The 57671-nt window shown below is 72.4% G+C and carries 55 protein-coding genes (1 of these 55 running past the window's edge); 8 read left to right on the top strand and 47 right to left on the bottom strand.

Features of this window, described 5'->3' with window-relative positions; all coding sequences use genetic code 11:
• From cmk to VMS22_24375, 8 genes are all read right to left on the bottom strand, one after another.
• Positions 1–391, bottom strand: a 391-nt coding sequence (gene cmk, locus VMS22_24340) for a (d)CMP kinase (protein ID HXJ37170.1), incomplete at its 3' end; no start/stop codon positions are given.
• Positions 388–1683 carry a 3-phosphoshikimate 1-carboxyvinyltransferase gene (gene aroA / locus VMS22_24345; GenBank protein ID HXJ37171.1) on the bottom strand — a complete coding sequence of 432 codons (1296 nt, stop codon included), beginning with the start codon at positions 1681–1683 and terminating at the stop codon, positions 388–390. The genes cmk and aroA, both read right to left, overlap by 4 nt.
• A complete protein-coding gene (locus VMS22_24350) occupies positions 1680–2549 on the bottom strand; it encodes a prephenate dehydrogenase (GenBank protein ID HXJ37172.1) in 870 nt (289 codons plus the stop codon). Before VMS22_24350 ends, aroA begins: the two co-directional genes overlap by 4 nt.
• A complete protein-coding gene (hisC, locus tag VMS22_24355; GenBank protein ID HXJ37173.1) occupies positions 2546–3655 on the bottom strand; it encodes a histidinol-phosphate transaminase in 1110 nt (369 codons plus the stop codon). Before hisC ends, VMS22_24350 begins: the two co-directional genes overlap by 4 nt.
• 6 nt (positions 3656–3661) lie before the next feature.
• Positions 3662–4756 carry a prephenate dehydratase gene (gene pheA, locus VMS22_24360; GenBank protein ID HXJ37174.1) on the bottom strand — a complete coding sequence of 365 codons (1095 nt, stop codon included), beginning with the start codon at positions 4754–4756 and terminating at the stop codon, positions 3662–3664.
• Positions 4757–4775: 19 nt separating this feature from the next.
• A complete protein-coding gene (miaA, locus tag VMS22_24365; protein ID HXJ37175.1) occupies positions 4776–5729 on the bottom strand; it encodes a tRNA (adenosine(37)-N6)-dimethylallyltransferase MiaA in 954 nt (317 codons plus the stop codon).
• 7 nt (positions 5730–5736) lie between these two features.
• Positions 5737–7479 carry a DNA mismatch repair endonuclease MutL gene (mutL, locus tag VMS22_24370; protein ID HXJ37176.1) on the bottom strand — a complete coding sequence of 581 codons (1743 nt, stop codon included), beginning with the start codon at positions 7477–7479 and terminating at the stop codon, positions 5737–5739.
• 8 nt (positions 7480–7487) lie between these two features.
• On the bottom strand, positions 7488–8897 hold the full coding sequence (locus VMS22_24375) for a glucose-6-phosphate isomerase (protein HXJ37177.1): 1410 nt from the start codon (positions 8895–8897) through the stop codon (positions 7488–7490).
• Positions 8898–8985: 88 nt separating this feature from the next.
• On the opposite strand from VMS22_24375, the gene rfaE2 reads away from it, so the two are divergent.
• Both rfaE2 and rpmB read left to right on the top strand, forming a co-directional pair.
• Positions 8986–9465, top strand: coding sequence for a D-glycero-beta-D-manno-heptose 1-phosphate adenylyltransferase (gene rfaE2 / locus VMS22_24380; protein HXJ37178.1), 480 nt, complete (start codon positions 8986–8988; stop codon positions 9463–9465).
• Between the two features lie 35 nt (positions 9466–9500).
• Entirely contained in the window at positions 9501–9719 is a 219-nt protein-coding gene (gene rpmB / locus VMS22_24385) for a 50S ribosomal protein L28 (protein HXJ37179.1), read from the top strand.
• Between the two features lie 137 nt (positions 9720–9856).
• Here the strand turns inward: rpmB and VMS22_24390 are convergent, their stop codons facing one another.
• The 36 genes from VMS22_24390 to VMS22_24565 all read right to left on the bottom strand — a co-directional run bounded on the left by VMS22_24390 (position 9857) and on the right by VMS22_24565 (position 51564).
• Positions 9857–10240, bottom strand: a complete 384-nt coding sequence (locus VMS22_24390) for a Rid family detoxifying hydrolase (GenBank protein HXJ37180.1) — start codon at positions 10238–10240, stop codon at positions 9857–9859.
• Positions 10237–12387 carry a bifunctional (p)ppGpp synthetase/guanosine-3',5'-bis(diphosphate) 3'-pyrophosphohydrolase gene (locus VMS22_24395; GenBank protein HXJ37181.1) on the bottom strand — a complete coding sequence of 717 codons (2151 nt, stop codon included), beginning with the start codon at positions 12385–12387 and terminating at the stop codon, positions 10237–10239. Before VMS22_24395 ends, VMS22_24390 begins: the two co-directional genes overlap by 4 nt.
• Entirely contained in the window at positions 12384–12920 is a 537-nt protein-coding gene (locus VMS22_24400) for a cytidylate kinase family protein (protein HXJ37182.1), read from the bottom strand. The genes VMS22_24395 and VMS22_24400 overlap by 4 nt, the downstream gene beginning before the upstream one ends.
• 1 nt (position 12921) lies before the next feature.
• The gene (locus VMS22_24405; protein ID HXJ37183.1) at positions 12922–13800 is read right to left on the bottom strand and encodes a YicC/YloC family endoribonuclease; all 879 of its coding nucleotides are present in this window, start codon (positions 13798–13800) and stop codon (positions 12922–12924) included.
• A 7-nt stretch (positions 13801–13807) separates the two neighbouring features.
• Positions 13808–14797 carry a D-glycero-beta-D-manno-heptose-7-phosphate kinase gene (rfaE1, locus tag VMS22_24410; protein ID HXJ37184.1) on the bottom strand — a complete coding sequence of 330 codons (990 nt, stop codon included), beginning with the start codon at positions 14795–14797 and terminating at the stop codon, positions 13808–13810.
• Positions 14794–15861, bottom strand: coding sequence for a glycosyltransferase family 4 protein (locus VMS22_24415; GenBank protein ID HXJ37185.1), 1068 nt, complete (start codon positions 15859–15861; stop codon positions 14794–14796). Before VMS22_24415 ends, rfaE1 begins: the two co-directional genes overlap by 4 nt.
• 1 nt (position 15862) lies before the next feature.
• Positions 15863–17035 (bottom strand): O-antigen ligase family protein, encoded by a 1173-nt coding sequence (locus VMS22_24420; protein HXJ37186.1) that lies wholly within the window; start codon positions 17033–17035, stop codon positions 15863–15865.
• Between the two features lie 20 nt (positions 17036–17055).
• On the bottom strand, positions 17056–18417 hold the full coding sequence (locus VMS22_24425; GenBank protein ID HXJ37187.1) for a sugar transferase: 1362 nt from the start codon (positions 18415–18417) through the stop codon (positions 17056–17058).
• Between the two features lie 96 nt (positions 18418–18513).
• Complete coding sequence (locus tag VMS22_24430; protein ID HXJ37188.1) at positions 18514–19701, bottom strand: glycosyltransferase; 1188 nt, start codon at positions 19699–19701, stop codon at positions 18514–18516.
• The gene (locus VMS22_24435; protein ID HXJ37189.1) at positions 19689–20627 is read right to left on the bottom strand and encodes a hypothetical protein; all 939 of its coding nucleotides are present in this window, start codon (positions 20625–20627) and stop codon (positions 19689–19691) included. The genes VMS22_24430 and VMS22_24435 overlap by 13 nt, the downstream gene beginning before the upstream one ends.
• The gene (locus tag VMS22_24440) at positions 20624–21508 is read right to left on the bottom strand and encodes a glycosyltransferase family 2 protein (GenBank protein ID HXJ37190.1); all 885 of its coding nucleotides are present in this window, start codon (positions 21506–21508) and stop codon (positions 20624–20626) included. The genes VMS22_24435 and VMS22_24440 overlap by 4 nt, the downstream gene beginning before the upstream one ends.
• 9 nt (positions 21509–21517) lie before the next feature.
• On the bottom strand, positions 21518–23101 hold the full coding sequence (locus tag VMS22_24445; protein ID HXJ37191.1) for a glycosyltransferase: 1584 nt from the start codon (positions 23099–23101) through the stop codon (positions 21518–21520).
• Entirely contained in the window at positions 23091–24197 is a 1107-nt protein-coding gene (locus VMS22_24450; protein ID HXJ37192.1) for a glycosyltransferase family 4 protein, read from the bottom strand. The genes VMS22_24445 and VMS22_24450 overlap by 11 nt, the downstream gene beginning before the upstream one ends.
• Positions 24198–24205: 8 nt before the next feature.
• Positions 24206–25120, bottom strand: a complete 915-nt coding sequence (locus tag VMS22_24455; GenBank protein ID HXJ37193.1) for a glycosyltransferase — start codon at positions 25118–25120, stop codon at positions 24206–24208.
• Positions 25117–26244 (bottom strand): glycosyltransferase family 4 protein, encoded by a 1128-nt coding sequence (locus VMS22_24460; GenBank protein ID HXJ37194.1) that lies wholly within the window; start codon positions 26242–26244, stop codon positions 25117–25119. Before VMS22_24460 ends, VMS22_24455 begins: the two co-directional genes overlap by 4 nt.
• Entirely contained in the window at positions 26241–27044 is an 804-nt protein-coding gene (locus VMS22_24465; protein ID HXJ37195.1) for a lipopolysaccharide kinase InaA family protein, read from the bottom strand. Before VMS22_24465 ends, VMS22_24460 begins: the two co-directional genes overlap by 4 nt.
• Entirely contained in the window at positions 27041–28039 is a 999-nt protein-coding gene (locus tag VMS22_24470; protein ID HXJ37196.1) for a glycosyltransferase family 9 protein, read from the bottom strand. The genes VMS22_24465 and VMS22_24470 overlap by 4 nt, the downstream gene beginning before the upstream one ends.
• On the bottom strand, positions 28027–28767 hold the full coding sequence (locus VMS22_24475; protein ID HXJ37197.1) for a lipopolysaccharide kinase InaA family protein: 741 nt from the start codon (positions 28765–28767) through the stop codon (positions 28027–28029). The genes VMS22_24470 and VMS22_24475 overlap by 13 nt, the downstream gene beginning before the upstream one ends.
• Positions 28764–29495, bottom strand: coding sequence for a hypothetical protein (locus tag VMS22_24480; GenBank protein ID HXJ37198.1), 732 nt, complete (start codon positions 29493–29495; stop codon positions 28764–28766). Before VMS22_24480 ends, VMS22_24475 begins: the two co-directional genes overlap by 4 nt.
• Positions 29492–30544 (bottom strand): lipopolysaccharide heptosyltransferase II, encoded by a 1053-nt coding sequence (gene waaF / locus VMS22_24485; GenBank protein HXJ37199.1) that lies wholly within the window; start codon positions 30542–30544, stop codon positions 29492–29494. The genes VMS22_24480 and waaF overlap by 4 nt, the downstream gene beginning before the upstream one ends.
• Positions 30522–30692, bottom strand: coding sequence for a Trm112 family protein (locus VMS22_24490; protein HXJ37200.1), 171 nt, complete (start codon positions 30690–30692; stop codon positions 30522–30524). Before VMS22_24490 ends, waaF begins: the two co-directional genes overlap by 23 nt.
• Positions 30693–30727: 35 nt before the next feature.
• The gene (gene lpxK, locus VMS22_24495; protein HXJ37201.1) at positions 30728–31825 is read right to left on the bottom strand and encodes a tetraacyldisaccharide 4'-kinase; all 1098 of its coding nucleotides are present in this window, start codon (positions 31823–31825) and stop codon (positions 30728–30730) included.
• Positions 31822–33180 (bottom strand): glycosyltransferase N-terminal domain-containing protein, encoded by a 1359-nt coding sequence (locus tag VMS22_24500; GenBank protein ID HXJ37202.1) that lies wholly within the window; start codon positions 33178–33180, stop codon positions 31822–31824. The genes lpxK and VMS22_24500 overlap by 4 nt, the downstream gene beginning before the upstream one ends.
• 11 nt (positions 33181–33191) lie before the next feature.
• Complete coding sequence (locus VMS22_24505) at positions 33192–34955, bottom strand: ABC transporter ATP-binding protein (protein ID HXJ37203.1); 1764 nt, start codon at positions 34953–34955, stop codon at positions 33192–33194.
• On the bottom strand, positions 34952–36106 hold the full coding sequence (gene lpxB / locus VMS22_24510; GenBank protein HXJ37204.1) for a lipid-A-disaccharide synthase: 1155 nt from the start codon (positions 36104–36106) through the stop codon (positions 34952–34954). The genes VMS22_24505 and lpxB overlap by 4 nt, the downstream gene beginning before the upstream one ends.
• Before the next feature lie 26 nt (positions 36107–36132).
• Positions 36133–37095 (bottom strand): Gfo/Idh/MocA family oxidoreductase, encoded by a 963-nt coding sequence (locus VMS22_24515; protein HXJ37205.1) that lies wholly within the window; start codon positions 37093–37095, stop codon positions 36133–36135.
• Complete coding sequence (gene lpxI, locus VMS22_24520) at positions 37092–37925, bottom strand: UDP-2,3-diacylglucosamine diphosphatase LpxI (protein ID HXJ37206.1); 834 nt, start codon at positions 37923–37925, stop codon at positions 37092–37094. Before lpxI ends, VMS22_24515 begins: the two co-directional genes overlap by 4 nt.
• Positions 37922–39094 (bottom strand): acyl-ACP--UDP-N-acetylglucosamine O-acyltransferase, encoded by a 1173-nt coding sequence (gene lpxA, locus VMS22_24525; protein ID HXJ37207.1) that lies wholly within the window; start codon positions 39092–39094, stop codon positions 37922–37924. Before lpxA ends, lpxI begins: the two co-directional genes overlap by 4 nt.
• Before the next feature lie 14 nt (positions 39095–39108).
• Positions 39109–39702 (bottom strand): OmpH family outer membrane protein, encoded by a 594-nt coding sequence (locus tag VMS22_24530; GenBank protein HXJ37208.1) that lies wholly within the window; start codon positions 39700–39702, stop codon positions 39109–39111.
• A gap of 17 nt (positions 39703–39719) precedes the next feature.
• Entirely contained in the window at positions 39720–42074 is a 2355-nt protein-coding gene (gene bamA / locus VMS22_24535) for an outer membrane protein assembly factor BamA (protein HXJ37209.1), read from the bottom strand.
• Positions 42071–42805 (bottom strand): ABC transporter ATP-binding protein, encoded by a 735-nt coding sequence (locus VMS22_24540; GenBank protein ID HXJ37210.1) that lies wholly within the window; start codon positions 42803–42805, stop codon positions 42071–42073. The genes bamA and VMS22_24540 overlap by 4 nt, the downstream gene beginning before the upstream one ends.
• A 6-nt stretch (positions 42806–42811) precedes the next feature.
• Positions 42812–44077 (bottom strand): lipoprotein-releasing ABC transporter permease subunit, encoded by a 1266-nt coding sequence (locus VMS22_24545; GenBank protein HXJ37211.1) that lies wholly within the window; start codon positions 44075–44077, stop codon positions 42812–42814.
• Complete coding sequence (gene lysS / locus VMS22_24550; protein ID HXJ37212.1) at positions 44074–45558, bottom strand: lysine--tRNA ligase; 1485 nt, start codon at positions 45556–45558, stop codon at positions 44074–44076. The genes VMS22_24545 and lysS overlap by 4 nt, the downstream gene beginning before the upstream one ends.
• 51 nt (positions 45559–45609) lie before the next feature.
• Positions 45610–47940: a hypothetical protein gene (locus tag VMS22_24555; protein ID HXJ37213.1), complete on the bottom strand. Its 2331-nt coding sequence runs from the start codon at positions 47938–47940 to the stop codon at positions 45610–45612.
• A gap of 4 nt (positions 47941–47944) precedes the next feature.
• Complete coding sequence (locus VMS22_24560; GenBank protein ID HXJ37214.1) at positions 47945–50530, bottom strand: 1-acyl-sn-glycerol-3-phosphate acyltransferase; 2586 nt, start codon at positions 50528–50530, stop codon at positions 47945–47947.
• On the bottom strand, positions 50530–51564 hold the full coding sequence (locus tag VMS22_24565; protein ID HXJ37215.1) for a sugar phosphate nucleotidyltransferase: 1035 nt from the start codon (positions 51562–51564) through the stop codon (positions 50530–50532). The genes VMS22_24560 and VMS22_24565 overlap by 1 nt, the downstream gene beginning before the upstream one ends.
• Before the next feature lie 139 nt (positions 51565–51703).
• Here VMS22_24565 and VMS22_24570 point away from each other — a divergent pair, with 139 nt between their 5' ends.
• The gene (locus VMS22_24570; protein ID HXJ37216.1) at positions 51704–52504 is read left to right on the top strand and encodes a hypothetical protein; all 801 of its coding nucleotides are present in this window, start codon (positions 51704–51706) and stop codon (positions 52502–52504) included.
• A complete protein-coding gene (locus VMS22_24575) occupies positions 52501–53388 on the top strand; it encodes an RluA family pseudouridine synthase (protein ID HXJ37217.1) in 888 nt (295 codons plus the stop codon). The genes VMS22_24570 and VMS22_24575 overlap by 4 nt, the downstream gene beginning before the upstream one ends.
• Before the next feature lies 1 nt (position 53389).
• Here the strand turns inward: VMS22_24575 and VMS22_24580 are convergent, their stop codons facing one another.
• Both VMS22_24580 and VMS22_24585 read right to left on the bottom strand, forming a co-directional pair.
• Complete coding sequence (locus VMS22_24580; protein ID HXJ37218.1) at positions 53390–53767, bottom strand: hypothetical protein; 378 nt, start codon at positions 53765–53767, stop codon at positions 53390–53392.
• A gap of 30 nt (positions 53768–53797) precedes the next feature.
• On the bottom strand, positions 53798–53971 hold the full coding sequence (locus VMS22_24585; protein ID HXJ37219.1) for a hypothetical protein: 174 nt from the start codon (positions 53969–53971) through the stop codon (positions 53798–53800).
• Between the two features lie 129 nt (positions 53972–54100).
• On the opposite strand from VMS22_24585, the gene VMS22_24590 reads away from it, so the two are divergent.
• Genes VMS22_24590 through VMS22_24605 form a run of 4 tightly spaced genes read left to right on the top strand, consistent with a single transcriptional unit; the run spans position 54101 to position 56847 of the window.
• The gene (locus VMS22_24590; protein HXJ37220.1) at positions 54101–54301 is read left to right on the top strand and encodes a thiamine biosynthesis protein ThiS; all 201 of its coding nucleotides are present in this window, start codon (positions 54101–54103) and stop codon (positions 54299–54301) included.
• Complete coding sequence (locus tag VMS22_24595) at positions 54298–55242, top strand: TIGR00269 family protein (protein ID HXJ37221.1); 945 nt, start codon at positions 54298–54300, stop codon at positions 55240–55242. The genes VMS22_24590 and VMS22_24595 overlap by 4 nt, the downstream gene beginning before the upstream one ends.
• Positions 55243–55247: 5 nt before the next feature.
• The gene (locus VMS22_24600) at positions 55248–56153 is read left to right on the top strand and encodes a tRNA (adenine-N1)-methyltransferase (GenBank protein ID HXJ37222.1); all 906 of its coding nucleotides are present in this window, start codon (positions 55248–55250) and stop codon (positions 56151–56153) included.
• A complete protein-coding gene (locus tag VMS22_24605) occupies positions 56110–56847 on the top strand; it encodes a 5-formyltetrahydrofolate cyclo-ligase (GenBank protein ID HXJ37223.1) in 738 nt (245 codons plus the stop codon). Before VMS22_24600 ends, VMS22_24605 begins: the two co-directional genes overlap by 44 nt.
• Before the next feature lie 129 nt (positions 56848–56976).
• Here the strand turns inward: VMS22_24605 and VMS22_24610 are convergent, their stop codons facing one another.
• A protein-coding gene (locus tag VMS22_24610) for an HAD family hydrolase (GenBank protein ID HXJ37224.1) crosses the window boundary here: on the bottom strand, positions 56977–57671 show its 3' portion. It continues 55 nt past the right edge of the window; the window shows 695 of its 750 coding nt (coding positions 56–750); its start codon lies beyond the right edge, outside the window; the stop codon is at positions 56977–56979.

Raw genomic sequence — 57671 nt, forward strand, 5'->3', positions numbered from 1 at the left:
GCACGACGATCGTGCCGATGTCGCGGCCCTCGATCACGATGTTCCCGTGCGCGGCGAGCGAGCGCTGCCGCTCGCGCATCACCTCGCGCACCGCGGTGTGGCGAGCGACGACCGACACCATCCGGTCGATACGCGACTGCCGGATGCCGGAGGTGACGTCGACGCCGGCGATGAACACCCGCCCCTCGTCGTCGAACGTGACGGGGTTCCGCCGCGCGAGCTCGCCCACCGGCTCGGCGTCGCCGAGCGGCAGGCCCTCGCGCAGCGCGAGCCACGTGAGCGCGCGGTACATCGCCCCCGTGTCGAGGTAGCCGAAGCCGAGCCGCTCCGAGAGCTGCTTGGCGACGGTGCTCTTGCCCGCACCCGCGGGCCCGTCGATGGCCACGATCATCGCTGCACGAGTTGGTCGACTAGCTCGAAGAAACCGGGGAAGCTTATAGCCACGCAGTCGGGGTCAACGAGGTCGACGCCCTCCCGCGAGACGAGGCCCGTGATCGCCCCGAGCATCGCGACCCGGTGGTCGCCGCGGGCGTCGATCTTGCCGCCGCGGGGCCGCGCCGGCGTGCCGCGCACCTCGAAGCCGTCCGGCCGGGGCTCGATGCGAACGCCGGCCGCCCGGAGACCCTCGGTCACCGTCTCGATGCGGTCGCTCTCCTTCGCGCGCAGCTCCTCGGCGCCGCGCACGACCGTGCTTCCGTGCGCGAACGCGCCGAGCAGGGCGACCAGCGGCAGCTCGTCGACCAGCCGCGGCACCTCCTCCGCCTCGACCGCGGTCGCGACGAGCGGCGTCGAGCGCACCTCGAGGTCGGCCACCGGCTCGCCGGCCACGGTGCGCCGGTTGAAGACGGCGATCCGCGCACCCATGCGGTCGAGCACGTCGAGCAGCCCGGTGCGCAGCGGGTTGACGTTGACGCCGCGCAGGATCAGCTCCGAACCGTTCAGCAGCACGGCAGCGGTGATCAGCGGCGCCGCCGAGGAGAGCTCACCGGAGATCTCGACGTCGAGCGGCGGCAGCCGGTCGACGGGCCACACCGATACCGACTTCGCGGTGCGGCGGACGCGCACGCCGAGCTCGGCGAACATGCGCTCCGTGTGGTCGCGCGTCGGATGTGGCTCGATCACCGTCGTCGGTCCCGCGCTCGCGTAGAGCGCGGCGATCAGGATCGCCGACTTCACCTGCGCGCTCGCGACCGGGAGAGTCCAGGTGATGCCCTGCAGGTCGCCGCCCTCGATCTCGAGCGGGGCATGGCCCTCGGTGCTGCGGATCGTGGCGCCCATCCGCCGCAGCGGCTCCGCCACGCGCTCCATGGGACGGCGCCGCAGCGACGCGTCACCGTCGAGCGTGCGGCGCCCCCGCCGGCCCGCCACGAGGCCGGCGCCGAGCCGCATGGTCGTACCGGAGTTGGCGCAGTCGATGGCGACGTCGACACCCTCGCCGAGCGCGAGACCCCGGCCGTCGATCTCCGCCGTGTCGCCGTCCCGTCGCGTGGCCGCACCGAGCGTCCGCACGGCCGCGAGCGTCGCCGCGACGTCGGCGCCGCCCGGGATGCCGCGCACGACCGACGTCCCCTCGGCGAGCGCCGCCAGCAGGAGCGCGCGGTGTGCGATCGATTTGTCGCCCGGGACGACGACGTCCCCCGCGAGCGGGCCGCGGCGCCCGCGCACGCGCAGCGGCCGGGTCACGGCTTCGCTCCGAGACGCTGCCGGACCTGGGCGGCGGCGGCGAGCATTCGTTCGAGCGCGGTCGCGTCGCCGCTCTTCATGGCGTGCTCGATCGCGTCGAGCGCGGCGCGAAACTCCGACAGCGCCGCCGCGAGCGCGGGACGATTGCCCAGCGCGATGTCGCGCCAGACTTCGGCCGGGCTGGCGGCGATGCGCGTCGTGTCGACGAACCCGCTGCCGGCGTAGTCGAGCAGCGTGCGACCGTCCTCGGTGCGCCCAGCCACGGCGGCGACCAGCGCGTAGGCGACGAGGTGCGGGAGATGCGAGACCCGCGCGAGGATCGCATCGTGGGTCTCGGGCGTCATCGTCTCGACACGCGCGCCGACACCCTCCCAGAGGGCGCGTACGAGGGCGGCCGCCCCGGGGTCGGTGCGCGGTGTCGGCGTCACGATGCAGAGGCGGCCGCGGAAGAGATCGGCCTCGGCCGCAGCGGCTCCCGCACGCTCGTTGCCGGCGATCGGATGCGCGCCCACGACGCGTCGCGGATCGGGCCAGGCCGCCTCCAGCTCCGCGACCAGCGATCCCTTCACGCTCCCGACGTCCGTCAGCACGGTCGTGGGTCGGGCGTGGGCCCGGAATCGCTCCGCCAAGCGGGCGCAGGTCGCAACCGGCGTCGCCAGGACGATGAGGTCGGCATCCGCGGCCGCGGCCTCGTCCGTGGCGACGCGATCGATGAGCCCGCGCTGGAGCGCGACGTCCAGGTTCGCGCGCGTCCGCCCGAACCCCACCACCTCCCGCACGAGCCCCGCCTTGCGCGCCGCCAGCCCGAGCGAGCCGCCGATCAAGCCGACGCCCGCGAGCGTCATGCGCCCGACGAGCACGCTCATGCACGGCGCTCGGCGAGCACGGCCTCGAGCGCCTGGATGCAGCGCGCGTTCTCCTCCGGCAGGCCGATGCTGACACGCAGGTGCTCGGGAAAGCCGTAGCCGTCCATCGGCCGGACGATCACGCCGCGGGCGAGGAGGGCCTCGTAGATCGGGACGCCGCTGCCGACGCGCACGAGAATGAAGTTCGCCGAGCTCGGAACCCAGGCGAGCCCCAGCCGGTCGAACTCGCGCGTGAGGTAGGCCATGCCCTCGCGGTTGACGGCGAGCGTGCGGCGCACGTGCTCGTGGTCCTCGAGGGCCGCGAGCGCCCCGACCTGCGCCAGCACGTTCACGTTGAACGGCTGCCGCACACGCTCGAGCGCCTCGATGATCGGCGCCGGCGCCACCGCGTACCCGACGCGGAGACCCGCGAGGCCGTAGAGCTTCGAGAACGTCCGCAAGGTCACGACCGGAACCGCCCCATCACCGCGGCACACGACCGTGTCCGGGTACTCGGGATCGGTCACGAACTCGGCGTAGGCGTCGTCGGCGACCACCAGGAGCTGCCGGCCCGCGAGCGCCCGCAGGAACCCCTCCCACGCCGGTCGGCGCACGATCGTTCCCGTGGGGTTGTTCGGGTTCGCGACGAAGACGACGCGCGTGCGCGAGGTCACGGCGTCGGCCATCGCTTCGAGGTCGTGCGTGAAGTTGCGCAGCGGGACGATGCGCGGCGTCGCCGCCACCGCCTGCGTCACCATGCGGTAGATCACGAACGCCTGGTCGGCCATCACGGCCTCGTCGCGCGGGCGCAGGAAGGTCCGGGCCACGAGCTCGATCAGCTCGTTCGAGCCATTGCCGACCATGATCTCGTCGGGCGACACGCCGTGCCGCTCCGCCAGCCGCCGCGTGAGGTAGAACGCCGAGCCATCCGGATAGCGGTGCAGGTTCGGCAGGGCGCGCGCGATGGCCTCGGTCGCCTTCGCGGACGGCCCGAGCGGATTCTCGTTCGAGGCGAGCTTGATCGAGTCGTGGATCCCGAGCTCGCGCTCGAGCTCCTCGATGGGCATGCCCGGCGGATACGGGGCCAGGGTCCGGATCCACTCGGGGACGAGCAAGCGAATGTCCATGCTGCCTCAGCCGGTCCCGCCGGGCGCGGCGGGGTACGACCCGAGCACTTTGGCACGCAGCGCGCGGCGCGCAACCGCCGCCAGCGCCCGCTCGACGCGCCGCTCGCGGCGGTGGCCGCGCAGATCGAGGAAGAAGTAGTACTCCCACGGCCGCTCGCGCAGGGGACGCGACTCGATCTTGATCAGGTCGATGCCGTGCGCCGCGAACGGGCGCAGCAGCTTCGCCAGCACGCCCACCTCGTCGCGCACGCTGACGACGATGGACGTCTTGTCGTCGCCCGACGGCTCGGCGGCATCGTGCCGCCCGAGCACGAGGAAGCGCGTCGTGTTCCCGGCGTCGTCCTGGATGTCGCGCTTCACGACCGCGACGCCGTACGCGTCGGCGGCCGCCTCGGCGGCGACCGCCGCGGAGCCACGCTCCCGCGCCGCACGCTCGGCGGCCGCGGCGTTACTCGGCGCTTCGAGCTGGGGCACGCCCGGCAGGTGCGTCGCGAGCCACTGCCGGCACTGCGCCAGCGCCTGCGGGTGCGCGATCACGCGGCGCACGGCGCCGATCGCGGTCCCGCGCCGGGCGAGCAGGCAGTGCCGGATCGGCAACGAGATCTCGGCGCATATGCTGAGCGGCGAATCGACGAGGAGGTCGAGCGTGTTCGCGACCATGCCCTCGGTCGAATTCTCGACCGGGACGACGCCGAGATCGGCCCGTCCGTTCTCCACGTCCCGGAAGACCTCGGCGACCGTCGGCGCCGGACGGTAGGCAGCCGCGCTGCCGAACTGCTCGAGCGCGGCCAGGTGCGTGTAGGTCGCCTGCGGCCCGAAGTACGCGACGGTGAGGCGCTCTTCGAGGCTCCGCGAGGCGGAGATGATCTCGCGGAAGATCGCGCGCACGTGGGCCGCGGTGAGCGGCCCCGGGTTCGCGCGAACCAGTCGCGCCAGCACGCCCTTCTCGCGCCCCGGCGCGTAGATGGTGCTGTTGCGCCGCGCCTTGTGCGAACCGATCCCGATCACGAGCCGCGCGCGACGCGTGAGGAGTCGGAGCAGCTGGTCGTCGATCCGATCGATCTGCCGCCGAAGCGCTGCGATCGCGGGCGGGCGAGCCATACGGGGTTGCGGTGGGCGTCTACTCTGGGCCCTGCGCTTTTGCAATGCGCGCGCCGCCGAGGAACGCCGCGACGTCGTCCGCGATGCGGGCCGTGTCGCGGTCCGGATCGCGCCAGACGACGTGCGGCTCGTGTCGAAACCACGTGCGCTGGCGTTTCGCGTAGCGCCGCGTCGCGAGCGCCGTCGCCTGCGCGGCCTCGGCGAGCTCCGCGCGCCCCTCGACCACACGCCGCATCTCCGCGTAGCCGAGCGTGCGCCACACCGGCGCCTCGTCCCCGTAGCCGCGTGACGCGAGACGGCGGACCTCGTCGAGCCATCCGGCGGCGAGCATCGCGTCGATGCGTCGCGCGATGCGGGCGTCGAGCGTCGGGGTGGGAACCGCGAGCCCGATGACGAGGGCCTCGAACGACGCGTCGGCGAACGCATGGGTCGCCTGCCATTCCGACAGCCGCCGGCCGCTCGCCATCGACACCTCGAGCGCGCGCACGATGCGCACGGTGTCGTGCGGGTGGATGCGCGCGGCGGCCGCGGGATCGACGTGCACGAGCCCGCGATGGAGGGCCGCGGTGCCCATGCGCTCGGCCATCGCCACGAGCGTCGCGCGCAGGGCGGGGTCGCGCGGCGGCGCCGGACACAGGCCGTAGAGCAACGCCCGTACGTAGAGCCCGGTGCCACCGACCACCAGCGCGTGACGACCCCGGTGGCGGATGTCCGCCACCGCCGCCAGCGCGTGCGCGCGAAAGCGCGCGACGTCGTACGTCTCGTCGGGCGGGACGAGGTCGAGGCCGTGGTGCGCGACGATCTGCCGTTCCTCCGGCGTCGGCTTGGCGGTGCCGATGTCGAGCTCGCGATGCACCTGCCGTGAATCCGCCGAGACGATCTCCGCGCCCACGCGCTGCGCCAGCTCGAGGCCGAGGCGCGTCTTTCCGCTCGCCGTCGGCCCGACGAGACACACCAGGCGCGGGCGCTCCACGCTCACCTCAGCGCTGGAAGAGCGCCTCGACCGCGCTCCGCCGCAGGAGCGCGGCCACCGGCCGTCCGTGTGGGCAGTGGGCGTTCACCGGTACGTCGTCCATCGACGCGAGCAGCGCGTCCACCTGACCGCGCTCGAGGCGCTGGCCGACACGCACCGCGCTGTGGCAGGCGATCGTCGCCAGCACCGCATCGACCGCGCGGGCGACGGCCTCCGATGCTCCCGTGGTCGCGAGCTCGGCCGCGAGCGCCCGCACGAGAGCGCCCGCATCCCGGTCCCGCAGCAGGCGAGGCATCGTGCGCAGGAGATACGTCCCTTCGCCGAACGCTTCGCCCTCGAGCCCGGCGGCGGCGAGCGCCGACGCGTGCTCGGCGAGCGCGCCGCACTCGGTCCGCGACAGGGTGACCGTCTCGGGCACGAGCAGCGCGTCGCGCTCGACACCGCGGGCGGCGTGCTCCGCCTGGAGGCCCTCGAAGAGGACGCGCTCGTGGGCCGCATGCTGGTCGATGAGGAGCGCCTGGCCGTCGCGCTCGCACAAGAGGTAGCCGTCGAAGAGCTGCCCGACGAAGCGGAGCGCGCGGAAGCCGCGGGTCGCGGGCTGCCAGAGGCTTCCCTGGTCGCTCGCCGCCTCCGAGCGGACGACCGGTGGCGACGATCCATAGGGCGACGGCGGCTCGGCCACGCGCTCGGCAGCTCCCGAGGGAGGGATCGGCGCGCTCGCCGGCGCCGGGGGCGCCAGCGCCTGACGAAGCTGCGCGCGGACGGCGCTCGCGACCAGCCGATGGACGCTCGAGCTACGATGGAAGCGCACCTCGAGCTTGGCGGGATGGACGTTCACGTCCATCGTGCCGGGCGACACGCGGATGAACAGCACGACCGCCGGGTAGCGTCCCTTCACGACGAACGACTCGAACCCGTCCAGCACGGCGTGCGTGAGGACGCGATCGCGCACCCAGCGGACCCCCGATCGGCCGCCGCCCGAGAAGCCGACGTACGTCCACAGGAGCCGCGCACTCGACAAGCTCTCGCGTGGCGGGCCGAGCACGCCCGAGATCTCGGCGCCCGGCCCGTCGGCCTCGATCGCGACGAAGCTCGCGGCGCGCTCCGCGCCCAGCACCTGCGCCAGGCGCTGCCGGACGTCCCGCACCGCCGGATAGTGGAAGAGCTCGCGCCCGTCTGCGACCAGACGAACGCCGGTCGTGGGGCTGGCGACCGCGAGCCGGGTGAGCGCGTCGGCGACGTGCCCGACCTCGGTCGCGGGCGTGCGCAGGAACTTCCGGCGCGCCGGCATCGCCTCGAAGAGCCCCGCCACCTCGACCGTCGTGCCCGGCGCCGCGCCGGCCGGTCCTGCGGCGCGCGCGCCGTTCGCATCGGCCTCGACGACGGCGCCCACCTCTGCGTCGGCACGCCGGGTCGTGAGCCGCACGCGCCCGGCAGCCGCGATGCTGGGGAGCGCCTCGCCGCGGAACCCGAGCGTGCCGACGCGGACGAGGTCGGCGATGCCCGTGAGCTTGCTCGTCGCGTGGCGCGCAAATGCGAGCACCGCGTCGTCCGGCGTCATGCCCTCCCCGTCGTCGACGACCGTGATGCCGTCGACCCCGCCTGCGACCAGGCGCACGTCGATCTGCCGCGCACCCGCGTCGAGCGCGTTCTCTGCCAGCTCCTTCACGACCGACGCCGGGCGCTCGATCACTTCGCCGGCGGCGATCTGTCCCTGGACGTCCGGCGGGAGGATCGCGATCTTCGCCACGCGCGCTCCTACAGGACGAACCGCGGGTCCTTGCGCGCGACCCAGGCCTTGATCTCGTCGCGCTGCGCGTCGAGGTCGGGCCGGCCGAGGAGCGCGTACGTGAGCGTCTTGCCCGCCTCGACGGCGGGCTGTCCGAACGGGTCGATGTCGGCGAGATAGCCAGCCGCGACCGTCGCCTGCTCGAACAGGTAGACGAGCTGCCCGACGGTGAACGGCGTCAGTGCGGGCAGGCTCACGGTCACGCTCGGGCGCCCCTGGCGCGCGAGCGCAAATTCGGTCGCGGTCTGCTCGGCGTTCAGCACTCCGCCCAGCGAGTGGCCGCCGAGGCAGGCGACGTCTTCGAGGTCCTGATAGGCGGCGGGAATGGTCAGCGTGTCGCCGTGGTCCTCGACGCGCAGGAACAGCACGAGCTTGTCGTGCGGTCCTTCCAGGTAGAGCTGGAGGTGCGAGTGCTGGTCGGCGCTCCCACGCGCACGGATCGCCGTCTGACCCCACTCGACGCGCCGGCCCGTGCGGTCGACGGCCTTGGCGAGGCTCCCCACCCAGAGCTGCGTGAACCACTCGGCGAGCGCGGCCAGCCGCTCGCTGTAGCTCATGAGGACGACGATGCGGGCGCCCCGGTGTGCCGCCAGGTGCCAGAGGATCCCGGCCAGGGCGAGCGGCGGATCGGCGAAGGCGTGGTCGGCTCGCCGGCTGCGCTCGTCGAGCGCCTTGGCCCCGGCGATGAGGTCGTCGATGTCGACGCCCGCGACCGCCGCCGGAAAGAGCCCCATCGCCGTGAGGGCGCCGAAGCGGCCGTCGACGTCCGGCGGCACGGCCAGCGACGGGAAGCCCTCGTCGTTCACGATCTGTCGCAGCGAGCCGCGCTGCGCCTCGGTGGTGACCAGCAGGTGCCGCTTGTAGTCGACGGCTCCGAGCTCGCGCATGAGCCGGTCGCGCACGATGAGAAAGCGCGCCATCGTCTCGGCCGTGTCGCCCGATTTGCTGACCACGTTGAAGAGGGTGCGGCGCAGATCGACGGAGGCGAGCAGCGCCTGGATCGCCGCCGGATCGATCGAGTCCGCCACCACCACCTGTGCCCCGCTCGCCTGAGGGTCGGCGAGGGCGGTCGTCAGCGCTTCGGCGCCGAGCGCCGAGCCCCCGATGCCGAGCACGACGACGGTGTCGAAGTCGCCCCGTACCTCGTCGGCCGCCCGCCGGATCGCCTCGGTCGGTTGATACGGCAGCTCCGCGAACGGGAGGGCGCCTTCGCCGCGCCGCTGGGCGACCAGGGAGCGCACGCGCTCCAGCTCGGGCCGGAGTCCTTCGAGCGCCGCCGCGTCGATCCCGTCCGCGCCGACTGACGCGGCGAGCGCGCCGTTCACGTCCAGACGGACCGTCTGGGCATCCTGCCCTCGACGGCGCCGGGGTCTCGCCATGGTGGGCGGCATGTATCCACCCGCCGACCCGAGGGTCAAGCTGCCACCCGCGTGCGAGGCGCGACGACGCGCGATATGCTGCGCGCGCGTGGAGATCCCGAAGCTCGCTCCGAGCGTCGCCTCACTGAAGGAACGGCTCGCCCCGCTGCGCGCGCGCGGCGGGCGCGTCGTGTTCACGAACGGCTGCTTCGATCTGCTGCACCCGGGCCACGTGCGCTACCTCGCCGCCGCGCGCGCGCTCGGCGATGCCCTCATCGTGGGCCTCAACGACGACGCGTCGGTGCGACGGCTGAAGGGGACCGGGCGACCGATCCTCGGCGCGGCCGAGCGCGCGGAGGTGCTGGCGGCGCTCGCCGCCGTCGATCACGTGGTGCTGTTCGCCGACGACACGCCCAGGGCGCTCATCGCCGCCCTTCTCCCGGACGTGCTCGTCAAAGGGGCCGACTGGGCCACGGCGGACATCGTCGGGCGCCAGGAGGTCGAGGCCGCGGGTGGCCGCGTCGAACGGATCGAGGTCGTGCCTGGCGTGTCGACGAGCGAGCTCGTGCGGCGCATCCGCGGGGCTTGAGCGATCGCGCCCGGCAGGGTAAGAGTCCGCCCCTCATGGCACGCGTCTGCGAAGTGTGTGGCAAGCATCGTTCGAGCGGCAACAACGTCAGCCACGCGAACAACAAGACCCGGCGGGTGTGGCGCCCGAACCTCCAGCGCGTGCACGCCCGCGTCGGCGCCAGCAACACCCACCTGCTCGTCTGCACCCGCTGCATCCGCAGCGGCAAGATCCTGAAGGCCCGCCCCGCCGCTTCGGCTCGCGTCGGCGCCTAGGAGGCCGGGCCAAGACGTAGTCTTGGCCCGGGGTAGGACGCGAGTGTGTCGCGTCCAGGGCACGCGCGACCGGCATGCCGCGGCCAGCGAAGCTGGCGCGGCTTGCGGCCTGACGACGGCCGACGTTCGGCGCAAGACTAGGACCGCCGAACCGCGACGGCCTCGAGTTCCACGCGGGCGCCGGCCGGCAGCGCCGCGACCTGCACCGTCGAGCGTGCCGGGTACGGCTCCGGAAACAGGCGGGCGTAGACCTCGCCCACCTTCGGTCCGTCGCCGAGGTCGGCCAGGAAGAGCGTCGTCTTCACGACGTCGGCCAGGCCGAGGCCGGCGGTCGCCAGCACGGCCGAGAGGTTCCTGATCGCCTGCTCCGCTTCGGCGACCGCGCCGCCCTGGACGAGGCGGCCGCTCGCGGGGTCGAGACCGACCTGCCCCGCGCAGAACACCAGCGTACCGGTGTCGATCGCCTGGCTGTAGGGACCGATCGGGCGCGGAGCCTCGGGGCTGGTGATGGCGCGTCTCACGTCCGCACGCGCGTGACGCGCATGACGCCGCGCACGCGTCCCAGGTTCTTCATGACGGTGTTCAGCTCCTCGAGGCTGCCGACCATGAGCTCGAAGGTGTTCTGCGACTTGTGGTCGCCGGCGGGGTGGACCTGTGCGCGCGCGATGTTGACGCCGGTCGAGCTGATGGCCTTCGACATCGCCGCCAGCAGGCCTGGTTGATCGATGCAGGTGACCTCGATCTGCACCGCTCGCGGGACGCCCTTCGTGTTCTCCCACGCGACGTCGACGCGGCGCTGCGGATCGGTCTCGAGCACCTTCGGACAATCGTCCGCGTGGATCGTGACGCCCCGACCGCGCGTGATGAAGCCGGCGATGCGCTCGCCGGGGAGCGGCTGGCAACACTTCGCGAAGCGCACGAGCACCTCGCCGTCGAGCCCCGAGACGCGCACGGCGCCCTTGGGCGGCCGCGAGACGAGGCGCATCAGGCGGGCCAGCGCGCCCTCCTTCTGCTCGCGGCGCCGCTCGAGCTCGAGCTCGGGGACGATCTTCACCAGCACCTGCTGGCTCGTGATCTTGCCGTAGCCCACGTCGGCGAGCAGCGCCTCCTCGCCGTTGACGCCCAGCTCGCGCAGGACGCGATCGAGCGTGCCGTCCTTGCGCAGCGTGTTGAGGTCGAAGCCGTGACGGCCCAGATCGCGCTCCAGGATCTCGCGGCCGACGGCGATCGAGCGCTGGCTCTGCTGCGCTTTCACGTAGCCACGGATGCGCGCCCGGGCGCGCGACGTCATGGCGATCTTCAGCCAGTCCTTCGACGGCTGCTGCGTCGAGGTGGTGATGATCTCGACCGTATCGCCGCTCTGGAGCTGATAGCGCAGCGGCACGATGCGGCCGTTCACGCGCGCCCCCGTGCAGTGGCGTCCCACCTCGGAGTGGATGCGGTAGGCGAAGTCGATGATCGTCGAGCCGAGGGGGAAGTTGAGCAGATCGCCTTTCGGAGTGAAGACGAAGACCTCCTCGCTGAAGAGGTCCTCCTTCACGGTGCGCAGGAACTCCTGCGGGTCCTGCAGCTGCTGCTGCCACTCGAGGAGCTGCCGCAGCCACGCGAAGCGCTGGTCGTCGTCCGCGCCGGCGTCGGCGCCGTGCTTGTAGCGCCAGTGGGCCGCGATCCCGTACTCCGCTATGCGGTGCATCTCGCGCGTGCGGATCTGGATCTCGATCCGCTCGCCGTACGGACCGATCACGGTCGTGTGCAGCGACTGGTAGCCGTTCGGCTTCGGGATCGCGATGTAGTCCTTGAAGCGGTTCGGCACGGGCTTCCAGGCCGCGTGCACGACGCCCAGCGCCTCGTAGCACTCGCCGAGCGAGTCGACGAGGATGCGGAACGCGATCAGGTCGTAGATCTGGTCGTAGTGCAGGTTCTGGGCCTGCATCTTCTGGTAGATCGAGAAGAAGTGCTTCGGACGTCCGCTGACCTCGGCCTCGAGGCCGGCTTCGCCGAGGCGCTTGGAGAGGTTCGCGATCACTTCCTTCGTGTACTTCTCGCGCTCGGCCTTCTTCTTCGCGACCGAGCGCTTCAGCTGGTAGTACACCTCGGGGTGCAGGTAGCGCAGCGAGCTGTCCTCGAGCTCGCTCTTGAGCCAGTAGACCCCGAGCCGGTGCGCGAGCGGTGCGTAGATCTCGAGCGTCTCCTGCGCGATGTCGGCCTGGCGCTGCGCATCGAGGTGCCCGAGGGTGCGCATGTTGTGGGTGCGGTCGGCGAGCTTCACGAGGATGACGCGGATGTCGCGAGCCATCGCGAGCAGCATCTTGCGGAAGTTCTCGGCCTGCTTCTCCTCGCGCGAGGTGAAGCTGATCTGGCCGATCTTGGTGACGCCGTCGACGAGGGCTGCGATCTCGGGACCGAAGAGCTGCTCGATCTGGTCGAGCGTCGCGAGCGTGTCCTCGACCGTGTCGTGCAGGAGTCCGGTCGCGATGCTGGGGACGTCGAGGCGGAGCTCGGCGATGATGCCGGCCACGTTGAGGGGATGCGTGAGATACGGCTCGCCCGACTTCCGCCGCTGTCCCTTGTGCACCTCGGCCGAGAACTCGTAGGCGCGCTCGATCACGTCGGTCGGCGCCGACGGGTTGTACTGGCGGACGCGCTCGACGAGGTCGGTGATCGTCATCTGGTGAATGCGACACGGGCGCGCGTCACGATGTCTCCGGCGAGATCCTCCGGCGTGCGCAGAGCCGTGTCCATGACCAGATCGTAGCGACTGTGATCGTGGTAATCGACCCCATAGATGTCGCGATAGCGCCGGCGATCGGACGTCTCGCGAGCCTGGATCTCGGCGAGCCGCGCCGCCGTCGCCCCGCCCTCGCGCGCCGCGATGCGGGCCGCGCGGACCGACTCCGGGCAGTCGAGGAACACTTTCAGCGCCGGGACGCCGGCCTCCTCGGCCATGAACGCCGCGAGGCGGCCTTCCAGCACCGCGTTCCCCACGCGCGCCCGGGCCCGCATGCGATCGTCGAGCTGGCGGTCGATCGTCGGGTCGGTCTCGGCTCGCCGGAGATACTCCTGGAGCGTCAGCCCCGCCTCCTCGGCCTGCCGGCGGAAGATGTTCCCCGCGTAGACGTGCTCGAGCCCGAGCTCGCCGGCCACGAGACGCGCCACGGTCGTCTTTCCGCTCCCCGGCAGGCCCGAGATCGTGATCAGCATCTCACTCGATATTCTGCACTTGCTCGCGCAGCTTCTCCACCTCGCCCTTGCCGTCGACGACGAGGTGATTGATCGCGAGGTCCGACGCCTTCGATCCGGTCGTGTTCAGCTCGCGCTGGATCTCCTGCAGCAGGAACTCGACGCGCTTGCCGATGCTGCCCGCACCGCGCAGCGTCTGGCCGAGCGAGACGAGGTGGCTCTCGAGCCGCACCAGCTCCTCGGTGATGTCGCCGCGCTCGGCCAGCGTGACGATCTCCTGCGCGATGCGCTGGGGTTCGACGTCCGCGGTCTGCCGCAGGCGCTCCACGCGCTCGGCGATGCGCACGTCGAGAGCGGCCAGCACTTCGGGCCGCCGCGCCCGGATCGCGTGGGTGATCTTGCGCAGCGCCGCCGTGCGGCCCAGGAGCTCCCGCTGCAGATGGGCTCCCTCCCGCCGCCGCTCGCGGTCGAAGGCGCGCAGCGCGCCGTCGAGGGCCCGCCGCAGCGCCTTGCGCTCCGGCTCGAGCGCCGGCACCTGCTCGCCCACCTCGAAGAGGTCGGGGAGACGCAGGACGTCGGCGATCGTCACGGTGTCGGCGACCGCGAGCCGGCGCGCGAGCTGGCGTGCGGCGGCCACGTACGACTTCGCCAGCTCGTCACGGACGCTCACGCGGTAGCGCCGTCTCGCGGCGACCGGCGTGCGCGCGATGCCGACGTCCACCCGTCCGCGCTCGACCGCCGCCCGCACGCGATCGCGCACCTCGCCCTCCCACGCCGCGTACTCGCGGGGCAGCGCCACCTTGACGTCGAGGAAGCGTTGGTTGACGCCGCGGATCTCGACCGCGAGGTGCGCCGTCGCCGCGTCGGCAGTCGCCGCGCCGTATCCCGTCATGCTGCGCATGCCGTCCCTACGCGCCTCGCAGCGCCCGCCGGAGCTCGTCGGCGCTGACGGTCGCGGTGCCGATCTTGCCCACGGCGACCCCCGCGGCGTGGTTCGCGAGCAGCGTGGCCTCCTCGAGCGAGCCGCCGGCCCCGAGCGCGAGCGCGCAGGTCGCGATGACGGTGTCGCCCGCGCCCGTCACGTCGAACACCTCGCGCGCGGCAGTCGGGAACTCCTCGACGATGCCGCCCGGCTTGAAGAGCGCCATCCCCTGCTCGCCGCGCGAGATGAGGACCGCCTCGGCCTGCCAGCGGGACAGCAGGCGCTCGCCCGCCTTGCGCAACGAGGCCGCGTCGCGGATCTCGATGCCCGAGGCGGCAGCGGCCTCCTCCCGATTCGGCTTCACCAGCGAGACCCGCCGGTAGCGGTCGAAGTTCGCGCGCTTCGGGTCGACCACCCAGGTGAACGGCCGCTGCCGGTGCGCCTCGGCGAGGGCGTCGAGGAGGGCGCCGTCGATGACGCCCTTGTTGTAGTCGGAGAGCACGAGCACGTCGTGCCGGCGCCAGCGCGCGAGCACGTGCTCGCGCACCCGACGGGTCGCCGCACCACGCCCGCCGGCTGCCTCCTCGCGATCGAGCCGCACCACCTGCTGGTGGTGGGCGATGATGCGCGTCTTCTCGATCGTCGGCCGGCTGCCGTCGACGATCACCCCGTCGGTCGCCGCGCCGAGCGCGCGCAGCATCGCGACCAGCTTCGTTCCGGCGGCGTCGCGGCCGACGATCCCCGAGATGGCGACGCGGCCGCCCAGCGCCCGCACGTTGCTGACGACGTTGCCCGCGCCTCCGGGGCGCGCGTCCTCACGCGTCACGTGGACGACCGGGACCGGCGCCTCGGGCGAGATGCGATCGACCCGACCCCACACGAAGCGATCGATCATGAGATCGCCGACCACCAGCACCCGCACGCGGCGGAAGCGCCCGACGAGACGGGCGAGACGATCGCGGGAGATCCGGGTCATGGGCGCTCCACGTAGCAGGCGAGCGTCCCCTCTGCCATCGCCGCACTCGAAAAACGCGCGCGCACCCGCCGTAGCGCGTGCGCCCCCATCGCCCCGCGCCGGTCCGGATCTGCCGCGAGCGCACCCAGCGCCGCCGCGAGCGCCGCCGGATCCCGCGGCGGCACGAGAAGTCCCGTGACGCCGTCGTCGATCACCTCGGCGAGACCGCCGACGCGGCTCGCGACCACCGGCCGGCCCGCCGCCATGGCTTCGAGCGCCGCGACCCCGAGCCCCTCGTGCAGCGAGGGCAGGACGACCACGTCGGCCGCGGCGAGGCACGCGGCGACGTCGCGCCGGAACCCGGCGAAGCGGACGGCCAGGCCGCTGCGCGCCGCCGCATCGCGGAGCCGAGATTCGAGGGAGCCTGCACCGCAGAAGACCCAGCGAGCCGCAACCGTGCGCGGCATACGGGTCGCCGCTTCGATCAGGACCACGTGTCCTTTGCGCTCCTCGAGAACGCCGAGCACCATGACCAGCGTCTCGTCCGGCCCCACACCCCACTCGGCGCGAAGCGCGTCGCGCGCGCCGGCCGGAGCCGCCAATGCTTCCACGTCGATCCCGCTCGGGACGACGCGGATGCGCCCGGGCTCGACGCCCGCTCGGACGAGCGCCGCGCGTACGCCGTCGGAGATGGCGATCACGCGGTCGACCGCGTGGTTGTAGAGATAGCGCGCCCACGGCCCGCCGCGCGGTACGTAGTCCATGCGCCGGGTGACGACGCGCCGCGCCCCCGTCCCCGCGAGCCACGGCGCCATCGCGTGCGCGCGAGCGGTGTGAAAGTGGACCACGTCGGCGCCGCGCGCGAGGCGGCGCAGGTGGGGAACGGCGCGGACGTCCAGGTGGTTGCGAATCGTGCACGCTTCCACCGGAGCTCCGAGCGCGGTCGCGGCGCTCGCGAGCGGGCTGCCCGGCACCGCCGCCACGACGCTCGTGTGGCCGCGCCGGGCGAGCTCCCGCAGGAGCGTCGTCACCTGCACCTCGCCGCCGCCCCATCCGCACTCCGGGTCCACGTGCAGGACGCGCACCCTACCCGTCCCAGAGTCGCATCAACACGGCGAGGGTCACCCAGAGCGTCACGGCGACCTCGTTGTCGCCGAGCGTGTAGTGCGTGAGCCCGCCCACGAGGATGCCGACGAGCCCGAGCCAAGCACCCAGCGTGCTCGCGTACGCCGGCCCGCCGGCCGTGCGCGCCAGCGCCTCGACGCCGTAGCGCAGCGCCGTCGTGTAGAGCAGCATGAAGGCGGCGAGTCCGACGAGCCCCGCCTCGGCAGCGAGCTGCAGAAAGTTGTTGTGCGCGTGCGAGCGGCGGTCGGCGTCGGGATGGCGATCGTAGTAGGGCCCCGAGTCCCGCTGGTAGCGCCCGAAGCCGAGGCCGAAGAGCGGATGATCGTGGACGATGTCGAGGTTCGCACGGTAGATGCCGAGGCGGCCCGCGTTGGTCGCGCGCTCGGTGAACGACGGGATCACCTGCTGGCGGAACCCCGGCGACGCGAGCCACGCCCCACCGATCACCAGGGCGGCGACCAGGATCATCGCGAGCCCTCGGCCGCGCAGCGCGGCCACGATCGCCCCCATGACGAGCACGGCCAGCCAGGCGCCCCGGGCGGTCGAGAAGATGAGCGCGAGCCCGAGCACGATCGCGCTGGTGATCGCGGCCGCGCCGCCCCGGTACGCGGCCCGCGCCAGCGCCAGTCCGAACGGCACGATGAGGACGTGCGCATACGTGACGTAGTTCCGGAAGAACCCGACGCTCGCGAAGCCGTGGGCCCCGCCGATGCGCGGCCGCACCCGCAGCTCCCGTCCGAGCAGCGCGCGGTACCAGTCGGCGCCGGTGTAGTGCTGGAGGACGCCGTACGCCCCCGCGATCACGCCCGCCACGAGGAGGCCGCCCGCGAACCGCACGGCCGCGTCGCGATCGTCGAGCCACCAGTAGACGCCGAAGTACCCGGCGACCACCCAGAGGCGCTGCCATCCCACCGCCTCCAACGGCCGCCCGCTGGCGAGCGTCGAGACGGCGAGCGCCGCGAAGAAGATCGCGAGCACGGTGTCGAGCGGCGTGCGTCGCACGACCCGCAGCCCCTTCGTCCAGGCGACACCGGCGAGAAGCGCGAGGCCGCCCACGCCGAGCTCCATCCCCGTCGTGGAGAGCGGGATCGACCACGCCGTCAGCACGAGGCACGCCCGCGCGCCCCGCCGCACCGCCCCCTCCGACACCGACGTCAGACGCCCCGCCGCGTGAGGATCACCTTCGCGGTCTCGGACAGGATCTTGAGATCGAGCCACAGCGAGCGGTTGTACATGTAGGCCAGGTCGTACTTCAGCTTCGTCGCCGGCGACGTGTGGTACTCGCCGTTCACCTGCGCGTACCCGGTGAGCCCGGGACGCACCTTGAACCGCTCGCGATAGCCCTGGATCTCCTGCTCGTACTGCTGGACGAACTCGGGACGCTCCGGACGCGGCCCGACGAAGCTCATGTCGCCGCGCAGCACGTTCCAGAGCTGCGGGAGCTCGTCGAGGCGCGTCGCGCGCAGCACGCGGCCGGTCCCGGTGATGCGGGGATCGTTGGCGATCGCGAGCACGGGACCCGTCGCCTCCTCCGCGCCCGCGTGCATGGTGCGGAACTTGTAGATCGTGAACGCATCGCCGTCCTTGCCGACGCGCTGCTGGCGATAGATCACCGGACCCGACGAGGTCATGCGCACCGCGAGCGCGACCAGCGCCATCACGGGGGCCGTCGCCGCGAGCAGCACGAAGGCGAGCACGGCGTCGAAGATGCGCTTCGGCCCCGCGCCGCCGCCGGCCGGCGCGTCGTGCAGCACCTCGATGAGCGGAATGTCGTGCAGCCGCAGGTGCTCGCGCCGTCCGATCAGGATCTCGTAGGGCGAGGGCACGACGTAGATCTGCGCGCGCTCCCCCGGCCAGCGGCTGAGCGCGTCGAGGAGCCGGTCCTGCCAGGTGCCCTCGGAGACGATGATCACCTCGTCGACCGCGTGGGTCTCGCACAGCGTCGGCAGCTCGTCGCGGCTGCCGACGATCGGCACGTCGGCGGCCGTGCCCTGGAGCAGCGGCCGGGCCCCGTTCATCGCCACCGCGCCGACGACGTCCATCCCGAGCCACGGCTGCGTGCGGACGGTCTCGATCACCTCGCTCGCCGCCTCGCTCGTCCCGACGACGAGCACGCGGCGGCGCGGATAGCGCCCCATGAGGGGTCGGCAGGCGAGCCGCCATCCGGTCACGAGGGCCGCGTTCGCGGCCGCGTACACGAGGAAGATCGAACGCGGGAACATGAGGTCCTGGTGGAAGAAGTAGACCGCGACCAGGCACAGCGCCTGGAGCACCGCGGCCGCACCGATCGGCGCCAGGTGATCGCGCGGGTTGAGCAGCGCGCGGGTGTCGTAGAGACCCAGCAGGTAGAGGGTCAGGAGCTGCGCCGCCAGCATCTCGGGCCAGTGGTGCGTGACCTCGGCGAACCGGATGCCCGGCAGGTAGCCCTGGGTGAAGGGGAACGGCACCATGACGCGCAGGCCGAAGGCCAGGAGGTACGCGAGCGGCGCGGCGACCAGGTCCCCGGTCACCAGCATGGCCCAGCGGGCACGCCACCCTCTGTCGCGCCGATGCACCGGCTCTGGAGATATCAGAAGGCCCTGGCCCGTCAACGCAACGCGCCATTCACCAGCTCATTTCGAACCGGCGGCGGCGTACCACGCGGCTTCCACGGCCTGTGCCGACACTTCCCACCGATAGCGCTCCTCGACCAGGCGGCGCCCCGCCCGGGCGACGGCCCGCGCCCGCTCCGGCGCCGCCAAGAGGTCGCCCGCTGCGCGCGCGAGCGATTCGGTGTCCTCGCCCAGGACGAGGTGCTCGCCCGCGACGACGTCGAGCGCCGCCGCGACCTGGGGCGTCGTGACGACCGGCGTTCCGACCGCCATCGCCTCCAGGACCTTGTTCTGCAAGCCCGAGCCGCTGCGCATCGGGATCACGGTGACGGCGCCGCTCGCGACCTCGGGCGCCATCTGCGGGACGTCGGCGGCGAGCGTCACGCCGTCGAGCGTCGCGAGCGCGCGTACCGCGCGGCCCGGCCGCGCGCCCGCGAGGTGCAAGGTCGCCGCGGGAACGCGCGCGCGCACCGCCGGGAGAATCTCCGTCGCGAGCCAGCGCGCGGCGTCGACGTTCGGGAAGTAGCCGAGGTTGCCGGCGAACACGATGCGGCCCGGTACGCCGTCGCCCGTTCGCAGGGGAAACGCGCTCAGATCGACGCCGTTCGGCACCACCCGCACGCCGGGAAGTGGAAGATGCGCGCGCTCGGGCTCCGAGACGACGAGGGTCGCCACCGCGGCGCGTGCGAGCGCCTCCTCGGTCGCGCGCAGGCGCCGGGCTTCCAGTCCCGACACCCACGCGAGCAGCCCGCGGTCGCGCCGCGCACGCCGTTCGAAGTTCGCCGACAGCACGTCGACCAGGTCGAGCACGACGCCGGGGCGACCCGGCGGCGGCCACAGCGCCGCGGTACGCACGAGCTGCGCGTGCACGACGTCGAAGCGCTCGCGCGCGAGGAGCGCGGCGACGCGGTCCATCGCGCGCCAGCGCGCGTACAGCAGCACCTGGAGCGGACGCGGATCGCCGACCAGCACGCGCGCGAGCGACAGGCCGGCCTCCACGAGACCCAGCTCGACCACCTCGAGGCGCATGCCGAGAGCGCGGACGGCCTCGGCGTGCCGCGCGTCCGCCCTGCCCAGCACGATCGCGCACACCGTCACGTCGTGGCGCGCCGCCAGGAGCCGCAGATGATGGAAGCTGCGCACCTGATCGCCGCGCCACGGCGGCACGGGGAGGCGCGTCACCAGCGCCAGGACCTTCAGGCGGTCCATTGCTTCGTGCTCGCCGCCTGGATCCACACCCCCTCGGTGCGCCGCCGCCGGTAGCGCCACCAGGCGACCACGTGGGCGCTTTCGCGCAGCACCAGATAGACGCCGAGACGCCCGAGGTCCGGGACCGACAACGCCCGCAGGGCCGTCCAGCCCCGCGGCTGCGGGTTCCCGCGCGCGAGGAGCGCGGGATACTGCGCGTCGATCTGCACCTTTCCCATCTCGATCCGGATCCGCTGGCGATAGAAGTCGCCGAGCGTCGCCGGCAGCCGTACGACGACGCGCGCAACCGGGTCGCGCACGACGCGCTCGCGCCCGACCGCGAGCTCGAGCCAGCGCTCCGGCTCGATCAGATCCTCCGGCATCGTCGGCGGCAGGCCGGCGCTGCGCGCGGCGTAGAGCTGCCCGGACAAATTCGGAAAGTCGACGCCATACGGCGCCGCCATGATGCGCTCGAACGCGGTCGGCCGCGGCGCGCAGCTCGTCTTGGGCGACGCCAGGACGGCGTCGGGCGCGGCCGCCAGCGCATCCAGCAGCCGTGCGATGGAGCCGGCGCCGATGTCGACGTCGGCGTCGAGGAAGACGGTCGTCGCGCCGCGCGCCCAGCGGCGGAGGACGTTCCAGGCGATCGCCTTGCCGGCGCGCTCGGTCGTGAGCGCGACGACATCCGCGGGCTCGGCGCCCGCCGGACGCTCGGGCTCGCGGTCGACGTCGTGCATCACGAGGCGCGCTCCCACGCGACGGGCGAACGCATCGAGGTCGCGCGCGGCGGGCGATCTCCCCGCGGCGCGACCGTTCAGGCACACGAGCGTCTCGGTCGTGCCGGCCGCAGTCCGAAGATCGGACCACGCGGCGTCGAGCGTCCGCCCGAGCGCCGGCTCGTCGGTGCGACACGGGATGCCGAGGGTGACGGTGGGCTCCGTGCTCACGTCGGAAGCCCCTCGCCTGGACGCAGGCAGGTGCGGACGACGAGCAGCGCCCGGCGCGCCGTCGTCGTACGTCCGACCAGCGCCGCGAGCACCGCCTTCACGCCGAACTTGGCGCCGGCCAGCGTCCGATAGAGCGCCGCCGCGCCCCACCCGCCGCGGCGCGCGAAGAACCGCAGCTCACCCGCGACGACGGCGGCGTCACGCCCCAGGCCGAAGCGCGTGGTCGCGCTCACGTTGCGCCCGTGGACGGCGACCGCGGCCGGGACGTGCAGCGTGTGCCAGCCCTCGGCGGCAGCGCGATGGCAGAGGTCCAGGTCCTCACCGTAGATGAAGTACGAGCCGTCGAAGCCGCCCAGGCGCTCGAAGACGGCGCGCCGCACGGCGACGAACGTGCCGTATACCCAGTCGACGGGGTATGGACCGCGCCGATTCCGCGCCGCGAGGCGCCCGACCGTCGTGTCGAGGAGCAGGTGGCGGACGACGCCGAAGCGCGCCGCGCCCGGTTGCCAGCGTCCCGCTTCGTCGGCGAGCCCGCCCCCGGCGATCGCGCTCTGCGGCTCCGCCTCGAGCGCGGCGACCAGGCGCGGGAGCGCGCCCGCCTCGAGCCGGGCGTCGGGATTGAGGAAGACCAGGACGCTTCCCCGCGCCTCGGCCGCGCCGGCGTTGGCGCCGCGCGCGAACCCGACGTTCGCCGGCAGCGCGATCGCCCGCGCCCACGGATGCCGGGTGCGGGCCGCCTCCGTGCTGCCGTCATTCGACGCGTTGTCGACGACGATGACCTCCGTCCCCGCCCGCGCGTCGACCTCGAGGCTCGCCAGGCACGCCGCGAGCGCCGGCCCGGCGTTCCAGTTGACGACGACGACCGAGACCGACCCCGACACGGGCCGACGTTAGCACGCCCGCCGGTCGCGGTCCCACACGCGCGCCCAGCGAAGGAACGTGTAGAAGGCGTCGGTCGCCGCCACGAAGAAGCCCGGCACGCCCTCGAGGCATCCGCGCTTCACGAGGTAGGCGCGCAGGAATCGCCACGCCGGCTCGGCGAGCAGGCGGCCGAGGCCGATCTGCCGTCCGGCCGGGACCTGGTTCGCTCCCACCGCGGTCAGCTTCGAGACCGAGCGCAGATGGTCCGCCACGTCGTCGTAGGTGTAGTGGAAGATCGGCTCGTGCAGCCGGCGCACCCGCCCCGGCACCTCGGCGCGGTCGTGCGGATCGGTGCCGCCCCACGTCGTGTGCTCGCGCCGCACGAGCCGCACGACCGGACGCGGGTACCAGCCGCCCCGATACCACCAGCGCCCCAGATACGAGACGAGCCGCGGGATCGCGAAGCCGTCCACGTCGGGCGGCACGTCCGCCAGCGCACGCCGGATCTCGTTCGACAGCTCGTCGCTGATGCGCTCGTCGGCGTCGAGGTTCAGCACCCATTCGCAGCGGGACGCGTCGAGCGCGAACTGCTTCTGCGCCCGGTATCCCGGCCAGGGATTGCGCAGGATGCGGTCCGTGTAGCGCCGGGCGATGTCGACCGTCTCGTCGTGCGAGCCGCCGTCGACCACGACGATCTCGTCGCACCATGCCGCGCTGTCGAGGCACTGCCCGATCTGCGCCGCCTCGTCCTGACAGACGATCGTGCAGGTGACGCGGGCGCGCGGGCTCGGCCCAGCGCGGCGGCGCCCGCGGTCCTTCGATCGCTGCGCGCGCAGGATCGCACTCGCCCACGCGCGCCGCTCCGCGCGCGGCACGTCGCCGAGGTAGGCGGCGAGCCAACGCGCCCGGTCGGTCGCCGATGCGAGCGGGCCGAGGGTCCGCGCGAGCTGCACGACGTTGGTCACCCGCCGCCGGCGCGACACCTCGGGACCGATGCGAACCCGCTCCAGGTCGAGCAGCGTGAAGCGTGGCGACGAGAGCGCGCCGCCGACGAGGATGTTCACGTCCTTCAAGTCCCGGTGGTAGACGCCTGCGTCGTGCAGGGAGCGGAAGAACGCGCCGAGCGCCCGGGTGAACGCGCGCCGCGTGACCCGGCGGGCCTGCGGATCGTCGAACCCCAGCAGGCGCAGCCAGGCGATGTTGGCCGTCTCGGCGGCCGGCACCTCGTGCGTCAGCAGGAAGCTGCGCGTGAGGAAGCCGTGCCAACGGAACTCGAGGGCGGCGACCGGCGGCGCGGTGGCAATGCCGAGCGCGGCGAGGGCACGCGCGTTGCGAAACGCCTGCACGGCGGGCGAGACGCGCCCGAGGCTCCCCACCGCGATACGGAGCGCGTGGACGTTGTAGCGCTTCACGTACAGCGGCCCGATCGAGGTGACGATGCGACCGACCACCACCTTGCGCTGGAACTTGATCAGGTGACAGCGGGCGCTCGTCAGCAAGCGGTCCGCATCGCCGTCCGGTCCCACGGTGCGCACGAGGTCCACGCCCGCAACGACGACGGCGCGTAGCCGCCCCGCCCGCACCACGCGCGGCGCGTCGCCCTCAGCGTGCACGCGCCACCTCGCCCAGAAACGACTCCAGCTCGTCGAGATGCCGGCTCCACGGGAATTCCTCCGCCCGTGATCGCGCCGCTGCGCTCCGCCGTGCCCAGTCGGGGCCGAGCGCACGGACGATCGCGTCCCGTAGCGTGCGCGTGTCCTCGGGATCGTCGACGACCAGGTCGTCACCCACGCCCGCCAGCAGCTCCGCGGCGCCGACTCGGCGGCTGGTCACCACCGGGACACCGGCGGCGCACGCCTCCAGCACGACGTTGCCGAAGGCCTCCTGCCGCGACGGAACGACGACCGCGTCGGCGGCGGCGAGAAGGCGGTCGACGTCGCCGCGCGGACCGAGGACTTGCACCGGCCCCCCGGCGGCGGCCTCGCGCCGGTAGCGCCCCAGCCGCTCGTCGTCACCGGCCAGGAGCAGCGCGGCGCCGGCCGGTGGCTGCTCCCGCCACGTCCGCAGGAGGATGTCGAACCCCTTGCGCACGAATCCCGTACCGATCGCCAGGCACACCGGTCCGTCGCCGATGCCGAGCTCGGATCGCACCGCGCGTCCGTCGACCGCCCGGCGCGCCGGATGGAAGCGTTCGAGGTCGACGCCGTTGTAGAGCACGCGCACGTGCGACGCGGGGACCCCGTAGTCGTCCTCGATCTCGCGCGCCACGCGTCGGGAGACCGCGATCACCGCACGATGTCCGTCGGGCGCGAACATCCGTCGCTCGAGCCAGAGAACTGCGCGGTGGTAGGGCCCGCGCCGTGGCCCGCGCTGATCCGCGGCCTCCATCCGCGCCAGGTAGCTGCGGTGCGTGCCGCCTCCGACCCGCACCACGTCCTGGCGCGGCGTCCGCCCGAAGCCCACGATCACGTCCCAGCGCTCCGTCGCCACTGCGCGGGGTGCCGCCAGCGCGAAGCTCACCAGACGCGCCACGCGCCCGGCCCGCACGATCGGCACGCGCCGGACCGTGACGCCCGCCGGCGCCGCGTCCGCCTTGGCGACGAACACGTGCAGCTCGTGCCCTCGGGCCGCGAGCCCGCTCGCCATCCGGCACAGGTCGGCCTCCGTGCCGCCGCCGGCGAGCCGGCGATGCATGAACGCGATCCGCATGGGGCGGCTCAGGGGCGCGGCCGCAGCCGGAGCCACAGGGCTTCCAGCTGGTAGCGGAGGTTCATCGGGCGGAGCTCGCGGGCGCGCTTCAGGGCCGCGCGCGCGCCCAGCGTGTCGCCGGCGCGCTGGCGCGCGCGCGCGAGTCGCGCGTACCGTCGCGCCTGGCGACGGTGGAAGTCGTCGCGCCCCAGCACCGGCAACACCTCCGGGTGGGTGCTGACGAGCTTCTCGGCCAGCCGGATGGCTTCCTCGCGGACGGTGCCCCGATCGCGCGCGATGCCGCCACCATGGCGGCGGTACAGGAACGCCTCCTCGTCGAGGAACACGGCCGGGAAGCGCGCGGCGACGCGCAGCACGAGGTCGAGGTCGTCGAGGATGTGGAAGCTCGTGTCGAACGGCCCCACGGTGTCGAGCGCGGCACGCGTGAAGCACATGCCCTGCAGCTGGCCAAGGTTCCAGCGGAACACCTCGGCGACGCCGATCGTGCGTCCGACCAGCGCGCGCGTCACCTCGGGTTTGATCCAGGGCTCCGACGGCCCGTGCGGAGCGTCGTCGGGCGGCAGGAAGCGCCCGTTCTGGATCACCAGGCCGAGCTCGGGCTGCGCGCGCAGCACCGCGACCGGCCGCGCGAGTCGCCCCGGCAGCGCGACGTCGTCCGAATCGTGGAACGCGACGTACGCGCCCTGCGCCGCGGCGACGCCCGCGTTGCGCGCGGCGCCGACGCCACCGTGCGCGACCGGGAGTACCCGCAGGCGCGGATCGCGGATGCGGCCGAGGCGCGCCAGCGTGTCGTCCTGCGAGCCGTCGTCGACCACCACGACCTCGAACGCGACAGCCTCCTGGGCGAGCACGCTCTCGAGACTCGCCTCGACGAACGCCGCGCGATTGTAGGTCGGCACGACGACGCTCACCTCGGGCTTCATGCCGCCCGCCCGTCGCGCACCGCCTCGTCGAAGGCGCCGAACATCGTGGCGGCGAATCCTTCGAGCGTGAAGACCGTCGCCAGCCGGTGGTAGGCGGCCGCTCCCATCCGTGCCCGGCCCGGCGCGTCATGGAGGAGCGCCACCACGGCGCGCGCGAGCGCCGCGGGATCTTCGGGCGGCACGAGCCGTCCGCTCTCGCCGTCGACCAGCATTTCGGGAATGCCGCCCACCGCGGTCGCCACGATCGGGCGGGCGAGCGCCATCGCTTCGAGCAGCGCGAGAGGGAACGGATCGCGGAGGGCCGGATGCACGAGCACATCGAGGCGCTGCACGATCGGAAACGGGTTCGCGAGGAAGCCCGTCGTCCGCACGACGTCCGAGAGACCGAGCTCGGCGATGCGCCCGCGTACGCGCGCCTCGGTCCCGGCGTCCGGGAAGGCGCCGACCAGGAGCACCGTCAGGTCGGGGACGGCCGCACGGATCGCCGGCGTGGCCTCGACGAGGCACGTCGGGTTCTTCCGCCAGTCGAGGTTCCCCACCATGCCGATCGACGGCGCGCGCGGCGGCGCGATCCCCGGCGGTACCGCCGCGGCCGCCTCGCGGCGGATCCGCTCGACGTCCATGCCGTTGTAGGCGACGCGCGCACGCGTCCCGGGCGCGAAGCCGCCGAGCGCCTGCTCGGCGAGCCGCAGCGAATCCGCCGACGGCGCGATCACGTGCCGGGCGCGCCCGAGCAGGTGCTTTCGATACGGCCGCGCCTCGCCGTAGCTCGAGTAGACGTGGACCACCTGCGGGATCCCGAGCAGCCGCCCCGCCAGCCAGCAGTGCGGAAACGTCGAGAGCGTGGTCGAGTAGAACGCGTGCGATCCGCGCGCCGCGCGCACGAGGCGGGCGAGCGTCGCGGGCAACGTCGCCCGCGCGCTCAGGCGCCGCCAGGCTCCGAGACCGCGAACGACCGTCACGTGCTCGGGCGGGATCCCCGTCGTCGTGATGAGGTCGTGCCAGGCGGGAACGGCGTAGCGCAGCTCCCAGCCGTGCGCAGGGGCGGCGTCCGCGAGGACGCGCAGCGCGCGCCACATGCCGGCATGCTGCGGGTGCGCGAGCGTGACGAAGAGGCGCCTCACGCCGCGGTTCCCCCGGGCGCGAGCGGACCGCCGCTCCGCATGAGGCGCGCGAAGCCCGCCCGCCGCGCGACGTCCGGCGCGATGTGGTCGATCGCACATCGGCGCTCGATGGTCTTCTCGACCACCCAGCGCACGAGCCGACGCCGGGCGCGCCACCCGAGCCCGCGCGCGTCCGCGTAGGCCGCGAAGACCCGCGCCCGATCCGTGGTGCCGATCCCGTCGACGACGAAGCGGCCGAGCTGCACGAGGTTGCGCCGTCCCTGCCACCAGACGAGGAGGTGGCTGCGGCGCGTGCGATCGTGATCGAGGAAGACGTGATCCTCGCCGCGCACCTGGACGTTGGAGGGCACGAGGTCGCCGTGGACGAACCCGGCGCCATGGAGCGCCGCGACGGCGCGGCCGAGCGCGCGGAGACGGCCCCACTTCTCCTGCCGCGAGCGCCCCGCGACCGCGAGGCTCTCGGCGAGTGGCACCCCGCCCGCGTCGCGTGTCACGAGGAGCCCGTCACCGTCGCGCGTCCCGACGAGGACCACCTCCGGCGCCGCCAGGCCTGCGCGCGGGAGCGCGGCCATCATGCGGGCCGCGCGGCGCGCGCGGTAGCCGTCCGGTCGCGGGTAGACCTTCAACCAGAAGGTGCCGCCCGCCTGCGTCGTCGCGATCGTCCGCGCGTGGCGCGAGCCGCGTCCCTCCCCGGCCGCCTCGGCCGCACGGAGCCACGTCGCCGGGCCGAGCTCACCGAGTCGCACGAGACCGCGCCACCCCTCGCACCGCCAGCGCACGAGCTGCCGGCCCGCGCTCACGCGACCGCAGCCTCGCTCGCCGACGCCACCACGGCGCCGACCTCGATCGTCGTCATGCACACGCGGCCGATGGGGCACCGGGCGAGAAAGCACGGGCTGCAGGGCGCGGTCCCGGCGATCGCCCACCGCTCCGAACCGAACGGCGCCGAGCGCAGCGCGCTGGTCGCGCCCCAGAGCGAGACGACGCGCACGCCGAGCGCAGCCGCGAGGTGGAGCGCCCCCGAGTCGGGACCGAAGGCGAGTCGCGCGCGGGCGAGGACGGCGAGGAGCTGCCGCACCGACGTCCGACCGGCGAGGTTCGTCACCACGCTCTGCGCGGCGCCGACCACCCGCCCGGCGAACGCGGTGTCCGCCGCCGTCCCGAGAACCACGGCCCGCGTGCCATGGCGAGCCGCCAGCGCGTCGAGCACCGCCGCCGTGCGTTCCGGCCACCACCGCCGGCTCGGGCACGAGGAGCCGACGCAGGCGGCGACGATCGGTCGCGGGTCGTCGCCGAGGAGCGTAGCGGCCTCGGCCGCTTCGGCCGCGCTCGGGGCGAGCCCGAACCCGATCGCGTGGTCGGTCGCGCCGATCGCGTCCCCGAAGGCGAGGAACTGCTCGAGCTTCGAGCGCGTCACGCCTTGCGGCGGCAGACGCTCCGTGGAGACGACCCAGCTCCCTTCACGCGCTTCGCCGCGGGCAAAGCCGATGCGGCGCCCCGCGGCCGAGGCCCGCGCGAGCAGCGCGCTCTTCGCCCCCCGGCCGAGGTCGAGGGCGACGTCGTAGCGCGCGGCGCGGATCTCGCGCGCGGCGCGCACGAGGCCGCGCACGCGCCGACCTCGCTCCAGACGGTGCACGCGGTCGAGCCACGGGTGTCCTTCGAGGAGTGGCAGCGAGAGCGGCTCGACGACCCACGCGAGCGTCGCGCCCGGATGCGCGCGCCGCAGGCGTCCCAGCAGCGGCAGCGCGCGGATGACGTCGCCGAGCGCGCCCGGCAGCACGATCAGGAGCCGCACGGCGCCCCCGCCGGCGCGCCATACGCGCGATCGAAGGCTTGCCGCGTCTCCCGATCGATCAGCGCCCCGGACGGATCGAGCTTCTTCGCCGATCGACACAGCCGCGCGAGGTTTCGGCGGCGCGCCGATCCGCCGAGCGATCCCGGCACGACGCGTGCGCGGTCGAGGTCGACGATCGTCCCGCCGTTCTCCGTCACGAGGATGTTCGTGAGGTTGAGATCCGCGTGCTGCACGCCTGCGTCGTGGAGCCGCGCCACCGCGGCACCGGCAGCGCGCGCGATGCGCAGGCGTGCCTCTCCCTCGGCTCCCCGGAGCGCTTCGACCGCCGTGCGCGCGTCCGGGATCTCCGCCGTCACGATCGCGCTCCGATACGCGATCCAGCCGTCCACGCGCGCCGCGAGCACCTCGGGGACCGGCGCTCCCTTCAGGCGCGCCGCGAGCGATACGGCGAGCTCACGCCAGGGACGCGGTCGCATGCCGAGGTACGTCTCCCTCACGAGCCGCCCGAGCGCGCCGCCGCGCCGCCCGATCCGCACGACCGCCGACGGAGCCCCGGCGATGCGAACCCGGTAGGCCGCGCCTCGGCCGGCCCCCAATCGCTCGGCGCCCGCGGGCGGCCCCAGCTCGGGCGCGAGCAGCCACGGCGCGAGCGCAGCGACGAGGTCGTCCCGGATCACCGCGCGGCGCGGGCCGTCGGCGAGCCAGGTGTACCCGGCCGGCGGCGTCACGCGACCTCCACCGGGTGGTCGCGCCGGCGCTCCCACAGCTTCGCCTGGCTGACGACGACACGATAGCCGTCGAGCACGGCGAGCACCCAGCGTCCGAGCCCGAGCGGCCCCGCGGGCGAGCGGGCAAGCAGCACCCGGACCATCGCCGCCGCCGACCGCCACACGACACCCCGGCCCGTGCGCCCGCTGCGATCCGCGAGTGCGGCGGCCGTCGCCGCGTCGCCGTCCAGGATCTCGAGCGCCGTGGTGAGCGTGTGGCCGCGCTCGCGGACGACCGAGGCGTCGATGCGTCGCACGCGGAGCCCGCGCCCGTCGAACCCCACCGCCGCGCCCCGCTGGACGACGATGGGCGTGCCCCGCGGCGCGACCAGGATGCTGGGCGCGCTCGCGAGCTCGAGGGCCAGCGTCCGCGTCATGACGCCGAGCGCCAGCGCTTCGCCGCCGGCGTGCCCGATCGCGCCGCGCACCGCGCGAACACCGCGATCGTCCAGCACCTCGTCCTCGCCGAGCAGGACGACCCACGGCGCCGAAACCGCCCGGTCGAGCGCACCAGGATCGACGATGCGCACGACGTGCGCGGGAAGCTGCACGCCGGCCGCCCGGTCCGCCGGGTCGAGCACGACGCGCTCGTCGGCCCACGCCGCGCGCTCGAGCGCGCGCGGCAGCTCCTCCCTGCCCCGCGCCACCACCACGACGGCGGCGATGCGCGCTGCGTCCGGCGCGCTCATGCGGCGCTCTCCGCGCGCCGCACGACCTGCACCGCGCGGACCACCGCGTCCGGCTCGACCAGCCGCATGCAGTCCTCGGTGCCGCGTGGACAGCGCCGGCCGCCGTGGCGGCCGCACGGGCGACAGGCGAGATCGACCTCGACCACGCGCGTGCGCGCACCGTACGGCCCGTAGCCGAGCGCCGGAGTGGTGGCGCAGAAGACCGCGACCACGGGCACGTCGCGCGCACAGGCGACGTGCATCGGGGCGCTGTCGTTGCCGACCAGCACCACCGCCCGGTCGATGACGGCCACGAGCGTCGCGAGGTCGGTGCGTCCCGCGAGCGAGGTCGCCGCCCCGCCCGCCCGCGCGACGACCTCGTCGCAGAGTGGTACGTCGGCCGGCGCACCCACGAGCACCACGCGCGCGCCCTCGGCCGCGAGCCGCCTCGCAACGGCGGCGAAACCCTCGGGTCGCCAGCGCTTGGTGGCCCAGACCGATCCGGGCGCCATCGCCACGAGCGCTCCGGCGCCGGCCGGCAGCAGCGCGCGCGCGCGCTCCGCGGCCTCCGGCTGCACGGGGACGTGGAGGACCGGCGCTCCAGTGACCCCGCCCAACGGGGTCATCAGCGCGAGGTTTCGCTCGACGTCGTGCCGCGCGAGATCGCGCCTCACGCGTTCGTGGAAGAGGAACGCCCCGCGGCTCTGCTCGAAGCCGATCCGCCGCGGGATGCGCGCCGCCGCGAGGATCACCGCCGTCCGCAGCGAGCGATGCGGCGACACCGCGAGGTCGAAGGCCTCGGCGCGCAGGCGGCGGGCGACGCGGAGGCCGCCCACGAGCCCGCGCTCGCGCCCGCGCTTGTCGTCGACCAGCACCTCGTCGACGGCCGGATGCCCGCGAACGAGCGGCACCGCTTCCGGACGCACGACCACGACGAGCCGCCGCGGGCGCATCCGCTCCCGCAGCGCGGAGAGGAGCGGAGTCGTCAACACGACGTCACCGAGGAAGCTCGTCTGCGGGACCACGACGGCCGGGCCCGTGCCGGCTTCAGTCGATGCGGGTCGCCTCATCGATCAACATGTTCGGGATGTCGTCGTTGATGGCGTAGCGGAGCTTGCACGCCTCGCAGACGAGCGCGTCCTTCGTCTCGACCAGCCGCACCTCGCCCTTGCACTGCGGGCAGGCGAGCAGGTCCAGGAGCTGCTGATCGATGGCCATCGCCGTTCCCTCCGGATTCGAGCCCTGCGATAGCGTCAATCGGGGTGCAATTCCACTTCGATCGGGGGCGCGACCAGATCGAGAAGACGCTCCGATTCCTCGATCTCGACCCCGACGCGGACGGCGCACAGGCGAAGCGCGTCGACGCCGCCCAGCCCCGCCAGCTTGACGAGATCCTTCTCCGTGGTGACGACCGCGCGTCCCTCCGATCCGATCGCCGCCCGCAGGGCGGCCAGCGTCGCGGCGTCGTACGGCGCGTGATCGGGTAGCGCGAGGCGCACCGCGACGTCGACGCCCAGGCGGTCGAGCAACGTCCAGAAGCGCTCGGGGCGCGCCACGCCGGCCACCGCGACCACTCTGCGTTTGGGCAGGATGCCGAGATCGTGCGCGACGAGGCGACCATCGCCGAGCAGGACGGCGGCGGTGGGTACGATGCGGCCCACGAAGGTCGGGATGCCCGGCGGTGCGGCGGGACGTGGCGGCACGCGGCGCTCGTCGCCGAGCGCCAGCACCGCCTGCGCGCGTCGCAGGGACGCCGCCGGCTCGCGCAGCGGACCGGCCGGGAGGAGCGCGCGCGGCAGCCCGCCCTCGGGCACCAGCACGATGTCCACGTCGCGCGCCAGGGCACGATGCTGGAACCCGTCGTCGAGCACGATCGTGTCGCACGCGAATCGCTCGCAGGCGACACGCGCCGCCATGACGCGACGCTCGCAGGTGATGACGGGAACGGGAACCCGCATCGCGGCGAGCACGGCCTCGTCACCGCCGTCCGACGGTGCGACGAGCGGGCGACCGTCGACCCCGACGATCACGACGCCGGGCTTCGTCTTCCCGTACCCGCGCGAGACGATGGCGACGCGGCGACCGCGGGCGCCGAGGGCTTCGGCGAGCCAGAGCGCCGTCGGCGTCTTGCCACTCCCGCCGACGGTCAGGTTGCCGACGCCGACGACACGCGCCGGCACGCGCTCGCTGCGCAGCGCTCCGAGGTCGTAGAGGCGATTGCGGACGGCGACCACCGCGCCGTACGCGAGGCTCGCCGGGCGCAGCGCCGCGCTGACCAGGCGTTGCCCGGCGGTGGCGCCCTCCCACGACGTCTCGACGAGCGCCCCCAACCGGCCCGCGATCCCGTTCACGGCGGCCCTCCCTCTCGCGCGAAGGTCGCGGACGAGAGGCGCGCCGCGATGATCTTCATGTGCCGCTCGATCGCGCCCTGCCCCGTCTGCGCGACCGCCTGAGCGCGGCGCCCCATCACCGCCGCCTCGTCCGGATTCGCCAGCAGGTGATCGAGCGTCCACGCGAGCGCGTCGGCCGACTCGACGCGCACCGCGCCGCGCGCGTCGACGAGCCGCTCGACGACCTCGCGCGCGTTCGCGGTGTGCGGGCCTACGATCACCGGCCGCGCCGCTCGGGCCGGCTCGAGGACGTTGTGGCCACCGACCGGCACGAGGCTTCCTCCCACGAAGGCGACCGCGCCCATCGCGTAGCAGTGCGCGAGCGGCCCCACGGCGTCGAGCAGCACGACCACCGGTCCCTCGGGCAGGCCGGCGCCGGGTGAGCCGACGAGGGCGCGGTAGCGCACGAGCGACAAGCGCCGCTGCGTGACGAGCCCGGCGACGCTCTCGATCCGCTCCGGGTGGCGCGGCGCGAGCAGCAGCACCACGTCGCGATGGCCGCGCACCACGCGGTCGTAGGCGTCGAGGAGGGCCGCTTCCTCGCCGTCGTGGGTGCTGCCGGCGACGATCATCCGCCGGCCGGCCGCGCCGACGATCTCGCCCAGGCGCCGGACCTCGTCCGGGATCGCGCCCTCGGCAGCGTCGAACTTGAGGCTCCCCGCCACGTGCACGCGTAGCGGATCCGCCCCGAGCGCCACGACCCGCGCCGCGTCCTCCTGGGTCTGCATGCAGCAGGTCACCTGTGCGAGCGCGTGCTGGTAGACGGGCCGGAGGAGGCGGGCCCGCGCCGCCGTGCGCTCGCTCACGCGCCCGCTCACCATGAACGTCGGCACGCCCGCGTCCGCCAGCGCCGACAGCCACACCGGCCAGATCTCGGTCTCCGTGAAGAAGAACGCATCGAGACGGACGCGGGCGAGCACGCGCTCCACCACCGCCGGCGCATCGAGCGGCAACAGGAGCGCCAGGTGCGCCTCGGGCATCGTCCGCGCCAGCGCGAGCCCGGTGCGCGTCAGCGTCGAGACGATGAACGCACGGCCCGCGAAGCGACTGCGGAGCTGGGTGGCGAGCCCGCGCACCGCGTTCAGCTCGCCGACCGACGCGGCGTGGAGCCAGAGGGCGCTCACACCCGCGGTGAGAACCTGCTCGTCGCGGCCGAGCCGACCGAGACGATCGCCGAGCCCGCGCCACGACGTCGGCGCGGCGGGGAGCGTGCTCGCGACGCGCGCGCCCGCCGCGGCGAGCGACATCGTCGCGCGATACAGACCCCCGACCAGCCCTCCGCTCACCCGGCCGACCTCGGCCCGAGCCCGACCCATCCCACGACCGCCTACTGCCCCGCCGCGCGCGCGACGTCGCGCCCGTTGCCGCCGTCCGTGTCGCCGAACTGGAGCTCGTACAGCTTGCGGTACTCCCGGCCCAGCGCCAGCAGCTCCTCGTGCGTACCGCGCTCGACGATGCGCCCGTGCGAGAGGACCACGATCAGGTCGGCGTGGCGGACCGTCGACAACCGGTGGGCGACCACGAGGCTCGTGCGGCTCTCCATCAGCCGATCGAGCGCTTCCTGCACGAGGCCCTCCGACTCGGTGTCGAGCGCCGAGGTCGCCTCGTCCAGGATGAGGATCGGCGCGTTCTTCAGGATCGCCCGCGCGATCGCGAGCCGTTGCCGCTGGCCGCCCGATAGGCGTACACCGAGGTCGCCGATCGGCGTCTCGTACCCCTGCGGCAGGGCACTGATGAAGTCGTGGGCGTTGGCCGCGCGGGCCGCCGCGACGATCTCCTCGAGCGGACGCGACAGGTCGCCGAACGCGATGTTGCTCCGCACCGTGTCGTTGAACAGGAACGTGAACTGCGTGACGAGGGCCATCTGGCGCCGAAGGCTCGCGAGCGTGACGTCGCGGACGTCGACGCCGTCGATGGTGATTCGTCCTTTGGTGACGTCGTAGAATCGCGGGATCAGGTCTGCGAGCGTGCTCTTGCCGCCGCCGCTCATGCCGACCAGGGCCACCAGGTCGCCCGCGGCGATGCGAAGGTCGATGTCGCGCAGCACTGGCTCGCCCGGCTCGTAGGAGAACTCCACGCCGTGGAACTCGATGCCGTCGCGCACCCCGTCGATCTCGCGCACGCCGGGCCGATCGACCACCTCGGGCTGGACGTCGAGCAGCGAGAACGCGCGCTCGGCGCCGGCGAGCCCCTGCTGGATCGTGTAGTTGGTGCGGACGAGCTTCTTGAAGGGCTCGTAGAGCAGCACGATCGTGATGAGGAAGGCGAGGAAATCCTGTGGCTGTCGCGTGCCAGCGATGACGCTCGATCCGCCGTACCAGATGATGGCGGCGATCGCGAAGCCCGCCAGCACTTCGGTGATCGGCAGCGAGCGGATGCGGCTGCTGCGCATGAAGAGCTGAAAGATCCGCTCGTCCTGCGCCTGCAGGCGGCCCGCCTCGAACGCTTCCTGCCCGAATGCCTTCACGACCCGGTTGCCCTGGATGTTCTCGTGCAGGATGGCGTTCAAGCGCCCGGTTTCCTGCTGCTGGCGCCGGCTGGTCAGCCGCAGCTGCGTCGAGAAGTACCGGATCGGCAGCGCGGCCACCGGGAAGAGGAGGAGACCCATCACCGCCAGGACCCAGTCCATCTTGATCGCCACGGCGCACAAGCCGACGAGCGTCGTGAGGTCCTGGAAGACCGACTTGACGGCGTCCGTCACGGCGTTCCGCACGAGCGTCACGTCGGCGGTGACCCGCGACACGAGCTGTCCGGCGCGCTGCTTGTTGAAGAATGCCAGGTCGAGGCGCTGCATGTGCCGGGTGAGCTCGTTGCGCAGATCGGTGATGATGCGCTGCCCGACCCAGTCCATGAGATAGCTCGCCCCGAAGCCGAGCGCGCCGCGCAGGAGACCGACCCCGAGCACGACGGCCACCGCCAGGGCCAGGACGTCGCCCCGCCTCTGGAAGAACACCTGTCCCACCACGTAGCGCACGACGAAGGGCACCGAGCTCTCGAGCGCGCTGAAGGCGAGCATGCAGGCCACGGCTGCGACGCCGCGCGGCCAGACGTGCGGTCGCAGATAGCGCAACAGGCGCTGGTACGTCTTCACGCCGGGACTCCCAGCATCTCCGCGGCGATGTCGGCCGCGCGCGCCGCCGCTCCACCACGCCCGAGGCGCGCACGCACCGAGCGCAGGTCGGCCAGCATTGCCGCCCGGCGTCCCGGCGTCTCCAGGATGGCACGCGCGGTGGCGGCGATGCGCGTGCTCGTCGCCTGCCCCTGCAGGAGCTCGGGGACGATCTCGCGCCCCGCGACGATGTTCGGCATGCCGATGTGCTCGACGCCGCGGATGAGGATGCGCCCGACGGCGTACGTCAGCGCCGCCGTCCGATACACGATCACCATCGGACACTCGAGGAGCGCGCACTCGAGCGTCGCCGTGCCCGACGTCACCAGCGCAATGTCGGCCGCGGCCACGAGATTGTACGTGTCGCCGGCGATGACCGGCACGTCGACGCCGGCCCGGCGGACGAACGGCTCGACCTCGCTGTGCGCGACCGTGTGCGCGAGCGCGAGCGCGAACTGGCGGTCGCGAGCGACCGCCAGCTCGCGCACCGCGCCCAGCATGTCCGGCAGGAGGTAGTCGATCTCCTTCGATCGGCTCCCTGGCAGCAGAACGACGAGCGACTTCGCGGGGTCGAGACCGTGTTCGCGCAGCGTCGCGTCGCGCGCTCGGGTCGCACGCGCGCGGTCGAGCAACGGATGCCCGACGAACTCGACCGCGCACCCCTGGCCGGCGTACAGCTCCGGCTCGAACGGGAACACGACGGCCAGCCGATCGACCCGGCGAGCGATCGTCCGCACGCGCCCCCGGCGCCAGGCCCAGACCTGGGGGCCGATGTAGTAGAGAACCGGGACGCCGGCGCGCTTGGCGGCCCGTGCGACGCGCAGGTTGAACTCGGGAAAGTCGACGAGGACGCAGAGGTCGGGCGGTTCGGTTCGCAGCGTGTGCACGAGCGCCCGATAGAGGCGCACGAGGGCGCGCAAGCGGCTCGCGCCCTCGACGAGTCCGATGGTCGAGATCTCGCCCGCATCGCCGATGGTGCGCATCCCCGCCGTGCGCAGCCCGGCGCCGCCGATCCCGAACACCTCGAGGTCGGGCACCCGCGTGCGCAGGGCGCGCAGGAAATCGGCGCCGTGGACGTCGCCGGACGCCTCTCCCGCCACCATGAGCACCCGGCTCGTGGCAGGCGAGGTCACGGCTCGCGACGCACCGCTGGTCGCCATCACTCCCCGATGGCGAACTGCGCGGCCCGGACCTCCGTCTCGACGCTCTCGCGCACCACGTGTGCCACCTCGAGCGCGCGAAGACCGTCCCAGCCCGTCACCGGCGGCGTCTCGCGGGCCTCGACCGCGCGGACGAACGCGGCGATCTCGACGGCGAGCGCGTCGCCCGGGGGGACGTCGAGCTGCTCGAAGGAGAGCTGCGGCCGCCCGCCGTTGCCGGCCTCGCGCCGGCACACGCGCACCTGTCGTTGATCGAAGTCGACCGAGAAGTAGCCGTCGGCCTGGAAGACGCGGAACTTGCGCTCGCGCTTGAGCGACACGCGGCTCGCGGTCACGTTGGCGATGCAGCCGTTGGCGAAGCGCAGGCGTGCGTTCGCGATGTCCACCGACGGCGTCAGCACCGGCACGCCGATCGCCTCGACCGCGCGCAAGGGCGATGGCACCATCGCCAGCAGCAGGTCGATGTCGTGGATCATGACGTCGAGCACGACGTCGACGTCGGTCCCGCGCTCGGTGAACGGCGCCATCCGCTGGCACTCGATGAACCGCGGCTGGACGATGAGACCCTCGATCGCCCGGATCGCGGGGTTGAAGCGCTCGAGGTGGCCGACCTGGAGCACCAAGCCGCCGCGCACGGCGAGCTCCAGGAGCTCCTTGCCCTGCTCGACGGTGGTCGTGAGCGGCTTCTCGATCAGGAGATCGATCCCCGCCCGCAGCAGGTCGCGCGCAACCGCATGATGATGCTGTGTGTTGACCGAGACCGTTGCGCAATCGACGCGCCCGGCGAGCTCTGCGTGATCCATGTACGGGGTCGCCCCGACCTCGGTGGCGACGGCGCGGCACCGGTCTTCGTCGACGTCGACCACCGCAACCAGGTCGACGTCGGGATGCGCAGCGTACTTGAGCGCGTGGAAGCGCCCGAGGTAGCCCACCCCCACGACCGCGACGCGCAGCCGGCTCACGTCTCCCCCATGGCGGCGGGATCGACGGCCACGACGGCGATCTTCGCGTCGTTGGCGAGGGCGATCGTCTGCGCCCGTTCCAGGACGATCGTGCGGCCCGCCTCCACCGCCAGCACGCGACCGCGGACCTCGGCGATCGTGCGGATCGTCTCGGGTCCGATCGCGGGCAGGTCGAAGCGCAGATCCTGGATCGGCTTCGACGCCTTCACCACGACGATGTCGCCGTTCACGAGCTGGCCGGCGCGCCGAATCGTCGCGTCGGTGCCCTCGATGCCCTCCACGGCCATCACCGTACCGCCGCGCACGACGACGCTCTGACCGATGTCGAACCGGCCGATCACCTTCACCACCTGGAAGCCGAAGCGGATGTCGGCCCACTCCTCGGCGGTCGGCTCCCGGGTGCCGAGCACGCCCGGGGCGGGAACGATCTCCTCCAAGTACGTCGTCGACTCCACCACGCGGATGCCTTCCGATTCGATCTCGGCCGCAATCGTGCGCAGGAGCAGATCGTCGCGCAGCTTGCCGACCCGTGCAATGGCCGTGAGGGCACGGGCATCGGGGCGGATCTCCCGGAAGAAGCCGGGCTTCGTGACGCCGCCGACCATCACCGTCCGCGTGACCTGGTGTGCCTTCAGGGCGTCGATGACGGCCTGGAGCTGGCCGGGCTGGACCCAGGTGATCGCCTTCACGTGATGCACCAGCTCCGGCGCGGTCTCTCCCCGGTGCGCGACCGCGAGCACCTCGACCCCGCGGCGGCGTGCCGTGCGCGCGAACAGGACGGGGAACTGCCCGCTCCCGGCGATGAGACCGATGCGTTCGGGCGCGCTCATCGGCACACCCCCCGCGTCGACGTCTCGACGAACCGTACGAGCCGCTCCACCTCCGGGACGTGCCCGCCCTCGGCCCGCGCGCGCTCCCGCGCGCTGTCGCGCATTCCGCCACCCTGGAAGAGCGTGCGATACGCGTGCTTCAAGGCGCGCATCGCGTCGGCCGAGATGCCACGCCGCTGGAGCCCGACCGTGTTGAGGCCGAAGAGGCGTGCCCGATCGCCCGCGACCGTACAGAACGGCGGCACGTCCGAGGACACCATCGCCCCGGCGGCGCAGAGCGCCGACTCGCCGACACGTGCGAACTGATGCACGCCGACGAGGCCGCCGATGATCGCGAAGTCCTGGATGACGACGTGGCCGCCGATTGCCGCGCCGGCGGCGACGACGATGTTGCTCCCGAGCTGGCTGTCGTGGCCGATGTGCGCCGAGACCATGAGGAGGCATCCGCTCCCGATCCGCGTCACGTTGCCGCCGCCTTCGGTCCCCCGGTGCACCGAGGAGTGCTCGCGGATGTTGTTGTCGTCCCCCATCTCCAGTCGCGAAGGCTCGTCGCGGTACTTGAGGTCCTGCGGCGGCGTGCCGACGGCGGCGAACGGGAACACCCGGTTGCGCTCGCCGAGCGTCGTCGGTCCCGTGACGACGGCGTGCGCGCCGACCCACGTCCCGGCGCCGAGCCGGACGTTCGCGCCGATCGTGGCGTAGGGTCCCACCCGTACGCCGGGCGCCAGCTCCGCACCGCGCGACACGACCGCGGCCGGATGGACGCGGGCCCCCCGCGGCGGCTCGAGGCTCAGCTCGACCTCCGCGATCGGCGCGGCGCCGCTCGTCACGACGCCCCGCACCCGTAGCGGCGCCGACGCCCGCACGACCTCGACCGAGAGGTCGAGGATGTCGCCCGGCAGGACGGGCCGCCGAAAGCGCGCTCGATGCACCGCCCCGAGCGCCACGTCCTCGCCCTCGCCGACGGCGAGGGCGCCCAGCTGTGCGATCGCCTCGCACAGAAGGACGCCCGGGAACACCGGCGCGCCTGGGAAGTGCCCTGCGAAGTACGGATCGTTCGCGGAGACGAGCTTACGCCCCGTGGCGCGCGTACCGCGCTGGACGTCGGTCACCCGATCGACGAGCCGCAGCGGGAAGCGCCGTGCGCCCGTCGCACTCTCGGCTATCAGCTCGGCGCTCGTGACTACTCCCCGCCACCGCCGTCGGGGGCGCCACCCGGCACGACCCCCGGCAGGCGCTTGCCTCCGGCGCGCGCCTTGTTCGGATTGGCGTTGTACAACTTGATGACCTCGTCGGTGATGTCGGTCGACTTGTCGCTGTAGAGCAGGGATCCGCTCGATGCCTCGAGCACGACCGTATACGCGTGCTCCTTACCGTATTCCGCGACGATGCCGTAGATCTGCTCCACGATGCCGGACGTGAGCTCGCCGTCGGTGCGCTTGAGGTCGCGCTGGAAGTCCTCGTATTTGCGCTTGAAATCGAGCGTCTTCGATTCGAGCTCCTTCTCCAGGTCGCGCCGCTGATCCTCCTTCAGGACGAGCGCCTTCTTGTCGAACTCCTCGCGCGCCTTGTCGAGCTCGTCGCGCTGCTTCTTCAGCTGGTCCTGCGCCTTCTCGAACTTGGCCTTCACTTGATCCTTGGCCCGCTTGCCCGCGTCGCATTCGTTGAGGGCGCGCTGCATGTCGACGACCGCGATCTTGATGTCGGCGGCGCTCGCCCACATGGCGGCGGCGAGCACGAGCGCGATCGCGGACACGAAGATGGTACCGTGCTTCATCATCACCTCTTGTCTCCTTAGAACTGGAACGGTCCCCCGAACGAGAAGAGAATCAGGCTCTTGTGGTCGTGCGGCTTGTCCTTGAGCGGCACGCCGGCCTCGACCCGCAGCGGACCCAGCGGCGACAGCCAGCGGAGCCCGAGACCGGTCGCGACACGCACCTGGTCGAGGGTGAAGCCGTCGTCGCCGAACGCATTGCCGGCGTCGACGAACGCGACGCCTTTCAACCCGATCGATTGCACGATCGGAAAGATCACTTCGTTGTTGAGGATGTACTGCGAGCTGCCGCCGATCGGGGTCGTGGAGATGGTTACTCCGAAGCGGTTCTTGCGCCCCTCGTACGGCCCCAGCGACCGGCTCTCGAAGCCGCGGATCGTGTTGATGCCGCCCGGGAAGAAGCGTTCGAAGAGCGGCAGGGACTGGCCATCGAGGCCTTCGTTGCCGAAGCCGTATGCGAGCTGGGCGCCGAACGAGTACGTGAAGTCGCCCCACTCCTTCGAGTGCAGGAAGGTGTAGTACCACTTCCCCTTCGCTTCCGCCTTGAGGAAACGATCGCCGCCGAGGCCCGCGACCTCGACCGACACGTCCTGGACCGAACCGGCCGTCGGATCGAAGGAGTGGTTGAGCGTGTTCCGCGTCAGGCGCGGGGTCACGCTGCTGATGAAGCTCGTCCCCTCCTCGATGCGGATCGACTTCGGGGCGTCGAAGCCGATGTCGTTGATCCTCGCTTGCTCGATCCGGTAGTCGATCCCCGCGCGAATGTCCTCGAGCGGGAAGCCCCAGAGGTTGTCGTAGCCCCACGCCGTCACCGGGTAGGTGAACGAGATGCTGCCGCCCGTGCCCTCACGGGCGAACTCGTCGAAGCGCAAGCGCCAGCTGAACGCGTCGAGACCGACGGTGAGCGGCGTGCCGCGGAAGTACGGCTCCGTGAACGACAGGATGATGTTGCGGCGCACCGAGCCGACGTCGGCGTTGACGACGAGGCGCTGCCCGCGGCCGAAGAGGTTGTTCTCCTGGATGCGGACGTTGAAGAGCAGGCTGTCCGCGGAGCTGAAGCCGGCGCCCGCGCTGAAGGAGCCCGTCTGCGCTTCCTTCACGTCGACGACCACGTTCATCTTGTCCTCGACGGCGCCCTTGCGGGTCGTGATGTTCACCTCGGAGAAGAAGCCGAGGCGCTGCAACGCCTCGCGGCTCTTGCGGAGCTTCGTCCCCGAGAAGAGCTCGCCTTCCTGGAGCCGCATCTCGCGCCGGACGACCTGGTCGCGCGTCTTCGTGTTGCCGGTGACGTCGATCCGATCGACCGTGACCGGCGAGCCGCGATCGACCTGGAACACGACGTCGACCGTCTTCTTCTCCACGTCGACCTGGGTGTCGGGGTCGATCTTGGCGAACGCGTAGCCGTCCTCGGACATGCGATCCGTCAGCAGCTGCACGTCGTCGCGGAGCGTGCTGGCTTCGAACGTTTCGCCCTGCTTGGTCGCGAGCTTCGGCATGACGTCCAGCGTGATCTCCGGTACGTCCTTGCCGACGACGCTGACCTTCCCGACGGTGAACTGCGCGCCCTCCTCGATCTTGATGAGGACCGTGAGCTCCTCTTCCTTGCGCTCGACCTTGGGCTCGTCGATGTGCACCGTCACGTAGCCGTGGTCGTAGTACCAGGCCGTGAGGCGCTCGACGTCCGCCTTGAGGACGTCGCGATTCAGGTTCCCCGCCCCGGTGATGAACGAGATGATCGACTCTTCCTTCGTCTGCATGATGCCGCGCAGCGTGCGGCTGCTGAAGGCTTCGTTGCCCTCGAAGGTGATGTCACCGATCCGGACGAGGCTGCCCTCGGTCACGCTGTACTTGACGTCGACCTCGTTCTCCCCGACGGGCGTCGTCTCGTACGTGATCGACGCGTCGAGGTACCCCTTCTCGGCGTAGAGCTTCTTCGCGGCCTCGATGCCCTCGCGCGCCTTGCCGGGGTCGAGAATGGTGTGCGGGCGGATGCGTAGCGCGCCCTCGACCTCTTCCTTCTTCACCTCTTCGGTGCCCTCGATCTCGACGCTGCGTACGAGGGGTCGCTCCTTCACCTCGAAGGTGATCACCACGCCGCGGGGCTCGTTCGCCGACTCGGCCGTCACCTGATCGAAGAAGCCCATCGCGTAGACGGCGCGGATGTCCTTGTCGAGCGTGTCGCGGTCGAACGGCTTGCCCGGCTGCGACTGCAGGTGCACGCGGATCGCATCCTCCTCGACGCGGACGTTGCCCTTGATGTCGATGCGCAGGATCGGCGGCTCCGCGCCGAGGCCCAGAGTCGCGCCGAGGGCGAGCAGCCACCCCGCGATCGCGAGCACGCCCGAGCGCCCGCCCCACATCCCCCGCCCGCTCATCCGATGCCGCCACCGACTCCACCGCGACGCGTCGCGGTCACCGTCTCGTCGTGCACCCGGCCTGCCTCGAGCCGCAGGGTGTGCTCCATCGCGGCGGCCAAGCGGTCGTTGTGGGTCACCACGACCAGCGCGGCGCCGACCTCGCGGTTCAGGTCGAGGAGCACGTTCGTCACCCGCTCACCCGTCTCCGGGTCGAGGTTCCCCGTCGGCTCGTCGGCCAGGAGGAGCTTCGGTCGGCGCATCACGGAGCGCGCGACGGCGACACGCTGCTGCTCGCCGCCCGACAACTCGCCCGGACGATGCGTACCGCGCTCCGACAGACCGACCCGATCCAGGAGATCGCGGGCGCGCGTCCGCGCCGCGCCCGCCGGATCGCGCGCGATCAGCGCCGGCAGCATCACGTTTTCCAGCGCCGTGAAGTCGGGGAGGAGCTGGTGGAACTGGAACACGAAGCCGATCTCGCGGTTGCGAAAGGCGGCGAGCGACTCCTCGTCCTGCGCGAACACGTCGATGCCGTTGATCATGAGGCGCCCGCCGCTCGGCCGATCGAGAGCGCCCAGCAGGTGGAGGAGTGTGCTCTTGCCCACCCCCGACTCGCCCACGATGGCGACGCGCTCGCCCGCGGTGATGCGCAGGTCGAGCCCATCCAGCACCTGGACCTCGGTCGGCCCGTCGACATAGCGCTTCGAGAGGCCGACGGCCTCCACGAGCGGCGCGCCTCCTCCCGCCATGGTCCGCTACTCATACCGGATCACTTCGACGGGAACCAGGCTGGCGGCTCGTCGCGCCGGCGACAGGGCGGCCAGCACGCAGATGGCGATCGACACCGTCCCCACGACGATGAAGTTGAGCGGCTCCATCCGCACCGGCAGCGTCGTCACCAGGAACACGTCCTTCGGCAGCTCGATGAACTGATAGCGGGCGAGGACCCAGCAGCCGGCGAGACCGAGCGCGCTGCCGATCAGCGTTCCCGCGACGCCGATGACGGCGCCCTTCAGGACGAACACGCGCGCGATGGCGCTGGCCGACGCGCCCATGGACTTGAGGATCGCGATGTCGCGCCGTTTTTCCTTTACCACCATGGTGAGCGTGGCGAGGATGTTGAAGGCCGCCACCACCACCACGAGGCTGAGCACGATGCCGTACACCACCTTTTCGAGCTTCAGGGCCGAGAAGAGGTTGCGGTTCGCCTCCATCCAATCGCGCGCCCGATACGGGAACCCACCGAGCGCACCCTCGAGCCCGCGCGCGACCTCACGCGCCGTGTAGATGTCGCGCACGCGCACCTCGAGCGCGCTCACGTCGTCCTTCAAGTCGAAGAACTTCTGGGCGTCGCCGAGGCCCATGTACGCGAGCGTCGTGTCGTAGTCGTACATGCCGGAGTCGAACAACCCGCCCACGACGAAGCGCTTGATGCGCGGCACCATGCCCGCCGGCCCCGGCGTACCGAGCGGCGAGATCACGTTCACGGTGTCACCGACGGTCACGCCGAGCTGGCGCGCCAGCTCCTGCCCGATGAGGATCGCGCCGAGCTGCACCCGTCCGCCCCCTTCCTCCGGCGGCAGGGTCACCTCGTGGGGCGTGCTGAGCGCCCCGAGCGATCCCTTGCGCAGGTGGTGCTCGACGTCGACGACCACGTCGCCCGCCGCGGGATCGATCGCGCGCACGACGACGCCCGACACGCCCCGGCCGAGGGCGACCATCGCCTGCCCGTAGACGACCGGGCCGGCGGCCACGACGCCGTCGACGCCACGCACGCGCTTCAGGGCGTCGCGCCACTCGTCGAGCGGGCCGCTGTAGCTGGTGACCGTGATGTGCGGGTTGAAGCCGAGGATCTTGTCGCGCAGGTCGCGCTCGAGCCCGGTCATGACTCCGAGCACGATCAACAGCGTCGCGACGCCGATCGTGACGCCCACGAGCGAGATCATGGAGATGAGCGACAGCGGCGACGACTTCCGCCGTCCACGCAAGTAGCGCAGGCCGACGAAGAGCTCCCAGATCACGCCCGTGTCTCCGGCCGCAGGTGCGGGAACAGGATCACCTCGCGAATGGACGTTGCGCCGGTGAGCAGCATGATGAGGCGGTCGATCCCGATCCCCTCTCCGGCCGTCGGCGGCAGTCCGTACTCGAGCGCGCGAACGTAGTCCTCGTCCATTGCATGCGCCTCCTCGTCGCCGGCCGCACGCGCCGCGAGCTGCCCCTGGAAGCGCTCCCGCTGGTCCTCTGGGTCGTTCAGCTCCGAGAACGCGTTCGCGATCTCGTTGCGCGCGATGAAGAGCTCGAAGCGGTCGACCAGGCGCGGGTCGCGGTCGTTGCGGCGCGCCAGCGGCGACAGCTCGACGGGAAAGTGCGTGACGAACGTCGGCTGGACGAGATCGGGCTCGACGACGCGCTCGAACACGAGCCCGAGCAGCTCGCCCGGCGTCATGCTGGCGCGCTCGATGCCGCCCGTCCGCTCCGCCAGCGGGCGGATGACGCCCGGATCGAGCAAGCGATCGGCCGGGGTGCCGGTCTTCTCGGCGACGAGCTCGCTCATGCTGGCCCGCCGCCAGGGGGGCGTGAGGTCGATCGTCCACTCGCCGTAGGGCAGCGCGAGCCCGCCCGTCACCTCGCGCGCGACCGAGATCAGCAGCTCCTCCGTGAGCACGACGAAGTCCTCCCAGGTCGCGTAGGCCTGGTAGAACTCGAGCATGGTGAACTCCGGGTTGTGGCGCGTGGAGAGCCCCTCGTTGCGGAACACACGCGCCAGCTCGAAGACGCGGTCGAATCCGCCGACGACGAGCCGCTTCAGGTACAGCTCCGGCGCGATCCGGAGGTAGAGCGTCATGTCCAGGGCGTTGTGGTGCGTCATGAACGGCCGCGCCGCCGCGCCACCCGCGATCGGCTGCATGACCGGCGTCTCGACCTCCACGAAGCCGCGCTCGACCAGGAAGCGCCGGATGGCCGCGAGGGCGCGCTGCCGGATGGCGAAGATCCGCCGGGCCTCCGGGGTGACGATGAGGTCGACGTAGCGCTGGCGATAGCGCGCCTCGACGTCCTGGAGCCCGTGCCACTTCTCCGGGAGAGGCCGGATGGCCTTCACGAGCAGGCGCAGCTCGTCGGCTGCGATCGTCAGCTCGCCGGTGCGGGTACGAAACGGCTTGCCCGTGACGCCGATCAGGTCGCCGAGGTCGAGGCCCCGATAGACCTCGAACCCCGCGTCGCCGAGGCGATCCTTGCGCGCGTGCACCTGCACGCGCTCGCCGCGATCCTGGAGCTGCAGGAAGCCGGCCTTGCCGAAGTCGCGCAGCGCCAGCACGCGTCCCGCCACCCGCACGCTCGGGGTTGCCGCAAGCCCGGCCTCGTCCAACCCGCCGAAGCGGGCGTGAACGTCGGCTGCGCTGTGATCAGGCCGGAAGTCGTTGGGAAATGGATTCGCGCCGCTCGCTCGCAACGTCGCGAGCTTCCGCCGCCTGACCACGATCTGCTCGTGGTCGTCCGACATACGTCAATGTGTAGCGAAGTCGACGGCTTGTACTGGGAAGACCCCAGGGGGTCAAGGAAGCGAGCGATCGATCTGGACGATGGCCGACGACGCCGTGCCGCCACCGGCCTCGACCACCGCGGTCACCGCGCCGGCGAAGCCGACGCGCGGGGCATCGACGCGGACGACGACGCCACCCAGCGGCGGCGGGACCGGATCCCCCGGCAGCAGCACCGGCTCGATCGCGAGCGCCGCATCGTCGCGACGCGGGATGGCGTCGACCCGCACTCGATAGAGCCCCGCAGGGGCGACGCTGCCCGCGACGCGCGCGAGGAAGTAGACCTCGTCGTCGATCGCGATCGGATCGTCGACGGTACGGATGCGGTCGCCGCGCTGGGTGACGTCACCCGAGGCGACCACCGCGCCGATGCGCCCACCCTTGCCGATGAACAGCCCCTCGGTCGACTTCTCGGCGAGCGTGGCCCGGAACACGGTGCCGCGCCGCGCGATCGCCGGCGGACCAAGCGTCGCGAAGACACCTTGGACGCGCGTGCGCGTCGAGACGCCGACGAGCGTGAGCACGCGCAGCGCGCCGCCTTCGCGTACGACCACCCCGAGACGCTTGCGGTCCCGACCGAGCTCGGCGAGGAGCGCCACGCGACCACCGCGGTCCGCCGTCGGCGTGCCGAGATCGGCGATCCGCTCCCCGCCGGCGCGCTGCCCGGTGCGCGCGACCACCTTCATGCTCTTGCGCGTCTTGAAGCCGAACAGCCCCTCGGACGCCTTGGCCCCCTGGAGCGCGGCGGTGAACACGACGCCCTTCGGCGCCGCGGCCGGCCGCGCGAGCGAGTCGACGCTGGTCGGGAAGAGCTCGCGGATGCCGCCCCCGCCGAGCAGGCGGCGATCGGGCGATACGAAGGCGGCGATGCCCGACGGGTTCTCCGTGAACAGCGCCTCGTTGAAGAGCCCGCCCTGGATCTCGGCGCCGACGAACACCGTGTCGTGCCCGTCGACGACCGGTGGTCCCAGGATGGCGAACTTCCCGCCGAGCGGCGTCGGCCGCCCCGTGTAGACGATCGCCTCGACGTCGGTGGGGCCGGCGCGGAAGATGGCGTCGCGCTGTCCGAACACGACCGCGCTCTCGGCCGCCGTGGTGACGCTCACCGCCGAGAAGCGAAACCGGGCATCGCCCGTGTCGACGTCGGTCGCGTCGCCGAGACGCGCGATCGGATCGAGGCTCGAGCCGGGGCGAGTGGCGAAGAGCCCGGGCCCCTCGCCCGCGATGACGGCCGACACCACCGCGCTGCCGTCGTCGGCGAGGACGGGATCGCGAAGCTGCCGGATCATGCGACCGCCACCGATGTCGACCCGCGTGGCTGCGAGCAGCGAGAGCGTGCCGTCCGGCGCCGCGACCAGCGCCGCCGAGCCGGACGTGCCGCCGGTCAAGAGCGCACGGAAGGCCACCGCACCCGCGGCGTCGATCGACGGGTCGATCGAGCCGGGGAAGCTGCGGATCGTGGTCCCGTCCATGGGCGCCGTCGCGCCCTGCAGGACGAGCGCGTCGAGCAGCGGGATCGGAGGGGTCGCATCCACGGTGAAGATGCCCGCGTCACCGCTCGACAGCGAGGCGCGGAAGGCCCAGTGATCGCTCGCGTTGATGCTCCCCCCGCCGAGCGTCGAGAAGCTGCCGCCGGCCGGGCTGCTGTCGCCGACGAGCGCGATCGCCGTGATCGCGTTCTCGTCCGCCGCGAACAGACCGTCGGGGCCGTCGCTCACCGTGGCGCGGAAGCCGAGACGTCCCGCGGCCGACATGCCGAGGAAGCGGAACGACGCGAAGATGCCGCCCGTCGGCGCCGGACGCCCCGACCGCACGACCTCCACCGGCCCGGCGCCGCCGAGCCGCATGAGGATGCTCGTCCCGTCGTCGAGCGTGGCGCCGCAGCCGACGAGGTCCGTGCCACGCACGAACACGACCGGATCGAATGCCCGGATCGTTCCGCCGCCGGGCGCCGTCGCGCCGGCGTCGGCGAGCACCGTGAACGTCGTGCCGCACGCGCGCAGGATGGCTTCGCCGCCCTGCTCGAAGGCGACGCGCGTGATGATGCATCCGTCGTCGGCGAGCGATGGCGGGCTCACGTTGATCACCCGCCGCCCATCCGGGATGACCGTGCCGGCGCCGACGCGTTGGGTGAGACCCGATCCCTGCCCGAAGACCGCCGTCGAGCTCGCCACGAACACGAGACGGCCGCCGCGATCGAGCGTGCCCTCGGAGAACATCGAGTACGGCCAGCCGAGCGGCGAGACGCCTCCCGCCGTACGGAGTATCGCCGGCGCGCCGTGCGCTCGCGGCGCGAAGATGGCGGCGAGCGCGAGCACGAGGCACAAGCGCCGACCGCGTCGCATCGGCCTAAATCCTGAGCCGTTGGATCAAATCGGGCAAGCGATCATGCGTGGGTCCGCGATCGACGAGCCGCTCTCTAGTACCTTCGGGCCGACGCATGACCACGTGCCCCAGCTCCGCGAAGCGCGACAGTGCGTTGTCGAAGCTCACCATCGACCCGCCTTCGGGCTTGGTCACGTCGCCCAGCAGCAGGCTGGTTGCGAACTGCCTGCGCATCCGCTTGAGCAGCGCCGGCTGGGCGATCGGCCACTCCTTCTCCGCCGTGAGCGTGCGAGCCGCCACGATGTAAGCTTCGCGGAAGTTCTCGAGCACGCCCTGGGTCACCTGCACGACCGGATGGGCGAGATCGAGGCGATCCTCCACCAGGGCGCCGGTCTCGCGATAGTAGGCGAGCCAGCGATCGATCTCCGCGGCCAGCGTCTCGCGCTCGGGCAGCGGGAACTCCCAGCGATAGAGGTCGAGCCACCAGGCAACGTCCTCGCGCAGGCGCTCGAGCGGCACGTGCGCCTTCAGCGCGCGTGTCAGCGACGCTGGCACGACGAGGAAGTGGAGCGTGTTGTTCTTGTAGAAGTCGAGGTTGCGGCGCTTCTCCTGGGGAACGTGCAGCACCGTCCCGTCGCTGTCGACGAGGCGCTGCACGAGGCCGCCGCTCTCGAGCCACGCGAGGCTCTCGCGGAAGTGCGACGACTCGTTGCGCACGAGCGAGGCCGTCAACTGCACCCGCTGGACCCGCAGCAGCTCGGTCAGCGTGTGGGCCGCCATGAGGAAGTCCTCGAGCCGGCACGCCGGTCGATCCGCGCCGAGCAGCGCCGTGGCGCTGACGGACGTCGCGCCCGCGACCGCCACCGCGTTAACCTCGCGCAGGAGCCGGAACCCGAGCCGCTGCACGAAACGGCGCTTCTCCTCCTCGACGACCGCGTCGCCCATTCCGGCCCGGAACCGCTCCAGCATCGGGCCGAGCGCGTCGGTCAGCGAGATCGGCTCGCCGTAGCTCACGTACACCGTGCCGTAGCGGTGCGAGAGGATGCTGCGTGCCCGCAGCAGCGCGCTGAGGGACTCGCGCTCCTTCTCCTCGCCCGTGATCTCGCGCCCGAACGCCTCCTCCTCCGGGATGCGCCCGTAGTGGATGGAGATCGGAACCAGATAGAGGTCCTGGCGCACGCCCTGCACGAACGCGCTCACGAGCGCCGACAGCATGCCGAGCTTGGGCGCCAGCATCTTCCCGGTGCGGGCCCGCCCGCCCTCGATGAAGAACTCCTGCGTGTAGCCCTCGCGCATGAGGAACGTGAGGTACTTCCGGAACACGACCTTGTAGAGCTCGTTGTCGTCGAACGTACGCCGGATGAAGTACGCGCCGGCGCCGCGGAAGAGCGGCCCCATCGGCCAGAAGCTGAGGTTGATGCCGGCGGCGATGTGCGGGGGCGAGAGGTAGTTCGTATGGAAGATGTAGGTGAGGATCAGGTAGTCGAAGTGGCTGCGATGGCACGGCACGAGCACCACGGGGTGCTCCTTCATGTGCTCGACGACGCGCTCGAGCCCGGTGATCTCGAGACCCGAGAACACGCGCGGCCACAGCCGATTGAAGACCCACTCGAGGATGCTGAAGTAGAGGCCGTTGAAGTTCGCGGCCATCTCCTTCACGTAGCCGCGCGCCTCGGCGACGATGCGGCGCCGTGACACCCCGCGCTCGTTCGCGAGTCGGCGCGTGAGCCGGGCCAGCTCCGGATCGCGCAGGACGACGTCCTGCACCTCCCGCGGCGAGAGGAGCGCGGGCCCCTGCACGACGCGTTCCTCGCGGTAGAGAAGGATCTGCAGCGTGCGCGCGAGCCGCCGTGCCGTCCGCTCGTCGCCCTCGCCGGGATGCTCGCGGGCGAAATCGGCGAGCGCGATCTCGCGGGCGGGGTTCAACTGGATCTGGCCGCGGTTCCACACGTAGGTGAACAGCCGCTTCGCTTCACCCGGCGCGTCCTGCACGCTGTAGAGCAGGGTCGCGAAGCGCGACTCCTTGCGGCGGTAGCCGGTGCCCCCGCGCACGACGGCGAGCGGAACGAGGAACACCGGACGTGGCACGGTCGCGCCCACGCGGACGATCTCGCGCAGGAAGCGCGGTGCGAGGCGCGCCTCGTCGAGCGCCCGGCGGCGGCGTCCCCACACGGCCTGGCTGCGCAGGAAGACGAGCACGGGCGAACCGCTCGCGACCGCGGGACCGCAGATCGCCGGCGCCGGCCGCCGCGGATCCGGGCGCGGGCCATAGCGCCGGAACCACTCGCGGACGGGGCGCCACCATACCGTCGACATGCCCGGGGCGAAGCGCGCGAGCGGCAATCCCTCGCGCAGCAGGACGGCGTTCACCAGCAGATAGTCGAGCGCCGAGCGATAGCGCATCACGTACACGAGCGTCCCCTGCTCGGCGAGCTGGCGGAGGCGCGGCCCGGCATCGGCCGGCATGCGCACGAACCGGAACGCGATGGCGACCAACAGACGCGCCAGGGGACCGAAGCGCGACAGCATGGTGGAGCGTTCGTCGACGACCGGAGCCGGCGCGGTCGGCGGCGTCGGCGGCTCGACGCGGGCGAGCGACGCTTCGGCCATCAGCGATACCGTCCGAGGTGCTTGGCACCGAGCGCGTCCACGACCAGGCGCACGTCCTGGGCACGATCCTTCGGGCAGACGAGCACGGCGTCCGGCGTGTCGACCACGACGAGATCCTCTACACCGAGAAGCGCCACGAGTCGCGACCCGGCGTCGACGATGCACCCGCGGCTGTCGACCGTCACGACCGTCCCGCGCACCGCGTTCACCTCGCCGGGCTTCTGCCAGAGGGCGTCGACGGCCGCCCAGCTCCCGACGTCGCTCCAGGGAAAGCGCGCGTGGACCACCGCGACGTTCTGCGCGCGCTCGAGCACGCCGGTATCGATCGAGACGCGCGGCAGCTGGCGGTACGCCCGCCCCAGCGCGCGCGTGCCCCCCGAGCGAACCGCCCGCTCGAGCGGCTCCAGGACCGCAGGAACCCACTCGCGCAGGGCGGCCAGGATGGTCTCGACGCGCCAGGCGAAGATGCCGGCGTTCCAGAGCACGTTCCCCCGCGCGATGAGCTCGACGGCGCGCGGCGCGCTCGGCTTCTCCAGGAACCGCGCCACCCGGTGCGCCGGCAGGCCGTCGACCCCGGCGCCGAGCTCGATGTACCCGTACCCCGTCTCCGGGTGTGTCGGTTCCACCCCCAGGGTCACCAGGGTGTCGGTCTTCGCGGCGACGTCGAGCGCCTGGGCGAGCGTGGCGCGGAACGCGGCGCCGTCGGAGATCGCGTGGTCGGCCGGCAGCACGGCCATGACGGCGTCCGGGGCGTCGGCCCCGAGCCGCAGCGCGGCGAGTGCGATCGCGGCAGCGGTGTTCCGTCCCTCGGGCTCGACGAGCACGTTGCGGCGGGGGACCTTCGGAACGGCTCGACGAACCGCGGCCGCGTGCACGGCCGCCGTCACGACCCAGGTACGCGCCGGCGACACGAGCGGACGCAGGCGCTCGACCGTGTCGGTGAGCAGGGGGCGGCGGCCCGTGATCGCCAGCAGCTGTTTCGGGACGCGCTGTCGGCTGCGCGGCCAGAAGCGCGTGCCCGATCCTCCGGCCATCACGACGGCGTGACGAGGCGCTCGAAGCACGGGATGAGTTCTCGAGACCGAGCCCGCTCTACGGGTGACCCTGCCGAAAAGCAAGGCGCGCGCCCTCCGCTCCTTGACAGGATGCGTCGCGAGCGGATGTGTTCCGGGCGTGGGGCTGCTCGTCGCGCTGGTCGTGCTCGTACCCTTGGCCGTGACGCTCGCCTTCCACGCGCGCGCCTACGCGCGGGCGGCGGCGCTGCGGGCCGGGCGGCGGGCGGAGTGTCCATTCGAGGACGACGACGACACGCCCCGACCCCTCATGCGCGAGGTCGCCGACGCGGTCGGCGAGACGATGGCCGTCGTGTGGCTCGCGTTGCGCGGTCTGGTTCCCCTCCCCCACGCCTGGAGCGAGCCGGCAACGGCGAGCGCTCCGACGCTCGTCCTCCTGCCCGAGCGCGGGCTCGGCACGGGCAGCCTCGAGCCAATCGCCCGTGGGCTTCGCCACGCGCTCGGGGCGAGCGTACAGGTCGAACCGCGCTCCAATCCCTGGGCCAGCGTCCCCGAGCGGGCCGCGCGGCTCGCCGACTTCGTCGACGCCCTGCGAGCCGTCGCCCCGCAGGCGCCGATCGTGCTGCTCGGTCACGGCGCCGGTGGGCTCGTCGCACGCCGCCATCTCGAGGAGTCGGCGCCCGGCGATCGCGTCGCGCAGGTGGTGACGCTCGCCGCCGACCACGGCGCCGAGCCGGTGGTCTCCTCGACACCATACAGCCGCGTCATCTCGATCTACTCCCTCCACGACGCGATCGTGACGCCCCCGACACGCGCGTATCTCGCCGGCGCCTTCAACATTGCGCTGCGCGACGTCGGGCACCTCGGGATCGCCCTCTCCGCGCGCACGATCGAGCTCATCGTCGAGAACCTGCGCGAGGTCCCTCCGGGGCCGGCGCGCTCGGGATCGCTCGCGTCATGACGCAGGCGCGCGCCGTCCGCGTCGAGGCCGGCGCGCCGACGCGTCTCGACGCCTTCGTCCGCGCCGAGCTCCCGCACCTCTCGCGCCGCGTCGCGCGCCTGCTGATCGACGAGGGTGCGGTGCGCGTGAATGGTCGCTTCGCGGCAAAGGGCACGTCGCTCGCGCCCGGAGACGAGGTCCTGCTGCCGGAGGTGCCGGGGCTCGCCCCCGACGAGACGGGGATGCTCGACGTCCTCTACCAGGACGACCGCGTCCTCGCCGTCGACAAGCCGGGCGGCATCCCCGGTCACGCCCTCGACCCGCGCGAGCGCGGCACGCTCGCGAGCATGCTCCTGGCGCGCCACCCCGAGCTCGCCGGCATCGGCGATGCGCTGGCGCCGGGCTTCGTCCACCGGCTCGACACCGGCACGTCGGGCGTGTTGCTGGTCGGGCGCACGGCCGAGGACCACCTTGCGCTCCGTTCCGCTTTCGCGCGCCACGAGGTCACCAAGCGCTACGTCGCCGTGGTCACCGGGCGACCGCAGGCGGGACGGGTGATCGATGCGGCCCTGGCCCACGATCCGCGGGATCGCCGTCGCATGATCGCGGCGCGTGCCGGCGATCGCGCGTGGCCGGCGGCCACGCGCATCGTCGAGACGCGGGGGCACGGTCCCTGGAACCTCGTCACGGTCGAGATCCGCACCGGCGTGACGCATCAGGTGCGGGCGCATCTCGCGCTCGCGGGCCACCCGGTCGCGGGCGATCTCCTGTACGGCGGCGCGCCGGCGGATCTGGCCCCGCTCCGGCACGCGCTCCACGCGGCGCGGTTGGAGCTTCCGTCCTGGCACCTCGAGGTCGAGGCGCCGCTTCCGGACGATCTCGCGCGCCTCGCGCGCGACGGGTGACTCAGGCCGCGGCCTTGCCGCCCTTGCCGCCGCGCGGCTCCTTCGCCGTCGCGCACGCGGTGCAGAGGTTGTTGACGTTGTTCGGATCCTCGACCAGGCCCTCGTCGAGGTTGTGGCAGACCTTCTTGCAGGAAGCGCAGATGAAGTAGATGCCTTCGATCGTCTTGTTGATGCGCTCGCGGTTGAGGATGCGGCCCTTCAGCTTCTCGATACGGATGCCGAGCAGCTCCTCGTACTGGCGCTTGATCTTGCGCCGGCCGGCTTCGTCCTTCGGAAGCTCTTCCTCGCCTTCTTCGACCGGTTGCTCCTCGTCGTCGAAGATGGCGAACGACTTCGACTTCGAGCGTGCGCCCTTGTCGGTCTTACGCGTCCGCGCCATGGCGGATTCTCCTTGCTCGGTCCTCGCGCGTCAGCGAGTGCGCTTCCTGTAGCCGCAGGTCTTCTCACAGACCCAGAAGAACCCCCGCGGCCCAAACCCCGTGTACTGGACGACGCGGCTCTCGGCGCCACACGACGGGCAGAGGTGCTTCTTCTGCACGTCTGCGCCGCTCTTCTCGGCAGTCTTTGCCTTCTTCTCGGCCACGGTCCCAGGTACGCCCGGCTGGCGGGCGAACCGCGTTACTACTGAGGCGTCCGTGCCCTGTCAAGGCGACCGCGTTGCGAAACTGCGAACGCTTGTGGCGTCACCGACCCCGTGCTACCCGGCGCGCGGATGCGGGTCGTTCTCCACCCCCAGCGCCGCACGGTCGAGGTCCAGGGGCGCCGCCCGGTCCGCCGCCTCCTGGCGGAGCTCGGCGTGCTCCCCGGTACGGCCATGGTGATCCGGCGCGACGAGCTCCTGATGGACGGGGAGATCGTCGAGGACGACGACGAGATCGAGATCCGCGCCGTCATCTCCGGGGGTGCCCCGTGAAGTGCACGCGCTGCAAGCAGAAACCCGAGGTGCACCTGCGGGCGCACAACGCCGCATTCTGCCGCCCCTGCTACATCCTCTACTTCCGCCGGCAGGTGGAACGCGCCATCGAGCACGAGAAGATGTTCGGGCGCGAGGACGGTCTCCTGATCGCGGTCTCGGGCGGCAAGGACAGCCTGGCGTTGTGGGACGTCCTCATCGAGCTCGGCTACCGCACTACCGGGCTCTACCTGGGTCTCGGGATCGGCGAATACTCGGACGCCTCGCACGACAAGGCGGCTGCGTTCGCCGCCGCGCGCGGCGTCCCGCTCCTCGTTCGCTCCCTCGCCCTGGAGGGACCGGGTCTCGCCGTTCCCGACGTCGCCGGTGCCACGCGGCGGGCCCCGTGCGCGGCCTGCGGCGCCATGAAGCGCCACTTCTTCGATGCCGCCGCGCACGAAGGCGGGTTCGACGTCCTGGTCACCGGACACAACCTCGACGACGAAGCTGCGCGCCTGCTCGGCAACGTGCTGCGCTGGCAGCGGGACCACCTCGCCCGGCAGCGCCCGGTCCTGGAGCCGTCGCATCCGAAGTTCGTCCGCAAGGTGAAGCCGCTCTACCTCGTCTCCGAGTACGAGACGGCGGTTTACGCGTTCATGCGCGGCATCGACTACATCGTCGAGGAATGCCCCAACGCAGCGGGCGCGACGCAGCTCCTTTATAAGGACGCGCTGAACCGTCTCGAAGCCGAGAGCCCGGGGACGAAGCTGTCGTTCGTGAAGGAGTGGGTCCGGACGACCCAGACCCTGTTCACGCAGCCCGATCGGGACGTGCCGGGCGAATGCCAGCAGTGCGGGATGCCGGCGTACGGCGCGCTCTGCTCCTTCTGCAGCCTGGTCCGCGAGGTCGAGACCCGGCGCGAGCGCCGCGTCCGCCGCGTGCCCGCGGCGCAGGGCGCTTGAGCCGCGTGTCGGGTCCGCTCCGCGACCGCGACGCCGTCGTCCTGATCGACCGCAAGCAGCGGACGTATCTGCGCACCCTGCGCGCGGGCCGGACGATCAGCGTCCGTGGCGGCGCGCTCGCGAGCGATACGATCATCGGACAGCCCGAAGGCTCGGTCGTCGTGACGCCCCGCGGCGAGCGGCTCCTCGTGCTGCGTCCCACCTATGCCCAGCTGATCCCGAACCTGCCGCGCCAGGCCCAGCCGATCTACCCGAAGGACGTGGGCCCGCTCCTCTTGTGGGGCGACATCGGGCCCGGCATGCGCGTGATCGAGGTCGGAACCGGACCCGGTGCCCTCACGCTGGCGCTCCTGCGTGCCGTGGGACCGACGGGCGAGCTCGTCTCCTACGAGCTGCGCGAGGATTTCGCCGCCCGCGCCCAGGACAACGTGGCACGCTTCCACGGTCCGGCGCCGAACTGGACGGTCCGCGTCGCCGACGCCTTCGCGGGCTTCGTCGAGCGCGACGTCGACCGCATCGTGATCGACCTCGCCGAGCCGTGGCGGCTCCTCGACGTCGTGGCCGCGGCGCTCCGTCCGGGCGGCGTCGTCACCGGCTTCGTTCCGACCGCGCTCCAGGTGAAGGGATTCGTCGACGGCCTCCGCGCGCACGGCGGCTTCGCCGCAGTGGAGGCGCTCGAGACGCTCACGCGCTTCTGGCACGTCCGCGAGCGCAGCCTGCGTCCCGAGCATCGCATGGTCGCGCACACCGGCTTCCTCGTCTTCGCGCGACGGCTCGCGCCCGGCGCTGCTTTCGCGTTGACTCCCTTCGGCCGCTCCGATACCACCAGCGACGGCGGCCACGCGCACGATCCGGGGTCGACGCAGCATGACCAAGGCGGAGATCCGCGAGAAGGTCTGGACGACGATTGAGCGTGAGGGCGCGTCGCGGTTTCCGTGGGCGCGCGGCCGCATCCCGAACTTCGTCGGCGCCGAGCAAGCGGCGCAGCTCCTGCGCGAGCTCGCCGTGTGGCGGCGCGCGCTGGTCGTGAAGGTCAATCCGGACGCGCCGCAGCTGCCCGTGCGCCGGCTCGCGCTTTCGGAAGGGAAGATCCTCTACATGGCGGTGCCGCGCCTGCGCGCGGAGAAGTGCTTCATCGAGCTCGACCCCCAGCGCTTCCCCAAAGGCGTCGTGCCGTCGGCCAGCATTGCGTCCGCGGTGCGCTACGGGCGCCCGGTGTCGCCGCGCGAGATGCGGCCGGTCGACCTCATCGTCTGCGGGTCGGTCGGCGTTGGCCGCGACGGCGCGCGCATCGGCAAGGGCGGCGGCTACTGCGACCTCGAGTACGGCATCCTGCGCGAGGAAGGAAAGGTCCGCGAAGCGACGCCGATCCTCACCACGGTCCACGCGCTGCAGATCCTCACCGATCGCATCGGCATGCTGCCGCACGATCTGCCCGTCGATTTCCTGGTGACGCCCGCGGACGTCATCGCGACGCGGCCGACGCATCCGCGCCCGCGCGGGATCTACTGGGATCTCCTGCGGCCGCTGCGTATCAACGCGATCCCCGTGCTGCGCAAGCGGATGAAGCGCGGCGCGAGCGGAGCGTCGCCAAGACGGCTCTAGGACTCCAGCCCGAGCTACAGCTCGGGCTGGGATCGGACGCGAGATCTTGGACGGCCGTGGCACGCGTGGGCGGTCTGCCGCGGCCGGCCAAGCCCGCCGAAGGCGGCGGCAACGCGTGGCACGCGCGCGTCATCTCAATAGGGTGGCGACTTCGGGGAAGGACGTCAGAACGTAGCGTGGGGATGGGGAACCGTCGGGAACACCGGTGCGTTCGGTGTCGATCCAGGCGGCGTCGACGCCCGCGGCGCTGGCGGCGCCGATGTCTTCCGTGAAGTTGTCGCCGACCATGAGGGCGCGCGCGGGGGCGACCCCGAGGTCGCGCAGAGCGATGCGGATGAGGGACGGGTGTGGCTTGCGGAGGCCGACGGCTTCCGAGACGACCACGGTGTGCACCTTGGAGAGGATGTCGTGGCGACACAGGATGTCGTACGCGGTGGCGGTGTCGTCGAAGTTCGTGATGACGGCGACGGTGCGACCACGCGCCGCGTGCTCGAGCACGGCGGCGTGGTTGGACGGGAAGCGGGTGGCGTTCGCGATGCCTTGCATGTGGGCGCGGGCGAGAATCGGTGCGGCCTCGGCCGCGGTCGCCGCGTCGGCTCCGAGGCGCACGAGCGCCCGCCGGAAGCGCTCGCGCGACGGGCGCTCGACGTGGGTGCCCTTGCGCTCCTCGGCGAGCTCGTGGCTGGCGGCGATGAACGCACGGCCGAACGTGTCGACGTCGGCGCCGGGAACGAGCTCGGCGAGCAGCGGCGCCCACGTGCCGATGGTCGAGCGGATGCGCCGTCCGTCGATCACCACTTCCGGCAGCGCAGCGTGGTCGAACT

The organism is Candidatus Eisenbacteria bacterium (assembly GCA_035577985.1).
Lineage (GTDB): Bacteria > Desulfobacterota > Binatia > DP-6 > DP-6 > DATJZY01.

Coding starts and splice junctions, on each gene's coding strand:
- VMS22_24350 (HXJ37172.1), bottom strand. CDS start 2,549: ATGAGCGTGCTCGTCGGGCGCATGACGCTCGCGGGCGTCGGCTTGATC.
- hisC (HXJ37173.1), bottom strand. CDS start 3,655: ATGGACATTCGCTTGCTCGTCCCCGAGTGGATCCGGACCCTGGCCCCG.
- pheA (HXJ37174.1), bottom strand. CDS start 4,756: ATGGCTCGCCCGCCCGCGATCGCAGCGCTTCGGCGGCAGATCGATCGG.
- VMS22_24375 (HXJ37177.1), bottom strand. CDS start 8,897: ATGGCGAGACCCCGGCGCCGTCGAGGGCAGGATGCCCAGACGGTCCGT.
- rpmB (HXJ37179.1), top strand. CDS start 9,501: ATGGCACGCGTCTGCGAAGTGTGTGGCAAGCATCGTTCGAGCGGCAAC.
- VMS22_24395 (HXJ37181.1), bottom strand. CDS start 12,387: ATGACGATCACCGACCTCGTCGAGCGCGTCCGCCAGTACAACCCGTCG.
- VMS22_24400 (HXJ37182.1), bottom strand. CDS start 12,920: ATGCTGATCACGATCTCGGGCCTGCCGGGGAGCGGAAAGACGACCGTG.
- VMS22_24405 (HXJ37183.1), bottom strand. CDS start 13,800: ATGCGCAGCATGACGGGATACGGCGCGGCGACTGCCGACGCGGCGACG.
- rfaE1 (HXJ37184.1), bottom strand. CDS start 14,797: ATGACCCGGATCTCCCGCGATCGTCTCGCCCGTCTCGTCGGGCGCTTC.
- VMS22_24425 (HXJ37187.1), bottom strand. CDS start 18,417: ATGCTGGTGACCGGGGACCTGGTCGCCGCGCCGCTCGCGTACCTCCTG.
- VMS22_24430 (HXJ37188.1), bottom strand. CDS start 19,701: ATGGACCGCCTGAAGGTCCTGGCGCTGGTGACGCGCCTCCCCGTGCCG.
- VMS22_24450 (HXJ37192.1), bottom strand. CDS start 24,197: ATGCGGATCGCGTTCATGCATCGCCGGCTCGCCGGCGGCGGCACGGAG.
- VMS22_24455 (HXJ37193.1), bottom strand. CDS start 25,120: ATGAAGCCCGAGGTGAGCGTCGTCGTGCCGACCTACAATCGCGCGGCG.
- VMS22_24480 (HXJ37198.1), bottom strand. CDS start 29,495: ATGAGCGCGCCGGACGCAGCGCGCATCGCCGCCGTCGTGGTGGTGGCG.
- waaF (HXJ37199.1), bottom strand. CDS start 30,544: ATGAGGCGACCCGCATCGACTGAAGCCGGCACGGGCCCGGCCGTCGTG.
- VMS22_24490 (HXJ37200.1), bottom strand. CDS start 30,692: ATGGCCATCGATCAGCAGCTCCTGGACCTGCTCGCCTGCCCGCAGTGC.
- VMS22_24500 (HXJ37202.1), bottom strand. CDS start 33,180: ATGGGTCGGGCTCGGGCCGAGGTCGGCCGGGTGAGCGGAGGGCTGGTC.
- lpxI (HXJ37206.1), bottom strand. CDS start 37,925: ATGAGCGCGCCCGAACGCATCGGTCTCATCGCCGGGAGCGGGCAGTTC.
- VMS22_24530 (HXJ37208.1), bottom strand. CDS start 39,702: ATGAAGCACGGTACCATCTTCGTGTCCGCGATCGCGCTCGTGCTCGCC.
- bamA (HXJ37209.1), bottom strand. CDS start 42,074: ATGAGCGGGCGGGGGATGTGGGGCGGGCGCTCGGGCGTGCTCGCGATC.
- VMS22_24540 (HXJ37210.1), bottom strand. CDS start 42,805: ATGGCGGGAGGAGGCGCGCCGCTCGTGGAGGCCGTCGGCCTCTCGAAG.
- lysS (HXJ37212.1), bottom strand. CDS start 45,558: ATGTCGGACGACCACGAGCAGATCGTGGTCAGGCGGCGGAAGCTCGCG.
- VMS22_24555 (HXJ37213.1), bottom strand. CDS start 47,940: ATGCGACGCGGTCGGCGCTTGTGCCTCGTGCTCGCGCTCGCCGCCATC.
- VMS22_24560 (HXJ37214.1), bottom strand. CDS start 50,530: ATGGCCGAAGCGTCGCTCGCCCGCGTCGAGCCGCCGACGCCGCCGACC.
- VMS22_24565 (HXJ37215.1), bottom strand. CDS start 51,564: ATGGCCGGAGGATCGGGCACGCGCTTCTGGCCGCGCAGCCGACAGCGC.
- VMS22_24575 (HXJ37217.1), top strand. CDS start 52,501: ATGACGCAGGCGCGCGCCGTCCGCGTCGAGGCCGGCGCGCCGACGCGT.
- VMS22_24580 (HXJ37218.1), bottom strand. CDS start 53,767: ATGGCGCGGACGCGTAAGACCGACAAGGGCGCACGCTCGAAGTCGAAG.
- VMS22_24590 (HXJ37220.1), top strand. CDS start 54,101: ATGCGGGTCGTTCTCCACCCCCAGCGCCGCACGGTCGAGGTCCAGGGG.
- VMS22_24605 (HXJ37223.1), top strand. CDS start 56,110: ATGACCAAGGCGGAGATCCGCGAGAAGGTCTGGACGACGATTGAGCGT.